Source organism: Nocardia ninae NBRC 108245 (assembly GCF_007990755.1).
GTDB classification, from domain to species: Bacteria; Actinomycetota; Actinomycetes; order Mycobacteriales; family Mycobacteriaceae; genus Nocardia; species Nocardia ninae.
This window is the reverse complement of record NZ_BJXA01000023.1, coordinates 56,033-112,572: the sequence shown is the minus strand read 5'-3', so window position 1 is coordinate 112,572 and position 56,540 is coordinate 56,033. Positions and strand designations below refer to the sequence as shown.

Sequence of the window (56,540 nt, the reverse complement as noted above, 5' to 3'; positions counted from 1 at the left end):
TGGGAGTGCGGATCCGTCGGGTGGACAGCAGGGTTGGGGTGCGCCGACCGGTGGTCAGCAGCAGTGGGGCGCACAAGCCGATCCACAGCAGCAATACCCGCGGTACCCCGGCAGCGGCCAACCCCAGGATTCGGGCAGCCCGCAGCAGTACTCGCAATATCCCGGCGACCAGTCGCAAGATTCGAGCCCGCCGCAGTACCCAGGAGGCGGTCCACTGCATGAGGCGAGCGGCCCGGCGCAGTATCCGCAGGGCGGGATGTACAACTACCCGCCGAGCGGCGGCTACGGTGAACAGCCCGGTCTGCAGCAGGGCAGCTACGCCGCTTACTCGCAGCAGTCCTACGAGCCATACGCCACCCCGCGGACCGTAGGCACCCAGGTGTTCTCCATCATCGGATTCGTCTGCGCCGCGGTCGCGGTGTTGTTCTGCCCCATCCTGTTCGGCCCCGCGGGCATCGTCCTGGGGCTGATCGGCCACAGCAAGGGCGAATCCCTCGGTAAGTGGGCCGCGATCGCGTCGGGCGTCACCATGATCATCGGGTTCCTGGTGGGGTTCCTCATCTTCAACGGAGACCTGAGAACGTAGATTGCTCGGTATGAGCGAGGCACAGTCATGAACAAGTTCAGCGGCTTTCCGCTGGCGGGGCTGGATTTCTACGAGGATCTCGAGGCGGACAACTCGAAGACGTTCTGGACCGCGCACAAGGACGTGTACGAGACGGCGGTGAAGGCGCCGATGCTCGCCCTTACCGCCGAGCTGGAGCCGGATTTCGGTCCGGCCAAGATCTTCCGGCCGTATCGCGACGTGCGCTTTTCCAAGGACAAGACGCCCTACAAGGACCATCAGGGCGCGTACGTGGCGGTGGCGCCGAGCACCGGCTGGTATGTGCAGATCGGCGCGGCGGGGCTCTACGTCGCGGGCGGCTTCTACGGTGGGTCCTCGGAACAGATCGCCCAGTTGCGCGCCACCATCGACCACGAGGTGCGCGGTCCGGAGCTGGAGAAGATTCTGGCGAAGTTGACCAAGACCGGGTACACGATCGGCGGTGAGCAGCTCAAGACCAAGCCGAAAGGCTATGACGCCGACCATCCGCGCATCGACCTGCTGCGGCGCAAGGCACTGGTGTGCAACAAGGAGTTCGGGGCGCCGCCGTGGCTGGACAAGCCTCGGGCCGCCCAGGAGATCCGCACCGCCTGGGAGACGATGCGGCCCCTGATCGATTGGCTCGGCGCCGTGGTCAGCGGGGCGACCACCCGGTCACCCCTGCTCGCTTAGTCGCGGGCCGCGAGGACGAGCGCGAAGCGGTTGTCGGGGTCGGTCCACACCTGCTCGGTGCTGAACCCGGCGGTGCTCAGCTCCGCGGCGAGACCGTCGAGCCGGAACTTCGCCGAGATCTCGGTCCGCAGCTGCTCGCCGCGGGCGAATCGCACGGTGAGGTCCAGCTCGCGGACCGTGACGGTCATGTCCTCGGTGGCCGCCAAGCGCATCTCGATCCACTCGTTGGCCGCGTCCCACAGCGCGACGTGCTCGAACTTCTCCGGCGCGAAATCGGCGTCGAGCCGGGAGTTCAATACGTGCAGCACATTCCGGTTGAACTCCGCGGTGACGCCTGCCGCGTCGTCATAAGCGGGGACCAGCACGGCGGGGTCGATCACCAGCCCCGCACCGAGCAGCAGCTGCTCGCCCGGCTCGAGCACCTCGTAGATGCTCGCGAGGAATTCGGCGCGTTCCGCGGGAACCAGATTGCCGATGGTGCCGCCGAGGAACGCGATCATCCGGCGGCCGCCGCCGGGCAGGTTGTGCAGGGTGTCGGTGAAGTCGCTGACCACACCGTGCACGGCGAGCCCGGGAAACTCGCCCGCGATCTCGTCCGCCGCCGCGCGCAGCGCCGTGGCCGAGACATCCTGCGGGACATAGGTCTTCAGCGGACCCTCGGCGGTCAGCGCGGACAGCAGCAGCCGCGTCTTGGCCGCCGAGCCCGCACCGAGCTCGACCAGCACCTCGGCCTGCGCGGCCCGGGCGATCTCGCCGACCACCCGCTCCAGCAGCGCGCGTTCGGTGCGCGTCGGGTAGTACTCGGGGAGCTCGGTGATCTGCTCGAACAATTCACTGCCGCGGGCGTCGTAGAACCACTTGGGCGGCAGCCACTTCGGGTCGGCGGTGAGGCCGAGCCGGGCGTCCGCCCGCAATGCCGAGGTGAGGTCGTCGTCGGATAGGTGGATCTCCAGCGTCGGTGCGGTCATCGTGCGCCTTTCGTGCCGTCGGGCAATGGATCGATGGAAAGCTGGCCCGGCCGAGCGATCACCAGGCTGCGGTCGGGGATCGACTGCCAATTCGGGTCGTCGTCATAGGGTTCGGAGGCGAGCACCGCGACGGTGTCGGTGATCAGGGCCGACAGCGAGTGGTGCACCGTGGTGGCCCAGAGGGTTTCGCCGTCGCCGAGCAGGAAGTTGAGCCGGGCGTTGGGTGCGTGGCGCAGCACGCCGGACACGAGCAGGCCGAGGGCGGTGGCCGGGGAATCTACGAAACCGCCCGGCTCCATTGCGGTGAGCATCTGTCGCAGCAGTACCCAGAGCGTCGCGGCGTCGGTCGGTGCTTCCGCTTCGAGCAGCTGAATCGTCTCGAAGAGCCTGGTCGCGCCGACTTGGGTGGCGGCCATGTCCAGGTCGGAGGACACCGCGGTGACTACCGGACGCCAATTCGGCACCGCACCGTTGTGACTGAAGGCCCAGCGACCGCTGGTGAACGGCGCACACGCGGTCCGCTCGATGGGCATGCCCACGGTGGCCGACCGGATCGACCCCAGCACGGCGGTCGAATGCAGCTGCGCCAGTACCTCTTCCACCGCCGGGTCGGTCCAGATGGGCGCGGCGTTGCGGTACCGGCTGGCGATCAACGTGCTGTTCGGCGAGCCGTCGCCGGGTAAGGCGCTGGTCGCCAAGGGGTTTCGGGTGCCGTCGACCTCGGCGGCGCGCCACCACGCGACACCGAACCCATCGGCGTTGACCGTGCCGCCGCCGCGCATGTCCCGCGGCGCCCAGGACTGGGTGCGCAGGGAATGCGTACCGGCCGTAAGCATCTCACCGACACTCACCGTCGGGCCCAGGTAACCGAGATGTCTGCACATCAGTAACCACCTCTCGTTGAGCGACCGGAAGTTTGCCGCACTGATCGGCTCCGCACACCTGGCGGCCGAGACCGACGGCGGGCAACCTTCGCGCTCACTCGCCCTCCCCCTGCCGCAGATCGCGAGCGAGCCGGAATCCCGAGAAGATCTGCCGCCGGATCGGGTGGTCCCAGTTGCGGAAGGTGCTGCGGCAGGCCACCGGGTCGGTGCCGAACGAGCCGCCGCGCAGCACCCGGTAGTCGCCGCCGAAGAAAACTTCCGAGTACTCCCGATAAGGGAAGGCGTGGAAGCCCGGGTACGGATCGAAACCTGATGCGGTCCACTCCCAGACGTCGCCGATGAGCTGATGCACTCCAGCAGGTGTCGCACCCGCCGGATAGGCGCCCACGTCAGCGGGTTCCAGGTGGCGCTGGCCGAGATTCGCGGTGGCCGCATCGGGTTCGGCGTCGCCCCACGGGAATCGGCGGTCGGCGCCGGTGGCCGGGTCGTGCCGTGCGGCCTTCTCCCACTCGGCCTCGGTGGGCAGCCGCTTGCCCGCCCAGTTCGCGTAGGCCTCGGCCTCGAACCAGCACACATGCACCACCGGCTGGTGCGGGCGCAGCGGCGTCATCACACCGAAGACGCGACGCCACCAGTGACCGGCTGGGTCGCGCTCCCAGAATTGCGGCGCGACCAGGCCCGCCTCCTGCCGGTGCGCCCAACCGCGTTCGGACCATAGCTCGGGGCGCTCGTAGCCGCCGTCGTCGATGAAGGCCAGGTACTGCTCGTTGGTCACCGGCGCGGCGTCGATGGCGAAGCCGGGCAATCGAACTCGGTGCGCGGGGCGCTCGTTGTCCAGCGCCCACGGCTCGGTGGACGTGCCCATGGTGAATTCGCCTGCGGGAACAACGACTTCGCCGGTGACGGGCGTAGTCGTAACCGGCACGGCGGGGGCCGTCAATACTGCTGGGCCGGTACGCAATTGGTGGGTGGCCAGCATGGTCTCGTCGTGCTGCTGCTCGTGCTGAGCGATCATGCCGAAGGCGAAGCCGCCATCGATCAGCGGTGCGCCGCGTAAATCGCTGTGGTCCAGCACATCCCACACCTTGTCGCGGACGGTGCCGACATATCCCCTGGCCTGGGTCGGGTCCAGCAGCGGCAGCGCGGGGCGGTTCGAGCGGGCGTGCTTGAACGCGTCGTACAGCTCGTCGATGTCGGCGCGCACCGGCTCGCGGCCGCCGACATCGCGGACCAGCCACAGTTCTTCCTGGTTGCCGATGTGCGCGAGATCCCACACCAGCGGGCTCATCAGCCGTGAATGCTGCGCCACCAGTTCGGCTTCGTCGATGCAGTCGGTGAGGGTGAGCGTGCGCTGCCTGGCGCGGGTCAGCACCTCGGCGATCCGGTCACGCAGTCTCTCGGTGTCGGAAACGTCGGAGGCAGGCGGATGGTGAATCGTCACGATAGGTCTCCGTGGGCTAGTTCGGCGTCGGCGTCGGCACGGCGCAACGCCGGGCCGGATCGGCAATGCAGACAAGCTCTTTGCACGACTCGGCTCGATGGCAGCTCGACGCTGCCGTGCAGCGGCCGCGGTTCGCTCGCTGCCGCTCGTGTCACGAGACGGCTCCGGGACCGCCCGCCCCGGGTCCCTGGCCGCTGCGACATCGTTCCGCGGCGGCTTCGATCTCCCGAACCGCCTCGTCCGTCGCCGCGTGGGCCGCGGCCAGCGTGAGGAGCTCGACCGCCACGGCCCGGATGTCCAGATCGGCCAGCCCGTAGCGGGCGGCGTCGAGCCAGTGGCCCGCCAGCGGTGCGGCGATGGCGGTCGCCTCGGCGACGACGGTCCGGCTGGACATGAGCGCGTCGAGCACGTGGATCGGCACGGTCCAGCCGTCGCCGGGCTGTGCGTCGATGTAGCGGACCTCGAGATAACCGGACGCGCGCACCGGCGGGAACAGCGTGGTCAGGTGATAGTCGAGATCGTTGCGGTCGGGGCGGCGGCCCACCTCGTCGTCGAGGGCACCGGAGAGCCAGTCCGCGAAGGTCGCTCCCGGCGGCGGGGACCACCCGGTATCGCTGTCACCGGGTGCGCGGGCATGGTCGTCGGGTCTTCGAACGCACAGCAGCGGCACGTCCAGCGCCCACCTGCTGTAGCCGTGGATCGGATCCACCCAGTCCATCAGCGGCGGCCGGGTTCTGGCGTTGTCCAGCCGCAGCCAGGCCCGCATGCGTTGCGACGCCCACTCCCCCGCCGGGGCGCCGCGTAGCGCGGGCGAACAGGCGAAGGCGGCGAGCAACGCCGGGCCGATGGCGTAGAGCGCGGTCCAGCGGGCGGCGATATCGGCGCGATCGGCACCGGCGTCGACGCTGACCTGGGTCGCGGCGGTATTGCACATCATGAGTTTGCCGAACGGGCCGATGCCGGCGAAGGTCTGTTCCATGGCGCGATAGCGCGGTAGCTGGAGCAGCCGCTTGGGGCGGCGGTCCGCGTCGGCAGCGACGGAAACGGTGCGGATGGAACGAGATTCGAGAAGTTCCCGCAGCAGGCGGGCATCGTCGCGGAGCGAGGTATTCAGCTGCGCGGCATCAGCGAACGGTGCGCTGGACAATTCGATCTGGCCACCGGGTTCGATGGTGACCCGGCTGCCCCCTGGTAAGGCCGATTCCGGGGAATCGGGGGCGATGGACCGCGGTGCATACGGTCCGAGGGCATCCGCCAGGGCAGTCAACTGGGGACGCGGGGCGGCCGAAGGGCCTGACGCCGAACACTCACCCTGCACGGTGAGCCATTCGAGCTCGGCGCCGATCAGCGTCGGTGGTCCCTGCTTGAAGCAGACACCGCCGATATACGCCTCGGCGGCGGCTCGCGAGCCTAGCTCCCCATCGTGGATTACCCGGCTGACCAGCTCCGAATGCTCCAGCGTGACCGCCATACCAACCTCCACTGTGGGTCCGATGCGCTGTGGTTTCGTGTCCGCCGTCGTTCTGTTATCGCCGCGTGGCCGGTTTGTATTCCGCTCGCGGCATCCATCCAGAGTAGCGATCACTACCGACAAGAAATCGACAAGAATCCGAACTGGGGACCGACCGGGCACGGACAGACCCCGCCCCGCCGCGCCAGTTAAGGTCGGAATCATGCTGGCTGAAGATCGTGTCCGAGCCGACACCCCTGGTTGCGCGTCCGGTGCCGAGCCGGGTCCGGTGTTCCTCGACAGCGCCGGATCGTCACTGCCTCCGCGCGTCGTCCTGGACACCGTCGTCGATCATCTGCGCCGCGAAGCCGAGGTCGGTGGCTATCGGGCCGCGAACGAGCGCCTCGACGATCTCGCCGCGGTGAAGAGCGCGATCGGCACGCTCATCAACGCGGCGCCGTCCAGTATCGCGTTGAGCGACAGCGCGACTCGCGCATGGGCCGACTTCTTCTACTCGATTCCGCTGGCCGAGGGCGATCGGATACTGGTCTCCGAGGCCGACTACGCGAGCAACGCCATCGCGGCGCTGCAACGTGCCCGCGCCACCGGAGCCACCGTGGAGAAGATCCCGAGCGACAGCACCGGGCAGCTCGACCTGGACGCGCTGTCGGCGCTGGTCGACGAGCGGGTCAAGCTGGTCTCGGTGCTGCACGCGCCCACCAACGGCGGCCTGGTCAACCCCGCCGCCGAGGCCACCAGGATCGCGCGTTCGGTCGGTGCGCTGGTGTTGCTCGACGCCTGCCAGTCGACCGGGCAACTCCCGATCGATGTGGCCGAACTCGACGTCGACGCGCTCTCGGCCACCGGCCGAAAGTGGCTGCGCGGGCCGCGCGGCACCGGATTCCTCTACGTGCGACCGGAATTGGCGGCAACGATGGAACCGGCGCGGCTCGACCTGCACAGCGCGGAGTGGACCGCCCCGGACGAATACCGCCTCGCACCCGACGCGAGCCGCTTCGAGTTCTGGGAATGCGATGTGGCCGCGCGGCTGGGTCTCGGCGCGGCCGTGCGCTACCTGCTCGAGCTCGGGCCCGCGAATGTGTACGAGGCCATCTCGGCCCGCGCCGAGCACCTGCGCAAGGCACTGCCGGAGATTCCCGGAGTGACGGTGCGCGACATCGGCGTTCAGCACAGCGGCATCGTGTCGTTCACCGTCGACGGTGTCGATTCCCTCGCGGTGCGCGACCGGCTCGCCGAGCAGAACATCACCGTGACCGTCAGTCGGGCAGGCTCGACGCTACTGGACATGACCGGTCGCGGGCTGCAGTCCGTGGTCCGCGCCTCCCCGCACTGCTTCGTGAGCTTCGAGGAGCTGGACCGATTCGTGGCCGCCATCGCCGCGCTGTAAGCAGCTGCCGGACACCGGCGGAATTGCGTTCAGGCCAGATGTAATTCGAGGGCGCGGTCCACGAGGGCGCGGAGGTCGGCGGCGGGTGCGACCAGGCGCAGGCTGCGATTCGCCTGGAGTGCGGCGATGCCGTGCAGATTCGTCCACAGCGCGATCGCACGCTGCGCAGCATCCACGGAGCCGGCCTCGGCGGCCTCGGTTACCAGCGCCACGAACCGCTCGAACAACGGCAACGTTGTCGCGCGGAGGTTTTCCCCGGAGCCTTCGAGCAGGTCGTGCCGGAACATCAGGGTGAACATCTCCGGCCGCTCGCCGGCGAACTCGACGTACTCGACGCTCATGCGCGCCAGCCGATCTCGGGCGGACCCACCGGGATCGGCCGCGGCGAACCGGGCGATCAGATCGGCGAACCCGCGCGCCGCGATGGCCGCGAGCAGCGCGCGGTGCGTCGGAAAATACCTGCGCGGTGCCCCATGTGAGACACCGGCGGCGCGCGTGATGGCACGAAGTCCCAATTGCGCCGCGCCGACCTCTTCCAACAGGTCGACACCCGTCCCGACCAGGCGCTCCCGCAGGGTTTCACTCTCGACCATGCAGCCATTGTCTACGGCAGCCATCCAGCCTCCACATCCGGGTGTAGACACTGTCTACGCCAGTGCGGTAGACATTGTCTACACATTCCGATCGGGAGGTTCTCCGTGTGGTACTGGCTCTTCAAACACGTGTTGCTCGGCCCCGTGCTGCGGGCGCTCGGCAGACCCGAAATCGAAGGGCTGGATCATGTTCCGCGCACCGGGCCAGTGATCGTCGCGGCCAACCACCTGGCGGTGATCGACTCGCTGTACCTGGCGCTCGTGCTGCCGCGGCGCGTCACGTTCCTGGCCAAGCAGGAGTACTTCACCGGCACCGGCCTGCGCGGCCGATTCCAGCGGTGGTTCTTCTCGGCGACGGGCCAGGTGCCGGTCGACCGGACCGGCGGTAGCGCCGCGGCCGACGCACTCGCCGCCGCCACCCGAATTCTCGAAGCGGGCGGCGTGTGGGCCATCCACCCCGAGGGCACCCGCTCGCCGGACGGACGGATCTACCGCGGCCGCACCGGCACGCTGCGGGTCGCGATGGCGACCGGCGCACCGGTGATCCCGGTGGTGCTCTCCGGCACCGATCGCGTCAACCCCCGCGGCAGCCGACTGCCCCGCTTCGGCAAGGTGCGGATCAGCTTCGGCACCCCGCGCTACTACCTGCCCGCCGAGCAACACCACACCGCGCGCACCGCGACCGACGAACTGATGCGCGATCTCGCAACCCGCGCGGGACGCCACTACGTCGACCAGTACGCCACCACTTTTCGCTGACCGGCGCTCCACCCTCGGCCCACACGGTCGTCATCCGCCGAGGATCGATGGGGCACTGCAGCAATGGGCGGGCACCGAAATATCAGGAAGACCGGCCGCGCGCGCTCCGGACCGGATCCGCGCACAGGCGCGCTCCGAACCGTGCGCCCGGTTACCCGCGACACTCCAGCAAACGCAGACACGCTGGAAAAGGGTTAACGCCACGCCGGAATGGCGGGATAGTTGATGGAGGTCGGCAGGCGACCCGAAGCTGGTGATGAGGGAGTTGACGTTGAGCAGGTTCACCGACGAGATGTATGCGACGGCGCAGGCGTCTACCCGGGGGCTGGTGACCGGCGAACCGAACGCACCGCTGCGTCAGAGCTGGGGCGAGATCCACCGGATCGCCCGGCGGATGGCCGGTGGGCTCGCAGCGGCAGGCATCGGACACGGTGACGCGGTGGGTGTACTCGCGGGCATGCCGGTCGACATCGCCCCGGCCTGCCAGGCCATCTGGATGCGCGGCGCGTCGATCACCATGCTGCACCAGCCGACGCCGCGCACCGATCTGGTCGTCTGGGCGCGCGACACCGAGACGGTGCTGACCATGATCGAGGCGCGCGCGGTGGTGCTCGGCGCCCCGTTCGAGGCGGCCGAACCGCTGCTGCGCGAGCGCGGCATCACGGTGGTGCGGATCGACCAGCTGCGCGACGGCACCGACACCGACCCGGTGCCGACCGCCGAGGACGATATCGCCTTGCAGCAGTTGACCTCCGGATCCACCGGATCGCCCAAGGCGGTGCGGATCACGCACGGCAACTTCTTCGTCAACGCCTACGCCATGTTCGATCGGGTCAAATTCCAGCTCGACGACGACGTGATGGTCAGCTGGCTGCCGCTGTTCCACGACATGGGCATGGTCGGATTCCTCAGCGTCCCCATGCAAATCGGCGCCGAGGTGGTGTGCGTGACGCCGCTGGACTTCCTGATGCGCCCGTTACTGTGGGCCGAGCTGATCACCAAGTATCGCGGAACCGTCACCGCCGCACCGAACTTCGCGTACTCGCTGCTCGCCCGCAGACTGAAGCAGGCCGACGACGGCGCCTTCGATCTGAGCAGCGTCCGCTACATGTGGAACGGTGCGGAGCCGGTCGACCCGGACACCATGGAGACACTGGCCGCGACCGGAAAGCGCTTCGGGCTCAGCCCGATGGCGCTCACCCCCGTGTACGGCATGGCGGAAACTACGCTGGCCGTGTCGATTCCGGATCCCGGCCTGGGCCAGGTGCTCGACGTCATCGACGCCGACCTGCTGGAGGCACTCGGCAAGGCCGTTCCGGTGCCCGACGAGCACGGGCATCCCGGCAACATCCGCAGGCTGCCCACGCTGGGTTACCTGGTCGACCATCTGGAAGGTCGTGTGGTGGACGCGGAGCATCAGCCGCTGCCGCCGCGTTCGGTCGGCGTGATCGAATTACGCGGGCCTGCGGTCACTTCCGGCTACGTCACGGTCGAGGGTTTCCGACCGGCGCAGGACGCCGCAGGCTGGCTCGACACCGGCGACATCGGCTACTTCACCGAAGAGGGCTTGATCGTGGTGTGCGGCCGGATCAAGGACGTCATCATCATGGGCGGTCGCAATATCTACCCCACCGACATCGAGCGCGCCGCCACCCGGGTGAGCGGCGTGCGGCCGGGTAACGCGGTCGCCGTGCGCCTGGACGCCGGGCAGAAGCGGGAGAGTTTCGCGGTGGTGGTGGAGAGCAACGACTACCAGAATCCCGAGGCGGTCAAGCGGATCGAGCGCGAGATCGTGCACGCGGTGTTCTCCGAGGTAGGTTCCCGTCCGCGCACCGTCGCCGTGCTCGGCCCCGGCGCACTGCCCAAGACGTCCTCGGGCAAGCTGCGCCGCGCCGCCACCGCCGCGCACCTGCGCTGAACAGCACTGCGCCCGTACCGCCGGGTCGGTGGTACGGGCGCGCCGAACTCGGCTGAACAGCCACTCGAGCTATCGAAAAGCATTGGCAGCATGGCGCATTCGCCACGCCTGCCCTCAATGCACTTGGTTCTGCGCGGTTTCCAGTCCGACGCGCAGCAACAGCTCGACGGCGTCGGCGGCCTGCTCGACGATCACCGGGATCTCCTTGCGTTCGGCCGCCGCGAACGGCTTGAGCACGTAGTCGGCCGGATCCTGCCGACCGGGCGGACGGCCGATGCCGATCCGGGTGCGCAGGTAGTCCTTGGTGGTCAGCGCGCTCGACACGGAGCGGAGGCCGTTGTGCCCGCCCTCGCCACCGCCGCGCTTGAGCCGGATCTCACCGAAGGGCAGGTCGAGTTCGTCGTGCACGACGATCACCTCGGTGAGTGGCACCGAGAAGAATTTCGCCAGCGCGGCGACCGGGCGCCCGGACAGATTCATGAACGAGCGCGGCTTGGCGATCAGCACCTGGCGGCCGTCGAGGCGGGCCTGCAACAGGTCGGCGCCGGACTTCTTGTGCACGGCAAAACGGCCGCCGACGCGCTGCGCGAGCACGTCGGCGACCAGAAACCCCACGTTGTGCCGGGTGCGCTCGTATTCGGGTCCTGGGTTGCCCAGTCCGACAACGAGCGCGGGCCCGGTCGCGGCGTCGGTCATCTAATAACCGATACCGGTGTACTTACTCGGCGCTCGCGGCTTCGGCGGCGGCCTCGGCAGCCTCGGCGGCTTCCTCGACCTCGGCCTCGGACTGCGGCGCGGCGATGACGTTGACGATCAGCGTCTCGGCGTCGACGTTCAGCGTGACGCCCTTGGGCAGCTCGAGCGAGCCTGCGTTGATCTGGGTGCCCGCCTCGACGCCCTCGACCGAGACCTCGATGGACTCGGGAATGTTCATCGCGTCGGACTCGATGGAGATGGTGGTGGCGTCCTGGGTGACCAGGGTGCCGGGCGCGGCGTCGCCGGTGATGATGACGTTCACATCGGCGGTGACCTTCTCGCCCTTCTTGATGATGAGCAGGTCGGCGTGCTCGATGTAGCGGCGAATCGGGTGCACGACAACGGACTTGGTGAGCGCGAGCTGCTTCTTGCCGTCGATGACGAGGCTGAGCACCGCGTTGGTGCCGTGCTCGCGCAGAATGGCGGAGAAGGCGCGGGCATCGAGCGAGAGGTGCTGCGGGTCGGCCTGGTGGCCGTACAGCACGGCGGGAACGTTGCCCGCGCGACGGGTACGGCGGGCGGCACCCTTACCGAACTCGGTGCGTACGGCGGCTTCGAGAAGGTTGGCGTCGGACATGACTGGATCTACTCCCTACGGCTGTTCCGGGCTGTCAACAGTGCGCCAGGGTCTGTTTCCGCCCTGGCTGATTGGTCTACTCGTCCGACGAAGAACGAACGGGGACGGCCGGAAGCCGAGCCGCGTCGATCACGGTGAACGCAAAATCAGGTCTGCGGTCACCCTCGCCGAGACAACCCGAACACCATACCGCAATGGTTATGCGCAGATGGAATCGGGTGGTCAGGCGCTGGTCGTGTCGAGGCAAGGGTGATCGCGTAGATTAGAGCGGTTGCCGATCGGTCGTCTGTGAAAGGTTGTTCCGTTGACCGCCACCCCTGAGGGACTGCCCGCCGAGGTTTCCCGACGGCGCACATTCGCGGTGATCTCGCACCCCGACGCGGGCAAGTCGACGCTCACCGAGGCGCTGGCGCTGCACGCCAGGATGATCTCCGAGGCCGGCGCGATCCACGGCAAGGCCGGACGCCGCTCCACCGTCTCGGACTGGATGGAGATGGAGAAGGCGCGCGGCATCTCGGTCAGTTCGACCGCGCTGCAGTTCAATTACCGCGCCGAGGGCTCCGACACCGACAGCGTGATCAACCTCGTCGATACGCCGGGTCACTCCGATTTCTCCGAGGACACCTACCGGGTGCTCACCGCCGTCGACGCCGCGGTGATGCTGATCGACGCCGCGAAGGGCTTGGAGCCGCAGACGCTCAAGCTGTTCCAGGTGTGCCGCCATCGCGGCATCCCGGTCATCACCGTGATCAACAAGTGGGACCGGCCGGGCCAGGCGCCGCTGGAACTGCTCGACGAGATCAGCGAGCGGATCGGGCTCACCCCCACGCCACTGTTCCTGCCCGTCGGCATCGCGGGCGACTTCCGCGGGTTGCTGCGCCGCGGTGAGGAGGGCGCCCCGCTCGAATACGTGCACTTCACCCGCACCGCCGGTGGCGCGACCATCGCGCCGGAGGAGTCGCTGACCCCGGAGCAGGCCGAGGCCCGCGAGGGCGAGGCGTGGACGACCGCGGTCGAGGAGAGTGAACTGCTCTCGGCCACCGGGCAGGACCACGACCAGGAGATGTTCCTCGCCGGGCAGACCTCGCCGGTCATCTATGCCTCGGCGATGCTGAACTTCGGGGTGCGGCAGCTGCTGGAGACGCTGGTGTCGCTGGCGCCCGCGCCGGGTCCGCGCCCTGACGTCAACGGCGGCGCGCGCGAGGTCACCGAGCCGTTCAGCGCGGTGGTGTTCAAGGTGCAGGCAGGCATGGATGCCGCGCACCGGGACCGGCTGGCGTTCATGCGGATCGTCTCCGGCGAGTTCGAGCGCGGCATGGTGGTCACGCACGCGCAGACCGGTCGGCCGTTCGCGACGAAATACGCTTTGACCGTGTTCGGCCGGGAGCGCAACACCGTCGACACCGCCTACCCGGGTGACGTGGTCGGCCTGGTGAACGCGACGGCGCTGGCGCCGGGCCACACGCTGTTCGTGGACAAGAAGGTGGAGTTCCCACCGATCCCGTCGTTCGCGCCGGAGCACTTCGCGGTGTTGCGCGCCGAGAGCGCGGGCAAGTACAAGCAGTTCCGCAAGGCCATCGATCAGCTCGACTCCGAGGGCGTGGTGCAGGTGCTGCGCAACGATATTCGCGGCGACGCGTCCCCCGTGCTCGCGGCCGTCGGGCCGATGCAGTTCGAGGTGGTCACCGCGCGCATGCTGACCGAGTTCAACGTCGAGACCAAGCTGGACAACCTGCCCTACACGCTGGCCAGGCGTACCGATGCGGCGTCGGCGGACGAACTCGGCAAGCAGCGCGGCGTCGAGGTGTTCACCCGCAGCGACGGTGCGCTGCTCGCGCTGTTCAGCGACAAGTGGCGGTTGCAGTACATCGAGAAGGAATTCCCGAAGCTGACGCTGGAGCCACTGGTCGCGACCGCGGACTGATCACCCGGCTTCGGGTTCGCGCCGCACGGGCGGGGCGCCCGGGTCGCGTTCGACGGACGAAATGACGCCGTCTTCCCGGGAAATCAGGCCCCAGCGGCTCGATGTCAGGCGCAGGCTGGGCAGGTCGCTGAGCGAGAGCACCACTTCATAGGTGCGTTCGTAACCGGTATGCGAAATGCGCCAGCGGCCGTCGTCGCAGCGGACATATTCATCGGAGTAGAAGGCCGCGCCGCGCAGCAGCATGTTGTGGCCGGGGATGAGCACGGTGTCGGCGAGGTACCAGGTGCCGGTCGCGGAGTCACCGTCGATATCGATTTCGGGGTGGTCGCAGCGGTGTTCGGTGATGACGTGCGGTCCCAGAGTGTTGCGCATGAAGGCGAGGAACGCGTCGCGCGATTCGAACTGCAGGTATTCGCTATAGGTGGCGGTAGCCTCGGGAATCATGGTGTCCGCGAACTCATCCCAAGATTTCGTGTCGAGGGTGCGTAAGTAGCGGAACTTCAGCCGGCTGATCGCCGTGACGTCGTCCAGTTTCCGATCGTCGACGCGCCGTGCGTCCTCGCGGCGTTGCTGCTCGCCTGCGTTCATTCCGGTGACTCGCCCGCCGACGCCGATCGACGGGTCGCCGCGCTGCTGTGCGCCGACGCCGATCCCCGAGTTGTTCCGTTCCTGCCCGCCACCACCCGCGCTCGGGTCGCCGCGGCCCTGCCCGCCGGTTCCCTGATCCATACTTAACAATCCCATCCGAAGCCCGCCAGCTTCATGATTTGGGAGATTTGTACCATCCGCGTCCGCGTCCTCGGCGCATGGCGACTACGGCCCGCCATTGGGTGTCGGTGGTTTACACCGCGATTCTCAGTCCCGAGAATCGGTGGCTGACCGGCTGTGCGCGGAGAATCCCGCGTCAGTTACCGATGGTGAAGCAGGTGCGGCAGAAGTCCTCGCCGAACTCGGTGAGGCGCAGACTCTTGCGCACGATCTTCGGTGCGCGGCCCGCCTTCTTCAGCGCCGCCTCGACCAGCGGCTGCACCTCGAGCACCATGTATCGGCTCAGCACCACCGGGTCGTCGGAGACCACGGTCAGCCCGAGCCGGTTGAGGTTGATGAGGTAGAGGCGGGACCGGTCCGGGTAGCGCACGCCGGCCTGCTCGGGCACCGAGGTCAGATCCCCCTGCACCAGTTCGGAGCCGATGCCGAGCGGGCGGTTGGTCCGCACGTCGACCGAGGGCTGCGGGCCGTTCTGCGCCATGAAGCGCAGGATGCGTGCCTCGTCGGGAGCCAGTTCGTCGAGGATTCGGTCGTAGGCGGGGTGCACGTCTTCGGTGAAATAGACGTCGGCGGATCGGGCGAGCAGTGCGTCGCCGCGTCTGCGTAGCTCATCGATGCTCGCCGAACGAAGATAGGAACCGACGGCCAGCGCCTGCTGCTGCGCACCGCTGCTATTACCGGGACCGTTCGGCGTCGGCACGTAGCTGACGATCTCGCGCACCGAGCCCTCGGTGACGCCGAGTGCGCTACGGGCTATGGAGCGCAACGCATTTCCGGTTCGCTCGGCGATATCGGCGGACGACTCACCGTCCAGCGCGGCCTGGGTGATCTCCTTGGTGACCTCGTAGGTGGTGCCGACCGCCCACTGCCCGCCGCGCACGACACTGCCCGCCGCGACGCCGGCCGCACGGAATACGCCGCGGATCAGCCGAGCCTCGTTGCTGATCTGCCGCTGTTCGACATCCGAACTGCGCTCAACGGCGCGGGAACCGGCTCGGGTGATGTCTTGTCCGGTCCTATCGTCTGCCACGTCATACTCCGATATCGCCAGGTGAACGAATCCCGCCCCACAGATTACTGCCCCCTGTGTCGCTGGTCATTGTCGCGGTCGGGCCCAGCCGATGCGGCATTCCGCACAAACACTGTGACCGATGTCTCGACGTGCGACACTGTGGCACCGCGCACTGGAGGTGGACCCCGCCCGTCATCTCACAACTCCGCCTCGCTGGCGCTCGGCTCCGTTGTGCGATGAACGCACTGTGTTGTGGGTTCGCTCGCTACGCTCCCTCACATATAAGGTCCCAGTGCCGACATGGTGCTAACTTGATGTTCCGGTGAGGCGGCGGTCACCGGTGTGTCGGCAGGAGGGTGTCGTGTTAGAGAGTGTGTTCGGGATCCACCCGACAATCCTCCTAGAGCTTCTGACTATCCCACTTTTCACGGGAATCATCGGCTACATCACCAACTGGACCGGCGTGCTCATGCTGTTCCGCCCTCTTGCATTCCATGGCTTCCGACTACCCGGTCTTCGCGCGCTGTATCCCTTCCTGCCCAAAAGAATTCAGGTACTTCCGCTACTGAGTTACGACGGCCGATTCGGCTGGCAGGGCATCGTGCCGTCGCGCGCGGACAAGATGGCGAGCATCGCGGTCGACAAGGGTCTGGCGAAACTGGGAAGTGTCGCCGATTTCTATCGCGAGTTGGAGCCGGACAAGCTCGCCGAGCATCTCGCGAGCATCGCCGACGAACAGATCCAGACGATCGTCGAAGATATTCTCAAGCGGGAGCATCCACAGCTCTGGTACAACCTGCCGAGCCAAGTGCGCGACATGGTCCAAGCCCGAGTCCGGCAACAACTGCCGGATATTCTGCGCGAACTGACCGATGAATTAGGCGCGAATATTGATCAACTGCTCGATGTGAAGCAGATGGTGATTCGCTACTTCCAGGGCAGGCCGCAACTGCTCAACACCCTGTTTCAAGTACTCGGTGCGAAAGAGTTGCGGTTCATGATCAACTTCGGCTTCTACTTCGGCGCGCCGATGGGCGTCGTGCTGGTCGCCCTGCTGCATTTCACCGGGTTGTCGTCGTTGATCGTGCTGCCGATCGGCGGTGTGATCATCGGCTGGGTGGTCAACTGGGTGGGCATCAATATGATCTTCGCGCCCGCCTACCCGAAGTGGTGGTGCCCGTGGCGGCAGGGTCTACTGATCAAGCGCCAGTCCGAAATCACCGACGGCTACGCCGAATTGGTATCCAGTCAGGTGCTGACGGTCGCCAATATCGGCGACGAGCTGCTCAACGGCCCGCGCTCGGACCGCACCATCCAGATGCTCGAGGACACCCTGCGCCCCGCCGCCGACCGCGCGCTCGGCCCGGCCAGGCCCGCCGTCAAGTTCATGCTCGGCAGCCGCGACTACGACTCGCTGCAGGACACCTTCACCGCCGAGGCCATGGCCATCGCCCCGATCGCCTTCGCCGACCCGGAGTTCAACGTCCGCCAGGGCAGACAGATCAACTCCTACATCGCCAAACAGATGGCGGCGCTGCGGCCGCCGGACTTCGTCGACATGCTGAGATCGGCCATCAAGCAAGATGAGTGGCTGCTTTTTCTCCATGGCGGCGTGTTGGGCCTGTTCGCCGGATACGCTCATATTCTGATATTCGGAACAGGAGTGGCGACCACATGGCTGTAGCGAAATCCGACCCCGGCGACGATGCCGGGGCCGTCGAGCACTCCGCCGCGGCCGTCGAGCCGTCGACCGAGCTCGCGCGACGGCCGGACAGCAACGTCTTACGCCACGACGAATCGCCTTCGCGGGTGGGATATCCCATCGCCGGGGTACGCGCGGCGACCGGCGTGGCCAGGGTGGCCTGGTCCGCGGTGACCGGTGCGACCGCGTGGGGTGTCGGCACCGCGGTCGGTGTCACCTCGACGGTCGTGCAACGCAGCATCCAAGGCGTGCCGCCGCGAGAAGTGCTGGCCGAGGCCGAATCCGAGGTGCGCGACCGGGTGCGCCGGGCGCTCGGCTTCCCCGAGGCCCCGAACGAGACTGCCGCGCAAACCGTTCCCACGCTGCGTGAGCAGGGTGCGGCGCTGCTGCGACTGTCGGCGAGCACGCACGGCGACGAGGAGAACCATCCGGCGTTCGCGGGCATGCTGGCCGAGCTGACTCCCGACGAGGCCCGAATCCTGCGCTTCCTGCGCTTGGACGGCCCGCAGCCTTCGATCGACATCCGGACCGGGCGCCCGCGCGCGCTCGGCGCCGAACGCGTCGGGTCGATGCTGACGCTGGTCGGCGAGCAGGCCGGACTGCGCTTCCCGAACCGGATCCAGCAGTACCTGACGAACCTGCGCAGGCTCGGACTGGTCGAGCACGCGCGGGAGCCGGTCGGCAATCCGCACCGGTACCAGCTGCTGGAGGCGCAGGCGCCGGTGCGCGAGCTGCTGAAGCGCTCCGGGTTCGGCACGAAGGTCATCTACCGCAGCGTGGCGCTCACCGGGTTCGGTGGCGACTTCGTGCGGACCTGCCTGCCGGTCGCCATCGGGGACGATCGCGCCGCCGGCCACTGACGGCCACGGCGGGGGTCAGTGACCCTCCGCCAGCTCCATCCAACGTTCCTCCGCGGCTTCCTTTTCCGCGATGACCTGCTTGAGCTCGGCCCCGAGCTTGACCAGCTCGCCCGGGTCCGTCGCGGCCTCGGCCAGCGCGGCGTGCAGTTGCCGCTCGCGCTCGTCGAACTTCTCGATGGACCGTTCCAGCTTCGACAGTTCCTTGCGGGCGGCCCGCTGGGTCGCCGCGTCGGTCACCGGCGCGGACTTCGTGTCGGCACCCGAACGGGCCACCGCATCACCCTGCGCGGCGCGCTTCTTCAAGTACTCGTCGATGCCGCCGGGCAGATTGGTGAGCTTGCCGTCGCCGAACAGCGCCCAGGTGGAGTCGCAGATGCGCTCGATCAGGTAGCGGTCGTGGCTGATGACGACCAGGGTGCCCGCCCAGTTGTCGAGCAGATCTTCCAGCTGCTGCAGGGTGTCGATGTCCAGGTCGTTGGTCGGCTCGTCGAGCAGCAGCACGTTCGGCTCGGCCATCAGGATGCGGGTCAGCTGCAACCTGCGCCGCTCGCCACCGGACAGATCACCGACCGGAGTGCGCTGCCTGGCCGGAGTGAAGCCGAGCCGCTCGGCGAGCTGACCCGCCGAGATCTCCTTGTCGCCCAGCATAATTCGCTGCGCGACCTGCTGCACCGCCTCCAGCACGCGCATGTCGGTCGGCAGATCGTCGAGTTCCTGACGCAGCCAGCCGATCTGCACCGTCTGGCCTTGAATGCGTTTGCCCGCCGCCGGTTCCGTCTCGCCGGCCAACGTGCGCAGCAGGGTTGTCTTGCCGGAACCGTTCACCCCGACCAGGCCGACCCGCTCACCCGGCGCGAGCCGCCAGGTCAAGTCGCGCACCAACTCCCGGCCGTCGGGGGTGGTGAGGGTGGTGTCCTCGAGCTCGATGACGACGCGGCCCAGCCGCTTTCGCGCGAATGCGGCCAGCGACACACTGTCGCGCGGCGCGGGCACATCGGCGATCAGCGCCTCGGCGGCCTCCACCCGGTAGCGCGGCTTGGAGGTGCGGGCCTTGGCCCCGCGACGCAGCCAGGCCAGCTCCTTGCGGGCCAGGTTGGCGCGGCGCGCCTCGGAGGCGTCGGCCTGTCTGGCGCGCTCGGCGCGGGCGAAGATCCAGTCGCCGTAGCCACCCTCGTAGGTTTCGACCTTGCCGCCGACCACCTCCCAGGTGTTGGTGGCGACGGTGTCGAGGAACCAGCGATCGTGGGTCACCACCACCAGCGCGCTGCGCCGGTTGAGCAGATGCTGGGCCAACCACTGCACGCCTTCGACGTCGAGGTGGTTGGTCGGCTCGTCGAGCACGAGCAGATCGAGCTCGCGGACCAGCGCGGCGGCCAGGGCAACGCGCCGCCGCTCACCACCGGAGAGATTGTCGATGGAGGTTTCCAGGCCGAGCCCGGCGATGCCGATACCTTCCATCACCAGCCGGATGCGCGGGTTCGCCGCCCATTCATGCTCGGCGACGTCGTCGGTCATCGCGTCGTCGGCCAGACCAGCCAACACGACGTCGCCCACCGTGGAGCCGGGCGGCAGCACGCCGCGCTGCGTCACCGTGGCGATCCGCAGCCCGCCTACCCGGCTGACCCGTCCACTGTCCGGCGGCTCCAGCCCGGTGAGCACCTCGAGCAGCGTCGTCTTACCGCCACCGTTCAAACCGACAACCCCGATACGCTCGCCCGCGTGGACGCCCATCGATACGTTGTCTAGCAGCGGAGTGATCCCAAAACTCTTGGAGACCTGCTCGAGGTTGATCAGGTTGGACATGAATCCTTCCGGTCCTAACGGTGGCGGGCTCGTTGCTTGCCCTGAGCCAGCGTACTGAGCTCCGGCTGCCACGTTCCGCGTGGCCATGTCCGCGGCCGATACCGCGCCTCTTGCGTAACGAACAGCGTTCGTCTAGATTGTCTGCAACGAACATCGTTCGCCACGAACACTGTTAGTTGAAGACGCTCTCCAGACAAATAGCCGCAGAACGGGAGCCCCACCTCGGACGAGGAGGTGTGCGGGCGGCGCCATCCACTTCGTTTTCCTCCGGAGGTTTCCCATGCACGTCGGGCTCGGTCTGCCCATCTCCGACCCCACCGTCCTGCTCGACTGGGCCCGCCGCGCCGATGCCGGCCCGTTCTCCACCCTCGGCCTGCTCGACCGGCTCGTCTACGACAACCCCGAACCGCTCATCGCACTCGCCATCGCCGCGGGCGCAACCAGCCGCATCAAGCTGCAGACCGAGGTGCTCATCGCGCCGCTGCGCGAACCGACCCTGCTCGCCAAACAGGCTGCGACGCTGGACCGCATGTCCGGCGGACGTTTCGTGCTCGGCCTCGGTGTCGGCGGTCGCGCGGACGACCACATCGCTTCCGGCACCGACCTGCGCACCCGCGGCCGCCGCCTGGACGAGCAGATGGAGATCATGCGCCGCGTCTGGTCCGGCGCACCGTATCGCACCGACTGTGGTCCGATCGGCCCTGCGCCGCTGCGTCCCGAGGGTCCCGAAGTCCTGTTCGGCGGCTTCCAGCCCGCCGCGCTCGAACGCGTAGGCCGGTGGGGCGGTGGCTTTCTCGCCGCTGCCGCACCCTCCTGGGCAGGCGGGCTGTTCGACACCGTGCGCCGCTCCTGGACCGACAACGGCCGCACCGGCGAGCCACGCATCGTCGCGCAGGTCAACGTCGCACTCGGCGACCAGAGCCTGATCGAGGAAGCTCGCGCCTCGATGGGCAGCTACTACGAATTCAGCGGCCGCGCCGACTACATGCTCGAGGGCATGCTGACCACACCCGAGGCGATCCGCTCCGCTATCAAGCAGTTCGACGACCTCGGCGCCGACGAAGTCATGCTCTACTGCTACGGCAGCGACGCCGACCAGGTCGACCGGTTGGCCGACGTCATCGCCTGAACCAGCGAAGATCGGTCACTCGTCAGCGTTTACCCGGGCTCTCGCTGTTGAGGACGCGGGCGCCGGGGACCGGTCCGCTCGCGGTCCGGACGCTGCGGCAGACACCGGCGCCCGCCAGCTCCGCCGCCACCGCTACCGCGGATTCCTCACTCTCACACAGGAATGCGCAGGTGGGGCCGGAACCGGAAACCAAGCCCGCGAGCGCTCCCGCGGTGACGCCGGCGCGCAAGGTCCGGCGCAGCTCCGGCTTCAGCGACAAGGCGGCCGCCTGCAGGTCGTTACCCAGCAGCGGGGCAAGCTGTTTCGGGTCGCCGAAGGCCAAGGCCTGCATCAGCTGCTGTGGTTCGCCGAGCCGCGGCGGCGTGCCGTGCTCGCGTAGCCGGTCGAGTTCGGCGAAGACCGCCGGGGTGGACAAGCCACCCTTGGCCAACGCGAGCACCCAGTGGAAACTGTTGCGGGACAACACTGGTAGCAGTCGTTCGCCGCGCCCCGTGCCCAGCGCGGTACCGCCGTGCAGCGCGAATGGCACATCGCTGCCGAGTTCGGCGGCCACGGCAGTGAGTTCGTCGCGGGTGAGCCCGAGATCCCAGAGCTCGTTGAGTCCGACCAGCGCCGCGGCGCCGTCCGCACTACCGCCGGCCATCCCGCCGGCCACCGGAATGCCCTTGGCGATAGCGAACTCCACCAGCGGCGCCCGGCCCGCCAGATGCGCCAGCCGGACCGCCGCCTTCCACACCAGATTGGTGCGGTCGGTGGGCACGTCGGCGGCGCCTTCGCCGGAGACCCGCACGGCCAGCGAGGCCGCGGGGGCGATCTCCACGTCGTCGCTCAGCGACAGCGCCTGGAACACCGTTGTCAGGTCGTGGAACCCATCGGCGCGCAGGTCACCGACTCCGAGATGGAGGTTCACCTTCGACGGCGCGCGCACGGTGATGGGGCTCGGCACAACTGACAGCACGGTGCCCAAGCCTAACGGGTGGTCCCGGCCGTCGCGCCCCCCGATATCGGGCTATCACTCGAGCGGAATCGTATGGTTACAGCAGCGCGCCGCCGGTGGCGTCGATCCACTGCCCGGTGACCCAGCGCCCGTCGGCGGAGGCGAGGAAACCGACGACATCGGCCACCTCGGCGGGTTGACCGAGCCGGTTCAGCGGCGACATCCGCGACACCATCGCCGCGGTCTCGGCATCGTTCAAGAAGTGGGCGTTCATGTCGGTGTCGATCACACCGGGTGCGACGGCGTTCACGGTGATCCCGCGCGCGCCGACCTCCTTGGCCAGCACGCTGGTCATGGCATTGATCGCACCCTTGGTCATCGTGTAGGCGATCAGCTCCGGCATGTGCGCCCCGTGGGTGAGGCCGGTGGAGATATTGATGATCCGGCCGCCGTCGCGCAGCCGGTCCAGGCCGAGCTTGGTCACGAAGAACGGCGCCTTGGTGTTGACCGCGAAGACCCGGTCGAACGCGGCCTCGTCGGTGCCCGCGATCGGCTCCCGGATGCCGTCGATGCCCGCGTTGTTGACCAGGATGTCCACCCCGTCGGCGTGCGCGTCGAAGGCGGCCCACAGTGCCGCGGCGTCGTCGGGCACGCCGAGTTCGGCGCGGATCGCGAAGGCCGAGCCGCCCGCGGCCTCGATCGCGGCGACGGTTTCCTTGGCCGCCTCCTCGTTGCCGTTGTAGTGGACCGCTACCCGTGCGCCGTCCCGGCCGAGTCGTTCGGCGATGCCGCGGCCGATGCCCCGGCTGGCTCCGGTCACCAGTGCGGTCTTGCCTGTCAGTGCGCCCATTGTGTGGGTTCCTTTCTCTAGCGATCACTACAGAATGGGACGTTAGCACATTATCTAGCGATCGCTATAGAATGACTCCATGAGCACCTCCACCCGAGGCAGGCCGCGCTCGTTCGATCGAGCGACCGCACTGGACAAGGCCACCCGCCTGTTCTGGGCGCGCGGCTACGAGGCCACCTCGATCGGCGATCTCACCGCCGCGATGGGCATCGGTGCGCCGAGCCTCTACGCGGCCTTCGGCGACAAGGCGACGCTGTTCAACGAGGCCGTGCAGACCTTCGGCGCGCGGTACGGCCAATTCATCGCCCGCGCGCTGAACGAGGAACCGACGGCCGAGGCGGCGGTGCGGCGTTTCCTGCGCGAGGCGGCGGCGGAGTACACCCGGTCCGACTGTCCGCACGGCTGCCTGGTGATGAGTGCGGGCGTCAACACGACCAGCGGCGAGGTCGCCGACATGCTGCGCGGATTGCGCGAGCGGAACCTCGGACTGATCAGGGAACGCATTCAGGCCGATATCGACGCCGGGGTGCTCGTCACCGATGCCGACGCGGCGACCCTGGCGCGCTACATCGGCACCGTCATGCAGGGAATGTCGCAGGCGTCGCGGGACGGGGCGAGCCGGGCGGAACTGGAGCAGGTTGCCGAGTTGGCGATGCACGGCTGGGTGGCGACCACACCGGAAGGATGAGGTCGCGGCGCGATAAATGGCTCTGCAGTATGAAGGAACAGCATCGGCACCGTGTGACGATCGTCCGGTAATAGATCAGCCTGAAATTAATCTCGGATCGACTATCGGCACGCAGCCGGGGCCGCCGGCTTCCGCACCGGCCGGCCGGATCTTCTGGGCACTGGTCGGGCTGTACATCCTGGCGACCCTGCTCGGTTCCGCGGCGATGCTTGCGCTGCAACCGGTTTCGGGCATCGACCCGGCGGCGCTCGCGCTGGTCCAGTTCGGTCCGGCGCTCGGCGCGCTGGTCACCTGGTTCGTCGGGCGCAGGATTGTCGGGCCACTGCTTCCGGCGCCGGTGCCCGCCGGGCAGGTTCGCGCAAACCTTGGCTACGTCCTGATGGCATGCCTGCTCTGCGGGCTATCGGTCGCCGGGGCAACAGCATTCGCGGGGCACGAACTGGTCGGACCCGCCGCGGTCGGAGGCCTGCCCTTCGTGGCGTTCTTCGCGATCCAGCTCGTCGGCGCGACCGGCGAGGAGATCGGGTGGCGCGGGTTCCTGCAACCGCTACTGGAAACGCGAGTGCGGCGGTTCGCGGCTATCGCCGTGACCGGTGCGACATGGGCACTGTGGCACGTGCAGGCGTTCGGGGCGGGTCCGGTAGTCGCCCTTTCGTTCTTCGTCTCGGCGATGGCGTTCGCGGTGCTGCTCGGCAGTCTCGGTACCGGTAGCTGCCGGCAGCGGATTGCGGTTGCGGCAGTGGGGCACTGGTTGATCAATGTCGGGATCTATCTGACTGCCGGGGACGAGACGCTCGGTAGTCCGCAGGTCGTGTTCATCGCGGGGGGTGCTGTTGTCGCGACCGCGGCGACCCTCGCAGTACGGTCGTGGCGGGCCCGATGAACGGTCGAATCGCCGCTTGCGCCAGATACCCCCAAGGGGTATCTTCGTTCATGTCGGGGTACCCCCGGCCCGTATGATGGAGAATGAGCTAAGGAGTCGGAGATGCCCAGTTCCACCTACACCGTCACGGGGATGACCTGCGGGCACTGCGTGAGCTCCGTCAAGACGGAGATCGGCAAGATCGACGGTGTCACCAGTGTCGATGTCGATCTCGCCAGCGGTGCGGTCACCGTCGACAGCGCGGCACCGATCGCCGATTCCGAGATCGCCGCCGCCGTGGACGAGGCGGGGTACGAGGTCGCCGTCTGATACCGGACCGGCTGGAGTTCGCCGCCTGCGGGCGCCGAATCAGGCCGGAGCCTTGCATTTTCGGATCGCGGGACCGGACGGCACGCCGGACGTCCGGTTCCGCATCCAGCACGACATGAGGCCGAACCGATCATCGGTCCGACACGATGCGGGATCAGGTGAGACTGGCCGCACCCGAAGTCGCGTCTCCTGCGCAGACCCCCGCGTGCGGGCGCGTATCGGCGCTATCTAAACTTCTCCCCCGGCGGCGCGGAACACACCGGCAGCCGTTCACCATGGACGACACCATGGTCGAATCATCCACAGGCCCATCCACATCCGACGGCGCACCGCGTCAGGGCGACGGGCACGGAGGTCCGCACTCGCGAGCCTGCGCCCGATCGAGCCGTCGACAGACGGGGTGACCTGCGGTTACTGCGCGACGTGAATCGTGAAGAAGCACAGTCGGATCGACCGCGCCACCGCGACCGCCGACGTTGCGACAAAAAGTCAAATGTCTGTTATCCACAATCTGCATCGCCAGAATCGCCGGTGGAACGCGTTGCCGATGCAGGGTTGCCGCGCGCGTATTCGCTTCGGCCGCAACACAAACCGACCAGTACGCCTAACTCGGTACGCTTCCGCAGACTGCGCTACTCAGGCCTGGGCGGCGAGACGAACGAACGCAGCGGTGTCGAGGGTTTCACCGCGGGCCGTCGGCGCGATACCGGCGGCGACGAGGCGACGCTCGGCTTCGGCGGGTGAGCCTGCCCAGCCGGCCAACGCTGCCCGCAAGGTCTTCCGGCGTTGCGCGAAAGCCGCGTCGACAACCTCCCAGACGCGGCGGCGATGGTCCTCGTCCATCGACCACGGGGGTTCGGCGTAGCGGTCCACGCGGACCAGGCCGGAATCGACGCGCGGGACCGGCCAGAAGACCTGGGTGCCGACGGCGCCCGCACGGCGGACGGTACCGAAGAATCCGGCCTTCACGCTGGGCACGCCGTAGATGCGACTGCCGGGCGCGGCCGCGAGCCGGTCCGCCACCTCGGCCTGCACCATTACCAAAGACACTGCGATGCTGGGCAATTCGGCCAGCAGATGCAGCAGCACCGGGACCGCCACGTTGTACGGGAGGTTTGCCACCAACGCGGTCGGCGACGCCGGGAGGTCGGCAGCCGCGATCCGCAGCGCATCCGCCTCGACGACCGTCAACCGGTCGGCGAGTTCGGGCGCCCGGTCCGCGACGGTCACCGGGAGGTGCTCGGCGAGCACCGGATCAATTTCGACGGCAACGACCGAATCCACGACGTCGAGCAGCGCCAACGTCAGCGAGCCGAGCCCAGGCCCGACCTCGAGCACCACATCGTCGCGCCCGACCCCGGCCGCCGTGACGATGCGGCGCACCGTGTTCCCGTCGTGCACGAAGTTCTGCCCGAGCTGCTTGGTCGGCCGCACGCCGAGCCGCTCGGCCAGCACCCGCACTTCGGCGGGCCCCAGCAACGCGGCACTCCCACGAGCAGCAACTTCAGGTTCGGACACCTGAAGAACCTATCAACCTCCGGGATGTGCCCGGCCGCGCCGCCTCGTTGCGGGCGCAGCCGGAGGCCGGGGACTATCGCTGCGGCGCCGGTGCCTTGACGCGGTCGAGGAAAGAATCGATGGCCGCCCACATCGGCGGGTTGAGCTGGGTGTGGCTGCCGGTGCCGGTGACGGTCTGGAAATCGACACCGTTGGCGGCGAACTGGGCGGCCAGCGCGGCATGCAGCGGGGAGGGCACGACGGTGTCGGTGATGTTGAGCAGCAACAGGATCGGGGCGTCGTAACCCGAGGTCGGCACGGTGAGGTAGGTGTCGAGGGCGGAGCGGATGGGCTCGTCGGCGAGCGGCCTGGCGAGCAGGTCGCCGACGCCGAGGCCGCGCACGCGCTCGGTGATGCCGTCCAGGCACCGGGTGCCGACGCTGTCCAGGACCTCGCGACCTTGCGGGGTGAGGTACTGGTCGACGTGCACGTCCGGGCGGGCGGCACGCAGGCCGGCCAGGATGCTGACGAAGAAGCTCATCGCGCCGTCACCGCCGCGGACCGCGGGGATGTTCGGCCCGGCCAGCGGCAGCACCTTCTCCACATCGGATTCGGGGTCGATCGCGATGGTGCCGCGGAAGTCCAGGTCGGGCGCGTAGGTGGCCTGCAGGTGGCCGGTGCCGAGCGCGGCCTGCCCGCCCTGCGAGACCCCGAGCACGGCCCAGGTGCGCGACAACTCGGGATGGGTGGTGCGGGCGGCGCGCAGCAGATCGATGGTGGCGGTCGCCTCGGAGGCGATCTCCAGGTAGGGGTGCGGGCCGGTGTCGAAGCGGCCGAGGCCGAGGTAGTCGGGCGCGACCACGGCGAAGCCCTGGCCGAGCAGACGCTGGATCAGTTGGTCCTCTTTGGACCGGATCTGCTGATAAGGATGGCCCGCCGGATCCGACTGCCCACCGCAGCCCGCGCCGAGACCGCTGGTGCCGTGGTCGTAGGCGACGACCGGCCAGCCTGCCGCGGGCGGCGCGCCCTGCGGGACGAACAGCGCGCCACTGGCCTGCCGCGGCGTTCCGTCCGATGCGCGCATCCAGTACTCGACCACCGAGCCACCCGACACCCCGTGCCAGCCGTCCGGCTGGGCGGCGACCGAGATCAGCGTCCCGGGAGTTTCCGCGTGTGCCGGAGCAACATTCACGCACAATGCGGCACTGGCCGACAACGTGGCTACCGCCACCGCACGCCGACACGCCTGAACAACCCTCATCGACCACACCTCACTGACCCGACCCACACCGTCACAAACCTGGACGAGTGTACAGATCAGCGGAATATTGCCTGGTCCCCGTGACCGCTCGGCGAATCAAAGGCAACACGAAAGGGTTCCGCCGCGTAACCGCCATCACACGCACAGGTTCTGCTTTCCCGCATAGGGAATCGCATGCAATTCCCTATGCGGGAAACGAAAGGTGTGCGGCTCTAGGGGTTCAGCTGATGCCGAGGCGACTGGTGCAGGCGGGCCACGCGCCCCAACCCTGCCGGGCGCGGGTGACCTCGGCGATGGCGATCTGCTCCTCGCGGGTCGCGAGGTCGGCGCGTGGTGCGTACTTCAGGCCGCCCTGACGTTCCCAGGTGCTTTGGTCGAACTGGATGCCGCCGTAGTAACCGTTGCCGTTGTTGATGCTCCAGTTGCCGGTGGACTCACAGCGGGCCAGCGCGTCCCAGACCGCTCCGTCGCGCACCGGCGGCACCTCGGTGCCCGGCTTGGCGCCTTTGCGGATGGTCTTCGGCTGCGCGGTCACCGTCACCGTCGAGGCGATCGGCTTACGCTCCACCTCGGCGCCGTTGACCATGGTGACCGCGAACGTGACGTCCTGCACGCCCGGCGCGCCCTGGGTTTCCACCACCGAGCGGCTCATGTTCATGGTCGGGTCTTCGATCACGTTCTCCGGCGGGTCGAGCGGCAGCGTCTCGGTCCGTTGCTCGATCCGCTTGCGCGTCACCGTGATTCGCGTGCCATCGGTGAGCGGGGTGGACGCGGCGGGCTCGACGGTGTCCTGCTCGATCAGCGGAACGCCCGCGACCGTGAGCAATTCGCCAACGGTCGGCGCGGCCAACCGGAGGTCGACCGGTGCGCCGCTGCCGTCGATCAGCGAGACCGCCCGTGGCGTCGCGACTTTCAGCGCGGCACCTTCCAGCGGGAGCTTCTCGGTGCGGGCCGGCGAGACGTACACCTCACTGGGCAGGCTCAGCTGCTCGAGCGCCTCGCCCGCGGTCAGGCCGGTGGTCCACACCTTGCGGGCCTGGCCGTCGACCATCAGCTGCACCTCACGCGCCCGGTTGAGCGTGATGGTGGCGCCGTCGCCGATCCGCGCGGCCAGCCCGGGGGCCACCTTGTCGCGCTCGGTCACCGCGAACCCGGCGGCCCGCAGCACACCGCGCACGTTGAGCGACATGGTCGTCTCGACCCGCTTCTCGCCGTCGACGACGACCGTCACCGTCTTGCGGTTCACGATCGCGAGCCCGGCGCCGACGATCAGCGTCATCAGCAACGCGCCGACCGCCACGTACAGCAGCGGCGAGCGAGACTGGTTGATCCTCGTGAATGGGGACATGGTCACAGTACGATAACGAGGGGTTTGGGGGTAGACAACCTTCACTGGCTTCAGCTGGAGCTATCAATATCACGAAAAGATATCGACGCCGCAGGTTGATCACGAATTGTGACCACCACAGTGACCTAGGACACACCCCGCATATCCAGCCCCCTTACGGGTACTCAGGGTGCCGAAAAATAGCGGGTTCGACTCAGATGCCGTAGACGCGCCGAGCGTTCGCCGTGGTGATCTTCGCCAATTCGGCGGGGTCCTGTTCGCGCACTTCCGCCAGCGCCCGCACCGTGTACGGCAAGCAATACGGTTCGTTGGGGGCACCACGGAATGGATGCGGAGTCAAATAGGGCGCGTCCGTTTCGACCAGAATGAGCTCGTCCGGCACCACTTTGGCGGCTTCGCGCAACTCATGCGCATTCTTGAAACTGACTGTGCCGGAGAAACTCAGCACATAGCCCTCGGCCACACAGGCCAGCGCCATATTGGTGTCCGACGAGAAGCAATGGAAGATAACGGTATTCGGCGCACCCTCATCCAGCAGCACCGTCAGCAAATCGTGGTCGGCCTCGCGATTGTGGATCATCAGCGGTTTGCGCAGCCGCTTCGCCAGGTCGATGTGCCAGCGGAAACCCTCGACCTGCGTCTCGATGTCGGCGCAGCCGTCGAGCTTGCCCGGCCAGTAGTAGTCGAGTCCGGTCTCGCCGATCGCGACCACGCGAGGGTCGGCGGCGAGCCGCTCGAGTTCGGCCTTCGCGGCCTCGTCTAGCGCGTTGGCGCGGGTCGGGTGCAGTGCGACGGCGGCGTAGACGCGGGAATCCCAGTGCGCGGCCTGCACGGCCCACTGCGCGGCGGCGAGATCGTCGGCGACGGTGACCACCTGGCCGACGCCGACCGAGGCGGCCCGGTCCACGATCACGGCGGTGGACGCCGCGTCGGTGGCGCCACAGGCATCGAGGTGCGTGTGCGCGTCGACGATCGGAGCGAGCGGCTCCGGCAGGTCCGGGGCGGGGCGCTTGTTGCTCATCGGGCACCGCCGGTCACCGCGACATCGGCACCGGCGGGCCGGCGCGCGGCGACCAGCGAATCGGCACAGCGGATATTCGCGCGAAGGTTGGAAACCACGCGCATTACAGTAGACACACCATGAGCGAGCGTAGCGAGCGAATCGAATTAACAGCGCGCCCCGCGCATGACGGAGCCGAGCGCAGCGAGGTGGAGTCATGAGCGCAGCTGACCGCCCCGCCTTCTATATCACTACGGCCATCGCGTACCCGAACGGTGCGCCGCACATCGGGCATGCGTACGAGTACATCTCGGCCGACGCCATCGCCCGGTTCAAGCGGCTCGACGGGTACGACGTCTTCTTCATGACCGGCACCGACGAGCACGGTCAGAAGATGCAGCAGACGGCCGTCGCCGAGGGCCTCCCGGTGCAGGAGCTCGCGGCGCGCAACTCCGACGTGTTCGAGGCGATGGACAAGACGCTCGACGTCACCTTCGACCGGTTCATCCGTACCACCGACGAGGACCATCAGGCGGCCAGTGTCGCCATCTGGGAGCGGATGCTCGCCAACGGCGATATCTACCTCGGCAACTACTCGGGCTGGTACTCGGTGCGCGACGAGGCCTTCTACACCGAGGAAGAGACCACGCTGCTCGACGACGGCACCCGGATCTCCACCGAGACGAAGACGCCGGTCACCTGGACCGAGGAGTCGAACTTCTTCTTCCGGCTCTCGGCCTACCAGGACAAGCTGCTCGCGCTCTACGAGGAGCACCCCGAGTTCATCGCGCCCGCCACCCGGCGCAACGAGATCGTCAGCTACGTCAAGGCGGGGCTGAAGGATCTGTCCATCTCGCGCACCACCTTCGACTGGGGCGTGCCGGTGCCCGGCCACCCCGATCACGTGATGTACGTGTGGGTGGACGCGCTCACCAACTACATCACCGGCGTCGGCTTCCCGGACACCGAATCGTCTGCGTTCCAGCGGTTCTGGCCCGCCGACGTGCACATCATCGGCAAGGACATCACCCGGTTCCACACGGTCTACTGGCCTGCGTTCCTGCTGTCGGCGGGCATCGAGTTGCCGAAACGCGTTTTCGTGCACGGGTTCCTGTACAACAAGGGCGAGAAGATGTCCAAGTCGGTCGGCAATGTGGTCGATCCGCTGGAGCTGGTGGACACCTACGGTCTGGACGCGGTGCGCTTCTTCCTGCTGCGCGAGATCTCCTACGGGCAGGACGGCAGCTACAGCCACGAGGCGATCGTCGGCCGGATCAACTCGGATCTGGCCAACGAGTTCGGCAACCTGGTGCAGCGCAGCACCAAGCTGGTCGCGCGCGACTGCGGCGGCGTGGTGCCGACGCCGGGTGAGTTCACCGAGGCCGACCAGACACTGCTGGCGTTGACCAATGGGCTGCTCGACCGCTGCCGCGCCGAATTCGACGCGCAGCAAATGCATCTCGCGCTGGAAGCGATCTGGTTGACGCTCGGCGAGACGAACAAGTACTTCTCCGCGCAGGCGCCGTGGGCGCTGGCCAAGTCCGGCACGCCGGAGGATCTGGCCCGCGAGGCGACGGTGCTGTACGTGACGCTAGAGGTGTTGCGCATCGTCGCGATCCTGGTGCAGCCGGTGATGCCGGGTTCGGCGGGCAAGATCCTCGATCAGCTCGGCCAGCAGGAGCGCAGCTTCGCCGACATCGCGACGCCGATCGTGCCCGGCGTGCCGCTGCCCGCGCCGGAACCGGTGTACCCCAAGTACATCGAGCCGAAGGAGTGAGCCGCACGCGGCCTGCTCGGTCGCGTGTGTCGAATCAGGCTGTGCCCGTGCCGCGTTGGCGACGCCGCACCATGCTGCTGCGCGCGGGCACACACTGCCTGATGGTCGAGTAGCCCGCGCGCGGCACGGTCCGGCCGAGCGGGCCGTGCTCGGGGTGGGCCGGGACGGCAGACGGGCGGCTGCGACCGACCGTGGCGAGTAGCGCTCTCACCGCGGTGCGCAACAACTCTCGGATTCCCCGTTCGATTCTCCGCCCCGTGTACCACCGCGTACTGAACACCTACCGGAAGGTACCGTACGCGGCCCGAACCCGGACCGAAACGGCCATCGTTGCCCACTGGCGCGTAATCCCCTGGCGCACAGACGCATAATGCTTGGTTACGAATGCATATGTTCGCTGAACAGGGAGGGCACCGATGCGCCGACAACAGGCGACAGGATCGACACCCATGCCGCAGAACAGCTTCGCCGATCGGCATCGCGCGGCACGAGACGCGGTCCTGGTCTCGCAGCGTGGGCGGCTCATCGAGGCGATGGTCGAATGCGTCGACAGCATGGGATATTCCGGCACCACGCTCACCGATATCGTTGCCCGAGCACGAGTCTCGCGCAGCACCTTCTACGAGCACTTCGCGAACAAGGAAGAGTGCTTCGTCGAGGCGGTGCACACCGGCGTGGACATCGTGGCCACCCGGATCGCCGAGGAACTCGCCCAGCTCGCGCCGGATGCCGACGCGCACGCCAGGATCGAATCGATCGTCGTCACCTTCTGCGAAACCGTCGCTGCCGAACCGGATTTCGCGCGACTGATCCTTGTCGAGTCGTTCAAGGTGAACCAGGCCGCCGTCGACTTCCGCGACCTGGCCGTCGACCGCTTCGCCGAGCTGTACCGAATCTTCTACGACCAAGCGCGCCAAGCGGATCCGGCCTTACCGGAGGTGTCGGACGAGCTGATCGCCTTACTTCCGGACGCGATCGGGGAGCGGACCCGCCGCGTCATCGTGTCCGACGGCCCCGCTCGCGTCCCCGACCTGGCTCCGCTGTTCGTGCAATTCGTCAACGCCACACTCGGCCTGTAACCGTAGTGCCCGCTGCGCTTTTCAGCGGCGAGCGGTTACTTCCAGCGCGCGAGGAGCCGCTCGAGCTCCGCGGTGAGCGCCCGCTGTAGGAAGGGCCCGAAGCTGATCCTGGCCACACCCTGATCGGCGAGCACCGCCTTGTCGGACTTGTCCGGCAGGCCGACCATGCTGATCGGCAGGGGCAGTTCACCGGTCAGCCTGCGCACGGCAGCGTCGCCGGACGCACCCGCCGGGAAGAGCACGTCGGCACCCGCGGCAGCGGCCAGGCGCAGCCGCTCGATGGCACGATCGACCCGGTCCGCCTCGTCACCGTCCTGGCGCAGGAACAGATCGGTCCTGGCGTTGACCACCACGTGCACCCCGGCCGCGTCGGCGAACTGACGCAGGCCGTGCACGAGATCGGCGTGCTCCTGCGGCGCGCGCAACCGCTGCCCCTCGCTGTGCACGGTGTCCTCGATATTGAGCCCGACGGCGCCGGCCTGGAGCAGACCGTCGATCAGCTGCGCCGGTTCGAGGCCGTAGCCCGACTCGATATCCACCGACACCGGCACGTCGACGGCCTCGGTGATCTGCCGGACCCTGGTGAGCAACTCGGCGAAGGTCATCCCCTCGCCGTCGGCGCGCCCGATCGAGTCGGCCACCGGATGACTGCCCACGGTGAGCGCGGCGAACCCGGCGTCCACCGCCACCTTCGCCGACCACGCGTCCCACACGGTGGGCAGTACGGCGGGGTCACCGGGACGGTGCAGTGCGAGGAAGGTCTTGGCCTTGCTTTCCAGAGAAGACATAGGACGATCATGCCGCGTCGGCGCGGCGCGCACCATGGCGCGGTTCGTCACCTGACCGCGGTCGCACCGCACAAACGCCGCCGGTCAGTCCTCGCTGTCGCGGCGGGCGACCAGCACCGCGTCGTAGAGCTCGTTGCGGGAGACGCCGTGCTGGCCGGCGAGCTGGGCGCAGGCGTCCTTGAGGCGGATGCCGTCGGCGGTGAGCGCTTGGACCTCGTCCACCAGGTCGACCGGGTCGACGGACTTGGGTTGCGCGCCCTCGAGGACGACGGTGATCTCGCCGCGGGCGCCGTCGACGGCCCAGGCGGCGACCTCGGCGAGGGTGCCGCGGATGACCTCCTCGTAGGTTTTGGTCAGTTCGCGGCAGACGGCGGCGCGCCGGTCGGGGCCGAGCACGGTGACGGCGTCGGCCAGGCAGTCGGCGAGGCGGTGCGGTGCCTCGAAGAACACGCAGGCGCGCGGCTCGGTGGCCAAGGTGCGCAACCACTCTCGGCGCTGACCGCCCTTGCGCGGGGCGAAGCCGTCGAAGCAGAACCGTTCCACCGGCAGTGCGGACAGCGCGAGCGCCGTGGTGACCGCCGACGGGCCGGGCAGGCAGGTCACCGGCAGATCGCGCTCCGCGCACGCCGCGACCAGCCGGTAGCCGGGGTCGCTCACCGAGGGCATGCCCGCGTCGGTGACCAGCAGCACGGTGCGCCCGGCCTCGATATCGGCGAGCAGCGCCGGAATCTTCGCGACCTCCACGTGGTCGTAGAAGCTGATCACCCGGCCGGCGATCGCCACGCCGAGCGCCTTGGCGAGCGATTTGGTCCGCCGGGTGTCCTCCGCCGCGACGATGTCCGCGGACCCGAGCGCGTCGCGCAGCCGCTGCGAGGCATCGCCGATGTCCCCCATCGGCGTCGCCGCAAGCACCAGCCTGCCCGGCCCTGTCGCATCGTCCGCCACCGCACTCCCGTCTCGACCGCGCCCGGCACCTACCGAACCTTCGCAGCCTATCGACCCGCCCACCCCGCGCCCGCAGCCCTACTGCGCCACGCACAGCCGAATGCGCCACGCGCCCGTTTTCGCCATCGGTTCGGGCGCAGGAACCATGCGACATATCGGACAGCACGAGGCGTACATGGCGACACGAGACATGCGCGGCACCACCAGACATGCGCGGCAGCACGAGACGCGCGCGGCGACACGAGACATGCGCGGCACCACGAGACATTCCCGGCAACATGGACGCGTACGCGGCAATCGTGGGATGTACGCATCACTCCCGGACACCTTGTTCGACGCGCGGCAGTGGTCGGCGTACTCGGTATGTGATCGTGACCACTCGGCGAGTACGCGCGTGCTAGGGATTTCACACGGTGTCGGGCTCACCGCTGCGGGACCTCGTGGCGCGCACAGCATACGATCGGAGCGTGACACAGGTGACCGACCAGCGCGCGACCGCTCCGTTCGGGTCCGTGCCCTCCTGGTCGAGCCCCGCGCCGCGGCGACCCTCGCCCGATTTCGGGCCGACCGACACGCTGCGCGGCTGGCTCGTCACCGCGTTCCTCACGGCGATCGCGGCGGTAACGCGGTTCACCATGCTCAACTACCCCACCGACGCGGGCACCCCGGTGTTCGACGAGAAGCATTACGCGCCACAGGGCTGGCAGATGCTCAACGGCGGCTGGGTGGAGGACAACCCCGGCTACGGGCTGGTGGTGCATCCGCCGGTCGGCAAGCAGCTCATCGCGATCGGGGAAGCGATATTCGGCTACAACGGCTGGGGCTGGCGCTTCGCCTCCGCGGTGGCCGGAACCCTGCTCGTCCTGCTGGTGATCCGCATCGTGCGGCGGCTGGCCAGGTCCACCCTGATCGGCGCGATCGCGGGCATTCTGCTGATCGCCGACGGCACCACCTTCGTCTCCTCGCGCATCGGCATGCTCGACATCTTCCTGGCGATGTTCGTCACGGCCGCCTTCGGCTGTCTGATCGTCGACCGGGACGAGGTGCGGGCCCGGTTCGCCAAGGCCGACGCCGAAGGCCGGATCGGCGAGACACCCTGGGGACCGCGCCTGGGGGTGCGCTGGTGGCGCTTCGGCGCCGGGGTGCTGCTCGGATTGGCCTGCGGGACAAAATGGTCCGGCGTCTACTTCATCATCGCCTTCGGCCTGCTCAGCGTCGGCTTCGACCTGGCGGCCCGGCGCGCCTATGGCGTGCGCAGTCCATGGTCCGGCACGGCGATCCGCGATGTCGGCCCCGCCCTGTACGCGCTGGTGCTGGTGCCGCTCGGGGTGTATCTCGGCACCTACTGGGCCTGGTTCGCCAGCGAGACCGGCGTCAACCGGTGGGCGGTCGGCAATCAGGTCGGCACCGGCGGGCCGTTCAGCTGGATCCCCGCTGCCCTGCGTTCGCTCTGGTTCTACAGCGGCGAGGCGCTCAAATTCCATGAAGGCCTGACCAATTCGGCGGGCAATCACCACCCCTGGGAGTCCAAGCCGTGGACCTGGCCGATGGGGCTGCGGCCGATGCTCTACTACTACGCCGACAACGGCGTCAGCGGCTGCGGGCAGACCCAGTGCGTCAAGGCCGTCATGCTGATCGGCACCCCGGCGATCTGGTGGCTGGCCTTCCCGGTGATCGCCTGGATGATCTGGCGCATCGTGGTGCGGCGCGACTGGCGCTACGCCGCGGTGCTCGTCGGCTACAGCGCGGCGCTGCTGCCCTGGTTCCTCACCCTCGACCGGCAGATGTACTACTTCTACGCCGTGGCGCTCGCCCCGTTCCTGGTGATGGGCATGGCGCTGGTCCTCGGCGACATCCTCGGCCCGTCCCGGCGAATACCCGTGCCACGCAGTCCGGTCGGCACCTACCTACCGGTCGCGCCCGACGAACGGCACACCCTCGGCCTGCTCGCCGTCTGTCTCTACCTCGGCCTGGTGATCGCCAATTTCATCTGGCTCTGGCCGATCCTCACCGCACTGCCGATCACACCGGGCAACTGGCACGACCACCTCTGGTTGCCGAGCTGGCGCTGAGCACGCGCAGCGCCGCTCAACCCTCCAGCGCCGCTTTGACGTAACGGAGCGCGGCGGCGTCGTCGAGCCCCAAGCGGCGAACGGTAGCGACGTAAGCCGTGGCGGCGCGGCCTGCCACGTCGCGCGTCGGATCTCCGGAGGAGGCGATGAAAGAGCCTTGCCTGCCCCGGGTTTCGACCACGCCGTCGGCCTCCAGCTCGCGGTAGGCGCGCGCCACCGTGTTCGGCGCGAGACCGAGTTGCGCGGCCAGCGCCCGCACGGTGGGGATCTTGGTGCCCGCGGTCAGCTCGCCGGAGCGCACCTTGGCGATGATCCCCATGCGTAGCTGCTCGTAGGGCGGGACAGCCGACTCATGCGACACGGTGATGTTGAACATGGTTGGATCACAACTCATCCCGGGATAGTGGACAGGACAGACAGCGGGGTCCGCCTCTACCGGAACCCAATTCGGAGCCAGGAATGCGCAGCACCTCGATGCCCGCGTCTTCCAGGCGAGCATTCGTCATCTCGTTGCGCTCGTAGGCGGCCACCACGCCCGGCGCGATGGCCAGCGTGTTGTTGCCGTCGTCCCACTGTTCGCGCTCGGCGGTGACGCCGTCGAGGCCGGTGTCGATCACCCGCAGTTTGTCGATGCCCATCGCCTTGGCCGCGGCGACCAGGAACGGATCGGGCCCGCTCATCGCCACCCGGCCCTCGCCGTTGCGGCCGCTGTAATCGTCTTCGCGTTGAATGGTGAACGCGCACAGCGAGTCACGCACCGCCGGGTACATCACCAGCGCGTCGCTGTCGACCATCGTGCAGACGGTGTCCAGGTGCATGGTCGCCCGGTTCTGCGCGATCGGCACGACCAGCACTGTGTGCGCGAGGTCGTCGTCGAACAGGCTGCGCGCCAACGCTTCCGCGCCCGCTGGCGAGGTGCGTTCGCCGACACCTACCGCGACGACACCGGGCGCGAGCAGCAGCACGTCGCCGCCCTCGATGGGCGCGGTGTGCGATTCGTAGGCGCGGCGCACCCCGAGGAAACGCGGATGGAAGGCGTAGATCAGGTCGGTGAGCGAGGTTTCCCGGATCCGGGCGGGCAGCGCCAGCGAGGTGATCGCGACGCGTGGCCCGATCCAGAACGAGGAGTCCCTGGTGAACAGCAGGTTGGGCAGCGGATCGATGACGAAGTCCGCGCCGTGGTGCATCCGGCGCACCAGCGAGGTGGCGTCGGGTCCGAACGGCAGTTCGTCGAAGGTCATTCCGGCCATCAGGATGTTGGCCAGGTCCCTGGCCCGGACGCCGCGCAGGAAGGCGGCGAGCTGGTCGGCGAGCGTGTGCCCGAGCCTGCGCGCGTCCACCGCGGCGGAGATGCCCTGGATGCGGGCGGCGCCGCTGACCGCGAGGGTCTCGGCGAGCAGGTCGGCCAGCAGCAGCACCTCGACACCGCGCTCGCGCAGCACGCCGGTGAACGCGTCGTGCTCCTGTTGGGCCCGCTCCACCCAGGGAATGCCGTCGAACAGCAGCTGATCGTTGTTGCGCGGGGTGAGCCTGCGCAGCTCGTCGCCGGGCCGATGCAACAGCACCGTGCGCAGCGTGCCGACCTCGGAGGTCACCGTCAACCGCGTGCCCGGACTGTCGGGGTCCAGCCCGTCCGCGTCCGAGTCCTCTCCGTGCCGCGCGGGCACAGCATCTGCTCCCATGCTCAGACCGTAGTTCGCCGGGGGCTCCAGAGCACGTTATTCGGGGGTTCGTTGTGGTCTTGCGGCGTGGTGCAGCCCTCGCCATCGGCGGATCGGGCCGACTGGCCGATGCGGGCGATTCCTCCCCCGGCTCCGACTAACCTCAAGTATTGTTGAGGGGAATGGAGGAGCGTGCATGTCGACAGCCGATTGGCGAGCAAAGGAGCTGACCCCCGGGCAGCTTTCCGAGCGTAGCGGAGTAGCAGTTTCCGCGTTGCACTTCTACGAACGCGAAGGACTCATCAGCAGTCGGCGGACCAGCGGGAATCAACGCAGATACGCGCGCGAGACGCTGCGGCGGGTCGCTTTCATCCGCATTTCCCAGCGGGTCGGTATACCGCTCAGCGAGATTCGCGACGCCCTCGATCAGCTGCCGGAAGGCCGCAACCCCACCCGCCGCGACTGGGAGACGCTGTCCACCACCTGGCGCGCCGACCTCGACGACCGCATCACCCAACTGATTCGGTTGCGCGACAACCTGACCGGCTGCATCGGCTGCGGCTGTCTGTCACTCGGCAGCTGCAAACTGGTCAACGAGCACGACCGGCTCGGCACCGAAGGCCCCGGCGCGCGCGTGCTGGATGTGCAGCTCAATTGTGCTGCGCGGCCAGCAACCGGCTGAACCTGGCGCTGGCGCGCCGCATCACAATCTCGTAGGGCAGCGCGAACTTTCGCGCCCACCAGTAGCCGAAGCGAATGTCGAAGGACGTGTAGATCAGGAATCGGTTGCGCGCGATGCCGCGCAGGATCGAGGCCGCCACATGCTCCGGCGACACCGCGTGCTTGGTGAACGACTCGGTGAGCCTGCGGATCTTCGGTGACTCCCGGTCGACGCCGACCAGTTCGACGCTGTGCACCAGCGGTGTGTCCACCGCGCCGGGCACCACCAGGTGCACCGAGATGTTGTGCTGGTCGAGGTCGAAGCGCAGCACCTCGGAGACGCCGCGGATGCCGTACTTGCTCGCGCTGTAGGCCGCGTGCCAGGGCAGCGCGAGCAGACCGGCCGCCGACGAGACGTTGACCAGCGAGCCGCCCTTGCCCGCCCGCACCATCGGCGGCACGAAGTTCTCGATCACGTGGATCGGACCCATCAGGTTGACGTCGACCATGCGCCGCCAATGCTTGTGCTCCAGATTTTCCACGGTGCCCCAGGCCGAGGTGCCCGCGACGTTCATCACGATGTCGAGGCTGCCGTGCTCGCCGTGCACCTGCTCGGCGAAGGCAGTGACCGCATCGAAGTCGGTGATGTCGAACGCCCGCGCGGCGAGCACGACGCCGCCGTCGCGCCGGATGCCCGCCACCGTGTCGTCCAGTCCGGCGGCATCGATGTCGGTGAGCACCAGCTCGGCGCCCGCCGCGGCGGCGGCCTGCGCGGTGGCCCGGCCTATTCCGCTGGCGGCGCCCGTGATCAGCACCTTCGCGTCCCGCACTGTCCTGCGGCCCGGTCGCCCATTACCTCGCACTGCGCATCCTCATCTCGAATTTCTCGAATCGGCTCACCGCAGGGTAATCGAGCGCGGCTCAGCGGCCCAGTACGGCGAGCATTCCGGCCACCGCCCTGGGCCAGGTGTACTGCTCGGCCCGGCTGCGGGCCGCGCGCCTGCGGCCCACCGTCGGCAGCGCGAGCACGTCGGTGACGGCCTGCGCGAACGCGGAGCCGCGGTCGTCGGCGACCGCGCCGCACTCGGCGGTCACGATGTCCTTGAGCGCCGAGGACCGGCTCGCCACCACCGGTGTGCCCGCCGCCAGCGCCTCCAGCGCGGCGAGGCCGAACGTCTCGTGCGGGCCGGGGGCCAGTGAAACATCCGCGGTGGCAAGCAGTTTCGCCACCATCGCGCGCTCGGAGATGAAGCCGGTGAAATGCACGGCGGGCAGTCCGCCTGTCAGTGCGGGCAGCGCACGCGCTCGGCGCTCCAATGCCTCGCGGCGTGGCCCGTCACCCGCGACGACCAACCGGACCTCGGTGCCCGCCTCGTGCAAGGCCGCGACCGCCTCGATGCTGCGCTCCACCCGTTTCTCCACCGACAACCTGCCGCAGTGCACCAGCAGCGGATGACCGGGCACCCCGAGATCGGCGCGCAGTCTGCCATCGTGCCTGCGCGGGCTGAACAGCTCCAGGTCCACCCCGAGCGGCACCAGCTCGACGTTCGGCGCATCGATCCGCAGGAACTCTTCGCGGGCGAACTCGGTGGTGCAGACGACGATGTCGTAGTCGGCGGCGGTGCGGCCGTTGGCCACGTCGGCGCAGCGGCGCGCGGCCCGGCGCGGCATGAACTGGCCGAGCAGCCGGTCGAGGCGTTCGTGCGAGATCATCACCCCGGTCACGTCGCGGCGCCGGGCCCAGCGGCCGAATCCGCGCAGGGTCAGCCGGTCCGACACCTCGAGCACGTCGGGGCGCAGCCCGGTGAGCACATCGGCAACCCGCCGCGGATCGGCCGCGCGGTAGCCGCCGGTCCACGGAATAGCCAAGGCGGGCAGGGTTATTCGCAGCACGCCGGTCGGCAGCAGCTCTTCCGAGCGGCGTGCGCCCGGCACGATGAGCACCACTTCGTGGCCTGCCGTCACGTAGCCCTCACCGAGGTGATGCAAGGCAGTGCGCAACCCACCCGACCGCGGGCCGTAGAAGTTCGCAAGCTGAACTATGCGCACCTCGCCGATGGTGCAGCCCATCGGGTGATCCTCGGGACCGGTGCGCCCAACGCGGCGTGAACAGCCGTGGAAGACCCGGCGAACCGGCTTGTCAGGGCTACTCCGGCCACACCTTGATCAATCCGTGGCCGCTCGCGGCGGGCAGCACGGGCGAGAGCTCGGCCCGCACCGGTATCCACTCGGTGTCGGTGAACCGCACGCGTAGTCGCAGGTGTCTGGCGTCCGTTCCGGCGGGTTCGGCGGCCAGCTCGGCGCAGGCGGCGCGGAAGCCGGCGAGGTCGTCGGGGTGCACTGTCGGGCGTTCGACGGCCCAGCGGTCCAGCGGCGGGGCCGGGGTCCTGGTCCACTCGTAGATGAGGCAGGAACTCAGGCCGACGAAGCCGACGCCGTCGTCCGCCCGCTGCGAGACCGCGCGCAGCATGGTCATGTCGACATCGGGCTGGGCGGGCGCGCCATCGGCGAATTCGTGCATCACCGCCCTGATCCGGCGGGCCACCGGATCGGCCCTGGTCACCATCTGAAAGCTGCGCACCACGCCGTCGTCGCCGAGCATGTCGACCTCGCTCTGATGCCTGCCGTCGAGCGTGCCGACCATCTCGAAATAGTCGATCCGGCCCTCGAAGCGCACCATGCGGCCGAAGGCCTCCGGCGGCGTGCGGATCACCCGGACGTCCTCGGGCGCCCTGGCGAACACCAGCTCCTCCAAACCCGGCCCGTGGTGCGCCAATTCGGTGTCGGCCACCCAGTCCCACGCGGCGACCCGCAGCCGCGGCGGCGGCGGTTGATCGTCGGTCCCGGCCCACACCTGCACGCCGTGCACCTCGTCGAACGCGCACCGGATCGGCACACCGTGCACGACAAGCCCTGTCTCGCAATGGGTCACGGACTCGGCGGTCTCGACGCAGCACTGCACCACCTCGATGATGCGTTGCGGCGCCGCGGCATGCAGTTCCCGGCGGACCCGCAGCAGGCGGGCCCAGTCCTTCACCTTTGTCCCATCGGACACCAGCGTCGGCGCCGTGCACTGCCCATCCGGCGTGCGGCCCAGCGTTTCGACCAGCAACCAATCATGTTCGGACAGTTGATGTTCGGACGAGCGTTCTGCGGTCATATCCCCGCAGTGCCGCGACTCGCCCTCGGCAGGTCGAGGTCGAGCGGGATGCGGCCGACCGCCAGGTGCGCCTCCACCTCGTCGGCGGGCATCGGCCGGGCGATCAGAAAACCCTGTGCCCGATAGCAACCGAGCCCGACCAGGGTGCGCGCGGCCACCGCCGTCTCGACGCCCTCGCCCACCACGCCGAGGCCGAACGAACCGGCAAGCCCGATAATGGATTTCACGATCGCCAGATCATCGGTGCTCGCGCCGAGGCGCTGCACGAAGCCGCGGTCGATCTTCACCGCGTCGACCGGCAGCGCCTTCAGATGCGACAGCGAGCTGTAGCCGGTGCCGAAATCGTCGATGGCGATCTGCACGCCCATCCGCTTGAGTCCGCGCAGGGTGACCTGGGTGCGCGCCAGATCCTGCACCACCACGTGCTCGGTGATCTCCAGGCAGATCGAGCTGCCGTCGATGCCGAACAGCCGCAGGATGTCCTCGATTCGTTCCACGAAGTCCAGGCTGACCAGCTGCACCGGCGAAACATTGATGCGCATCACGACATTCGCCGCGAGGCCGCGCCTGCGCCACTCGGCGAACTGGGCACACGCCGACCTGATCACCCAGCGCCCGAGCTCACCGGCCAGGTTGGTCGCCTCCGCCACCGTGACGAACGCGGCGGGCGGCAGCAGACCCCGGGTCGGATGCAGCCAGCGGACCAGCGCCTCCAGGGCGACGATGCGCCCGGTGCGCAGATCGACCTCGGGTTGATAGTGCAGCAGCAGCGAGCCGTCGGACACGGCGCCGCGCAGGTTGAGCTCGACGTCGTCCTGCAGCTCGAACTGGGCCCGCATGGCGTCGGTGAACACAGCAACGCCGTTGCCACCGCCCGATTTCGCGGACAGCAGCGCGTGATCGGCGCGGCGCAACACGTCGGCGACGGTGGTCTCGCCGGGGATGCCGACGGCCACACCGATACTCGCCGCGCGACTCACCGATTCCCCGCCGACGGTGACCCGGCGGCCGATGAGCTGCTGGATCCGGGTGCCCTCCTCCTCCGCCGCGACCGCGTCCATCGGCTTGGCCGGCACGATGACGAACTCGTCACCGCCGAGCCGCGCGATCATGTCGTCCGGGTCGAGGTGCTCGCGCAGCCGCGACGAGAGGGTGCGGATGAAGTTGTCGCCCGCGGTGTGCCCGAGGAAGTCGTTGAGCGCCTTGAGCCGATCCAGGTCCAGGAAGAACGCCGCCACCGGCCCCGGGCTGCCCGGTTTCAGCCGCTCGTCCATGTGCTCGAGCAGCGCGCGGCGGTTGGCCAGTCCGGTCAGGTCGTCGTGCAGCGCGATGTAGCGCAACCTCTCCTCGGCGACGACCCGCGCCTGCAACTGCGCGAACAGCGCGGCGATCGCCTTGAGCACGTTGAGCTCGCGGGTGCTCCACTGCCGGTCGCCGGTCTTGATGAAGCCGAGCACGCCGGTCGACTCGCCGCGCGAGAGCAGCGGCACCGCGGCGGTGGTGACGACGGGGATGCCGGAGGCCCGGCGCATCGTCTCCTGATAGTCGGCGAACTCCGGTGTGGGGCGGGCGATCATCGGTTCGGTCCCGTGCTCGAACGCGCGGAACACCGGATCGGCGCCCTCGAAGTAGACGACCTCCAGCGGATCCGGATCGGGCACCTGCGGCCGGTGCGGCCACTCCGCGATCAGTACCGACGCCCGGCGCTCGCGGTCGGTGTGGCGCACGTAGCTGAAGTCGACATCGAAGTATTCGACCAGCTGAGCCAGCACCCGTTCGGTCGCCTCGGCCATGGTCGTGGCGTCGACACCCATCAGCTCGGAGGCGACCTGGGTCACCAATGAGTCGAGCGTCCGCCGAGGCACCTTGTCTCCGATCACGCTATCCACGGGTGTCCACGCCCGGCATCGGCCGCCGCCGCCTGCGAAGCCGCCCATTACGACCCCGGGCAGCAGCCGATTCGCTCAGGCATAGCACCAACGCCATGGTCTCATGCTCAGGTACTCCGAGTAGGTCCGAGAATCGAAGCGACGCCAGTGTATCCACGAAATCCGGGAAAATCGTGGCCGGTGCGCCAGGGAGTCGCGCTTTTCGGCTGCTCTCCGCACCCATCCGTCACCCCACCATTCCGGGGTCGGTATCCGACGCACGGCAGCCGGGCTGTTCGACTCGAATCGGCGAGCCGTGCAATTCATCGGCAATTGCCCGACATCCCCGATTATCCCACCAGATCGGATCGGCCCGATAGCGATCATCGGAATCGCGGCCCGGCGGAAAATGACCTGCTACCGTCCACCCGAAGCCGCCAGCAACCCGGATCGGCGCGGCGGCGCTGCTCGCCTCGACAGCCATACTGTTCCTACTCCGTTGCTCCGCATCCTTACGCGGTCGTCGAACCGGGGCCGACATCTCCACCCGAATCCTGCTTTCGGACGGGTTTGCCTAGGGCAGTATCCGTCATCCGGCAAGAATTGACCAGACGTCTGGTTAATCTTCCGAAAACTGGATGCGCCCCTGTAAATTCCCCCTGGTCAGAACCCATCTCGGGGTTGAGCGAGATACCAGAGTGACTGGTCGGTTCTAGTGCAGCTAACCAGTAGCAAGCTAGACGAGGATGGAGATGAACAGCTCGACCGAATCCGGCCCCTGCCAGATCTCGATCTCTTCCCGATAAGCCCGGGTGATCTCGGCCGACGCTGTCGCGTCATCGACCTGCGCCCACACGTCCTCCACCGGATCGTGATAGTCGCCGTTCGGCGCGAAGCGGGCGTAGACACCCTTCGGCACGCGCACCAGAACATCGCCGATCGGCACCGCCTCGGGTTCGCGGTACTCGAAGCAGACGACAGCGTTGTAATTTCCGGCCGGGTCCGGCACGTACACGGTGTACATCGGACGGTCCTCGCCCTTACGGTCGCGCAGGCGGTCCTTGAGGAACTCGATCAGGTCGCTGTTGCTGACCTTGAAGCTCGGGCGCACGCGGGGTACCACCAGGCCGCCGTAAATCGCCTCACCACGCACTGCGATCGCATAAGTCATCGGGCGTCTACCGCCAGATACAGCTCGATCTTGTAGGCGTGCGGATAACACTCGAAGTCACCGGTGTAGGTGCGTTTGATCTGGTTGTGTTCCTCGGCGTACGCAATCTGGGTCCAGAGGTCGGTCATCACCTGCGGAAAGTTACCGACCGAGGAGAACCGCGCATAGGTGCCGCGCGGCAGCCTGGCCACCAGATGGCCGCGGGTGACGTCGCCGAAGGACGCGCACTCGTAGCCGACGATCTGGGTGTTGTAGGTGCCGAGCTCACCGGTGTAGTCGGTGTAGGCGCTGGCGAGCGGGCCGCCCAGCTCCTGGTGCAGCACGGTCGCCCAGGCGGCCTCGAGGTCGTGGTCACGCAGCTCTCCGAGCGCACGTTTAGGGCTGCGCACCGGCAACCCGGCAACCCACGTTTCGTCCCGCTCGACGATTTCAAACTGCATGGAAAGACTCTTTCGAGATGAATCCGGGGGCGATGCCCGCATCCGGTCGGCCAGAAAGGCCATGCTATCAACACAGACCGCGTGGTCACGATCACATGTCCGGCTTGTTATCCACGGTCACGACCGTCCCGAACTGGACAAATGACCTGCGTCGGGTAAAGCGACACCGCCGGAAAGGCACTCATGCATAGTGGACATGATCGTTTCGCTTGCCGATCAACTGGCCAACCGTCGACCTCGAACGGAGACCTGATGAACGACAGCCCGATCCACGACGAACTCGACGAGCGTGCCGCGGCGCTGGCCGACCAGGTGATCTCTTGGCGCAGGCAGCTGCATCAGCACCCCGAGCTGTCCAACCGGGAAGTCGAGACCGCCGCCCTCATCGCCGACCGGCTGCGCTCGCTGCACCTCGACGAGGTACGCACCGGAATCGCCGGGCACGGCGTCGTCGGGGTACTGCGCGGCGGGCAACCCGGCGACAAGGTGATCGCGCTGCGCGCCGACATCGACGCCTTGCCGGTGCCGGACGAATGCGGCGTGGACTTCGCCTCGCACGTGGTCGACCACCAATATCCCGGCGGCCCGTTCCCGGTGTCGCACGCCTGCGGCCACGACTGCCACACCGCGATGCTGCTGGGTGCCGCGAGTGCGCTTGCAGGCGTGCGCGATCGGCTGCCCGGCACGGTGTTGTTCGTCTTCCAGCCCGCCGAGGAGGGTCCGCCGGTCGACGAAAAGGGCGGCGCGCGAGAGATGCTCGCGCAGGGCGTGTTCGCCGACCCGGTGCCGACGATGGCCTTCGGATTCCACGTGACGCCATTTCCCAAGGGCTACATCGGGTATCGGGTCGGCAATCAGTTCGGCGCGTCGTGTCTGGTGCGGATCACCATCACCGGGCAGCAGGTGCACGGCTCGACACCGTGGATGGGCATCGATCCGATGCCCGCGGTCGGCGCCGTGCTCACCGGCATCGGCCAGCTCTACCGGCAGGTGAACGCGTTCGAGCCGATCACCGTGTCGATCGGGCACATCGAGGATGTCGGCCGGTTCAACATCATCGGCCGCACCGTCACCCTGTGGGGCACCATCCGCTGTGCCGTGGAAGCCGATATGGCCGAGGTGCAGAAGCGGCTCGGCACGCTGGCCGAGCACACCGCGCAGGCTTACAACACCACCGCGACCGTCGACTATCTACAGGATGTGCCCGCGGTGCACAACAAGAAGGAGTGGATCGACGCCGGTCTGCCGACGTTCTGCCGGGTCGCGGGCGTCGACCGCGTCGTGCAGACCCCGGCCACCCTCGGCTACGACGATGTCTCGGAGTTCGTCAACAGATACGGCGGGCTGTATGTGACGCTCGGCGTGCAGGACGCCGAGCTCGCCGACAATGGAATGCCGGTGCCCGCGCCCGGCGGCCGCGGGCTGTTCATGAACCACAGCCCGCACTTCTACGCCGACGACGACACCCTCGTCACCGGTGTCCGGTTGCACGCCCACGTGGCCGTCGACCACCTGACCGGCGCGCTGGTCCCGGATCTAGAGTGATTCCCGTGTGCCACACCATCGCCGAGCTGGATGCCGCGGTCGCCGACTGCTTCGCCTGCCCGCGCCTGGTCGCCTGGCGCGAACAGGTGGCACGGGAGAAGCGCGCCGCGTTCCAGCACGAAACCTATTGGGGCCGCCCGGTTCCCGGTTACGGACCCGACGATGCCCGGCTGTTCGTCGTCGGGCTGGCACCGGCCGCGCACGGCGGCAACCGAACCGGCCGCATGTTCACCGGCGACCGCAGCGGCGACGTGCTCTACGCCGCCATGCACGCGGTCGGGCTGGCCAACCAGCCCACGGCGACCCATCGCGACGACGGCCTGCGTTTGCACGGCGTCCGAGTGACCTCACCGGTGCACTGCGCACCGCCGGACAACAAACCGACGCCCGCCGAGCGCGACCGTTGCAAACACTGGCTGGCCACCGAATTCGCTTTGCTGGCACCGACTGTCCGGGCCGTGGTGGTGCTCGGCGGGTTCGGCTGGCAGGCGCTGCTGCCCGTGCTGGCGGAGGCGGGATGGGTCATTCCACGCCCGCGACCGAAGTTCGGGCACGGGGTGCACGTACAGCTGTCCCCGGCCGAATCCGGCCGCGCACCGCTGCACCTGTTCGGCTGCTATCACGTGAGCCAGCAGAACACCTTCACCGGCCGGCTCACGCCCGCGATGGTCGAGGCGGTGCTGAGCACGGCAGCCCAAGCCGCGGGACTCGACGTCGACGGACCGTCGGCCGACTAGCTCCCGACAACTCCACACGGCCGGCACAGCACCGTTATCGTGGTAGCCGGGGAGTCGGGGACCACGCTGGAAAACCACTATCCATGGAATTCTTCGGCGCGGTTCCGGCGGAGGAGCCGGGCGGGCTGCGGCACGCCCATTTCGAACGGAGCGAGCGTTGCCCAGTAACCACATGGTGTTTCTGCTACTGGATCTCGTGCTCATCGCGGTGGCGGCGCGGTTACTCGGCAAGCTGGCCGAGCGCCTGGGTCAGCCCGCGGTAATCGGGGAAATCGCGGCGGGAATTATCGCGGGGCCCACAATTCTGGGGGCACATTTATCCGGCATCGTTTTTCCGCAGGACGTGCGTTCCTATCTGAGCGCGTTCGCGAATGTCGGCGTGATGATCTTCATGTTCCTCGCCGGGCTGGAGATCGACCGCGGCTCGTTCAACGGCAATCGCCGGGCCGTGGCCACCGTATCGCTGTCCGCCTACTTTGTGCCGTTCGCGCTCGGTTGCGGTGTCGCGCTGCTGGTTCTGTCGAGATATCACCAGGACAACCGGCTGACCTTCGCGCTGTTCATCGGTTGCGCGCTCGCCGTCACCGCGTTCCCGGTGCTGGCCCGCATCCTGATCGAGCGCGACCTGATGGGCACCAGGATCGGGCAGCTCAGTATGGCCAGCGCGGCCATCGACGACATCCTGGCGTGGATCGTGCTCGCCTTCGTCATCGGGCTGGCCCGGCCAGGCACGGGCGACCAGTGGCGACTGCTGCTGTTCGTGCCGCTGGTGCCGGCGATGTGGTGGCTGGTGCGGCCGCTGCTGGTCCGCGCCTCGCGATCCACCGCGGCGACCAACGACAACACGATGATCTTCCTCGCCGTCTGCGGTGCGCTGGTCTTCGGTGCGGCCACCGAATGGATCGGTCTGCACCTGATCTTCGGCGCCTTCCTGTTCGGGGTCGTCTTCCCGCGCACGCACCGGCCGGTGGTGGAAACCGGTGCGCAACTGCTGAGTTCGGTATTCTTGCCCGCCTTCTTCGTCATCGCGGGACTCCAGGTGGATCTCAGCTCGCTCGACCGTGCCGGCGTCGCCGAGATGATCGCGATCCTGGTCACCGCGCTGGCCGGAAAGCTCGGTGGCACCTATTTCGCCGCACGCGCCAACGGGATCGAGCCGCGCGAGGCCGGTGCGCTGGCGAGCCTGATGAACACCAGGGGGCTCACCGAACTCATCATCCTGAACGTCGGGCTGACCACGGGACTCATCGGCGTGCAGCTCTACTCGATTCTGGTCGTGATGGCGTTGGTGACCACGGCCATGACGTCGCCGTTGCTGCGGCTGCTCGGGGTGACGCCCGAACTCGGGCGCTTGCCGATCCCGGCGACCACGGAGCCGCGGATGGCGCGTAAGGAGGCCTGAAACCAGCTCGGGCTCTGCGGTGTTCAGCGTCGGGTGCGGAAGGTGCGGCGCAGGTCGTCGACCCAGGCGTCGGGGAGTTCCCACGGAATGAAATGCCCGCCCGCCTCGTGGGCGGTCAGGTTGACGTGGTTGTACCACTCGGCGCGATCGCTGGCGAGCCAGCTCTGCACCCGTTGCTCGGGAGTTGTTACGCCCGGCGGGTTTTCGTGGCCGACGAAGGTGATGCCGGTGGGTGCCTCGATCACCGGGATGCGATCGTGCGCGGGTGTCCACGGGTAGCGATTCGCGTTGGCGTAGTAGCGGATCGAGGTGCCGATGGCGTTGTTGACCCAGTAGATCATGGTGTGGGTCAGCAGGTCGTCCTTGGTGAAGACCGTCTCCACGTCACCGTGGCTGTCGCTCCAGGTGACCCAGCGCTGCAGGATCCAGGCGAGCAGGCCGGCGGGTGAGTCGGTGAGACCGTAGGCGAGGGTGCTCGGTTGCAGGACGTGCGCGGCGAGGTGGACGGCGAACCGGCGCTCCAGCGAGAGCAGTTGCCGGTAGGCAGGCTCGGGCAGGCCCGGCGGAATCGGTTGCCCGCCACTGAGATCCCACGCGCGGTCACCGCTGAAGAGGGTGAGCTTCTGGCCGGAGCCGATGTGGATGCCGTGCAGTTGGTCGGCGTAGCGGTGGCCGAGTTCGCCGGTGACGAGTGCGCCGACGTCACACCCCGCCGCGGCGTATTTCTCGTGGCCGAGGGTGTCGGTCATCAGCGTGTGCCAGAGGTCGGCGACCTTCCAGAAGTTCATGTCCGGGTGCTTCGGCAGCGGCGTCGAGAAACCGAAGCCGGGCAGCGAGGGGACGATGACGTCGAACGCGTCCGCCGGGTCGCCGCCGAACGCCGCCGGGTCGGCGAGCGGGTCGATCACCTTGGCCCAGTGCCAGAAGGTCCATGGCCAGCCGTGGGTGAGGATCAGTGGGGTCGGGTTGGGTCCGACGCCTGGTTTGCGCAGGAAGTGGATCGGGACATCATCGATGGTCACCCGGTAGTGCGCGTAGGCGTTGATCGCGGATTCGGCTTTGCGCCAGTCGTATTCGTTGATCCAGTACTCGACCAGCTCCTGGAGATACTCGCGGCGGACGCCGTAGTGCCAGTCGTCGTTGCCAACGTCGTCGGGCCACCTGGTCAGCCGGAGCCGGGTCGCGAGATCTTCCAGTACGTCGTCCGAAACATGGATGGGCGACGGCTCCAAGGGGAACTGCGATGTCATGAATGTCCTTCCACTTCAGCATGATTGGCAGCGGGTAGGTCGACGTCCATCAGCACGGCAAGCCGCTCCAGTGCAGGCAGTGCCGCACTGATCGCACGGCGCTCCGCAGGGCTCAACGCCTCGGCCAGCTGCGTGATCCGACGAACCCGCTCCTGATGCCGCGACTGCACAATCCGCGCCCCCGCCGCCGTGACCTGCACGAGCACCGCGCGACCATCCCCCGGATCCGGCCGCCGCTCGACCAACCCATCCCGTTCCAGCCGACCGACCAGCTGAGTAATGGCAGGCTGAGTGATCTGCTCGGTCACCTTCAACGCGGTCATCCGCATCGGCCCCCGATGCAACAGGGTATGCAGCACCGAAAGCGTTGTGAAGGTGTGCTTCTCAGCACTGGGCAACCGAATGGAAGCTCGCGTGAACGCCCCCATCACCCGAGCAAGTTCGTCGGCATCCAGTTCCCGCCGTGCTGCCATGCCCGAAATATATCACCGATTTATTTAAATCGCTTATGCACTTTACACACCGCCGCCGCCCTCATCAGGTCAGCACCTGGAGTCAGCCCACACAGCCAACGATTGAGGGCGCACACCCTTTGGGTAAGCCGCACACCCTCTATACAGGGTGTGCGGCTGACGAGAAGGGTGTGCGGCTGACGCTCGGCTTCCTGCACACCCCCGAGTTGTCCGCATTCGGGTGCAGTGGGGGTGTGCGGATGGAGCGGGACGGTGAGGATCGGGGAGGTGGACATTCCTGCGGCGATCCTCCGACGAGATGCGATCCTGGCCGGCTTCACGGACAACGAACTTCGAGGGCCGAGTTGGCAGCAGGTGCACCGCGGGTTGTATATGGAGTCCGCCGATGCAGTGGGATTGACCGAGGAGCAACGTCATCGAGTGTTGACCCGAGGTGTGTTCGCCGCCGCTCGCTCCACCGTCGTCGTCACGCACGTCTCGGCGGCGATCGCACACGGATTGCCGGTGTGGCACATTCCGCTCACCCCTGTCCACCTGAGCAGGGACCGCAGCGCGGGCGGGCGCATTCGCCGAAGAGCAGTCGTGCACTCGATGCCGATCGCACCCGACGAATGCACCTTGATCGATGATCTTCCGGTGACGACCGTGGCACGCACGGTCGTCGACCTGGCCCGCTCGGTACCGTTCGAGCAGGCGGTCGTAGTCGGCGACGCGGCCCTGCGACTGGGAAAGACAACCCGTGACGAACTGTTCGAGCAGATCGCCCGGGCCAAGGGGCGGACTGGGCGCCCACAAGCGAGCCGCGTTGTTCAGTTTCTCGACGGCCGGACCGAGAATCCGGGCGAATCCCGCAGTCGCGTTGCAATGCGCACCTCGAATCTGCCGTCACCAGAGCTACAGGCACGGATCCTCACGCCGTCGAATTCCCAGGTAGCACGAGTCGACTTCCTCTTCCCCGATCTCGGCGTCATCGGCGAATTCGACGGAGCGATCAAATACCGCGCCGAACTCCGCGGCACTCTCACTCACGAGGACGTGGTCATCGCCGAAAAGATCCGCGAAGACGCCCTCCGCCACCTCGGCTGGACCGTCACACGCTGGACCTGGCGCAACCTGGACCACCCCCACACCTGGCTGAAACAACTGTCCGCAGCCGCCGACATCGCCCGCAACACAACAAGGCTCGGCACCTGGCTCCCCACCAACCGCATCTAGCTGGCAAGCCACACACCATTTCTGTAAGCCGCACACCCTCTATACGGCGTGTGCGGCTTGCGAAAAGGGTGTGCACCCGCGATGGCTCGGGTGGGGCGACAGGCCGGGTGGGTTGGGGGGTATCGGGGCTGGTGGGACCTAGTGTGCGGGGATGGCTAACCTGCATGGTCAGCATGGGCGGCGGCGGACGCGGGCCGAGTGGTGGGCGATGGTGCGGGCTTCGCCGTATCTGCCTGCCACGGTGCTGGTGCTGCTGGTGGCTGCCGCGGCGGGGTTGTTCGCGGGGTCGTATACCTATGCGCTGGCGAACCCGACGCCGCGGTTGATTCCGATCGCCGTGATCGGGCCACAGCAGGAGGCCTCGGTCCAGCGGTTCCTCGCGGAGATGCAAGGCTCGCTGGATGGTTCGCTGGCGGTGCGCGACTACGACTCCGCGGCGGCGGCGCGGTCGGCGGTCGAGGAGCAGCAGGTGTTCGCCCTTGTCACGGCGCAGTCGCCCGGCGTGCGCCTCGATGTGTCGAGTGCGTCCGGCCAGTCGGTCGCTCAACTGCTCACCCAGGCCGCGACCAAAGCCGGTCCGGCAGCGAGGATTCCGGCCGAGGTCGTCGACGTCGTGCCGTTGCAGCGGGGCGATCCGCGCGGGCTCGCGATCTTCTACATCTCGCTCGCCGCGGTGATCATCGGCTTCGTCGGCGCGACCCAATTCAGTGTGCACGCGTCGGCGCTGAACCCCGTCGAACGGATCGTCTTCACCGCGCTGTACGCGGTCGCAGGCGGCTTTGCCATTGCGGCAGTGGCGGATTGGGTTCTCGGCGCACTGCGCCTACCGTTCCTGGAGTCCTGGGGCATCCTGTCGCTGACGATGTTCACCTCCGGCATGGTGTTCACCATGTTCAACACCTTGGTCGGACGGTGGGCGATCCTGCCGACCTGGGGTCTGATGGTGCTACTCGGCAACCCGTCCTCCGGCGGGGCGGTGTCGTGGCCGCTGCTCCCGTCCGTGCTCGGCCATATCGGCCGTTGGCTGCCGCCGGGTGCGTCGGTCAATGCGCAGCACACCGCGGTGTATTTCGGTTCGCACCAACACATTTTCCCGTTCCTGGTGCTGGCCGGATGGGCGCTGGTCGCGTGCGCGGTGTTCTGGATCTGGCGCAACCGCCATCCCGGCGGGCGGAGCACCGAGAACGCGCACACCGCGCGATCAGGACGCCGGGAAGTGCTCGGCGAGAAACTTGCCGAAGACATGCCGTGAGAGCTGAGTGCCCCACCCCGCCCAGGTGAAGTCGTAGATGTGTTCGCCGTAAGGCACTGCGAGCAGCTGATTTTCGACCCCGACCCGGCGCAGCCGTTCGGCCAGTTCGGCCGAGCCGCGGTAAGGCGCGACATGGTCCCGATTGCCGTGCATGAGCAGGGTCGGCGGCACATTCGGGCGGACATAGGTGACCGGGGAGGCCGCTTTGTACCGGTCGGGCACCTCGTCGGGGGTGCCGCCGGTGTAGTCCATGAGGAAGGAGCGCATCCGCCCGGGCAAGCCGGTGTCACGCCACGCCTCGGCCAGATCGGGCACCGGGTAGAACGCCGCGACCGCCTTGACCGAGGTGTCGGTGACCGCGCAACTCGGCGGCACCCGATCGTCGGCGTAGGCGCCCATCAGCGCGAGATTGCCGCCCGCCGAGCCGCCCGCGATCATCACCCGCTCGGGATCGATGCCGTACTTTGCCGCCTGCTGCTTGACCCAGCCGACGGCACACTTCACATCCCCGGGCGCTTGGTTCCAGCGTGCGGGCGGGGTCATCCGGTATTCGATGGCGAAGACGGCATATCCCTTGTCGTTCAACCATTTATGCCACAGCGGCGCCTCGCCGCGGTCGCCGTTGCGCCAGCCGCCGCCGTGCACCCACACCACCGCGGGCCGTGGCCGATCCGACGGGCCCGCGGGCAGCTTTACATCGAGCTTCAGGTCCTGACCGTCGACGGTGTTGTACACGGTGCTCAACGCCTCGACCGGCGCTCCGGTGTTCGTGCCACCGGACAGGTAGTCGTCGAAGGACAACTTCGCGTCGTGCCGCACCGCCGTCCCCCATGCCGCGGCCAACGGAAAACCGCCGGCGACTGTACCGAGCAGGCACACCAGCCCGGTCACCGCCGCCACCCGCCGCACCCCGACCCGGCCCTTGCGCCCGAAGGCGATGAGCGACAACACGAATCCCGTCAGGCCGAGCGGGATCAGGTAGAGCCCGTAGTCGCTCACCACATGCGTCAGCAACACGAAGGGCGCGGGGACGTGCACCGCGATGATCACGTAGACGAACAGCATCATCAGCACGGCCAGCACAGCCGCCACTGCCGCTACCAGCCAGCGAAGGACCATTCGCTCATTAACCCACGACCGCAGGCACCAGACCGGCTGGCACGCCGATCGTTCCTGGTCACCTGAGTATCACGACTCCTGCCACGCCGTAATCGCGGCGGCCCAGCGCCGATTGTCGGCGAACTCCGAGATCTGCCGACAGTTGATCAGGATGTAGATCTCCCCCGCTGTGGTCGTCTGCAGGATCAGCGGCTTTCCCGCGTTGAGCAGCCCGCCCAGCAATCTGCCGTAGAGGGCGGTGAATTGGCGGCGCAGCGAGATGATCGCCTCCCGGGAGAGGGTCAGGTCGCCGGTGTCGCTCCAGTCGGTCAGCACCAAGCCGCGTGGGCCGAGTTCGATCCGCCCGCGCCGCGGGAACAGCGCGCGCTGGCTGACGATGCCAGCCGCGCGATCCGCCGCGCTGTGCCGACGCAGTTCGTCCACGGTTGCCGCGATATAGGTGCCCCCGCGCAGTACATTCGTCATGACGAACACCTCCCCGGATCGAATGCCGAACCCTCCTGGAATTGTCTTGCCGGGCAGCGGTGTGGCACATCGCCCAGCCGACCCCCCGGCATCCTCCGAAGGAGGTATCTTCCGGCCGCATTGCTCACCCGCGAGGAGTACAACCAGCCCCGCTACCGGTCATCCGGACGGTGCGCACGCCTACACCTCCGCTGTTCCGTGAACCACTGGCTACCGCAACGACCGTCGTCCAGCGCGGTGCCGTCGCCTCGCACTCGAACCCGCAGTCGCCGCGGCTGGTCGGTTCCCTGGTACCGGTGACGGGCCTTCACGAGGCCCGACCAGGCGTCGACAACAGGTGTCGCGCCGCTGTTTTGCGTGGTCACGACCCTAGGCTAGGGGGATCGACACCAACTTCTCGCGCAGCACCTTCTTGCGGAGCGCACTCGGCATCGGCATAGCCGGCTGGGCGTCGGCAGGTCTGCCCGGTGTGGCCCGCGCTCGCGCCGAACCCATGCCGCTAACGTCCAGCCGCACTGCGGCGGGTGTGGATTGGAGCAAGCTCGACAAACGGCTACGCGGTCGGGTCCTGTTGGCGAGCGACGCGGAGTACGCGACGGCGAAGCGGCTCTTCAACACCCGGTTCGACGAGGCGAAACCGACCGCCGTCGTGCAGGTCGGCACGGTGGACGACGTCGCGGCCGCGGTCACCTTCGCGGCCGAGCACGACCTCGTGCTCGCCGCCCGCGCGGGCGGCCACTCGTATGTGGGTGCCTCGGCGGCGACCGGCGCGATGATCATCGACCTGCGCCGACTGACCGGGGTGAGTTTCCGCGACGGCCAAGCCGTTGTCGCACCGGGAATGACGCTGCACGGGGTGTACCGCGAGCTGGACCGTTTCGGACAGAGCATTCCGACGGGGATGTGCCCGGCGGTCGGCGCGGCCGGGCTCACCCTCGGCGGCGGCATCGGGTTCGAATCCCGCCGCTACGGGCTGACCTGCGACCGGCTCGTCGCGGCGTCGATGGTGCTGCCGAACGGCCGCGTGACCGAGGTGTCGCCGACTTCTCGGCCCGACCTGTTCTGGGCCCTTCGCGGTGGCGGAGCTCATCTCGGCGTGGTCACCTCGCTGACCTATCGCACCTGCCCGGCGACACCGAAAGACATTGTGCACCTGACCTTTCCCGGCTCAGCCGCAGCGCAGGTGATCGCCGGGTGGTCGACCTGGCTCGGCACCGCCGACCCTGCCGAGTGGGCCTGCGTCAGCGTGGATGCGGACGGACGCGGCGGGCTGAACTGCTGGATACAGCTGGTATGCCCGGCCAAAGCGGGTATACGGGCCGCAGTCACCGCAATGGCTGCGACCGCGAAACCACTGAAGGTGGACTACAAGAGCCTGCCGCACATGGACGCGGTCCTGCACCTCGCCGGCGGCGCGGCCACGCAGCCGCGCGCCCAGTTCACCTGCGGCTCCGACGTTC

54 protein-coding genes (2 of these 54 running past the window's edge) are annotated in these 56,540 nt (G+C 68.0%); 22 read left to right on the top strand and 32 right to left on the bottom strand.

Annotation, left to right across the window (positions count from 1 at the left end; genetic code table 11):
- Positions 1–586 carry the 3' portion of a hypothetical protein gene (locus NN4_RS18950; protein WP_147132870.1) on the top strand. Its footprint begins 422 nt before the window's first position, so 586 of the gene's 1,008 nt are visible here — the last part of the coding sequence; its start codon lies beyond the left edge, outside the window; the stop codon is at positions 584–586.
- Positions 587–613: 27 nt separating this feature from the next.
- Complete coding sequence (locus NN4_RS18945) at positions 614–1,276, top strand: DUF2461 domain-containing protein (RefSeq protein WP_147132867.1); 663 nt, start codon at positions 614–616, stop codon at positions 1,274–1,276.
- Here the strand turns inward: NN4_RS18945 and egtD are convergent.
- The 4 genes from egtD to egtA all read right to left on the bottom strand — a co-directional run bounded on the left by egtD (position 1,273) and on the right by egtA (position 6,040).
- Positions 1,273–2,244, bottom strand: a complete 972-nt coding sequence (gene egtD / locus NN4_RS18940; RefSeq protein WP_147132864.1) for an L-histidine N(alpha)-methyltransferase — start codon at positions 2,242–2,244, stop codon at positions 1,273–1,275. The genes NN4_RS18945 and egtD overlap by 4 nt on opposite strands.
- On the bottom strand, positions 2,241–3,128 hold the full coding sequence (locus NN4_RS18935; protein WP_147132861.1) for a class II glutamine amidotransferase: 888 nt from the start codon (positions 3,126–3,128) through the stop codon (positions 2,241–2,243). The genes egtD and NN4_RS18935 overlap by 4 nt, the downstream gene beginning before the upstream one ends.
- Positions 3,129–3,222: 94 nt before the next feature.
- The gene (egtB, locus tag NN4_RS18930; protein ID WP_147132858.1) at positions 3,223–4,569 is read right to left on the bottom strand and encodes an ergothioneine biosynthesis protein EgtB; all 1,347 of its coding nucleotides are present in this window, start codon (positions 4,567–4,569) and stop codon (positions 3,223–3,225) included.
- Positions 4,570–4,720: 151 nt separating this feature from the next.
- The gene (gene egtA / locus NN4_RS18925) at positions 4,721–6,040 is read right to left on the bottom strand and encodes an ergothioneine biosynthesis glutamate--cysteine ligase EgtA (protein WP_147132852.1); all 1,320 of its coding nucleotides are present in this window, start codon (positions 6,038–6,040) and stop codon (positions 4,721–4,723) included.
- A gap of 202 nt (positions 6,041–6,242) precedes the next feature.
- Here egtA and NN4_RS18920 point away from each other — a divergent pair, with 202 nt between their 5' ends.
- The gene (locus tag NN4_RS18920; RefSeq protein ID WP_147132847.1) at positions 6,243–7,427 is read left to right on the top strand and encodes an aminotransferase class V-fold PLP-dependent enzyme; all 1,185 of its coding nucleotides are present in this window, start codon (positions 6,243–6,245) and stop codon (positions 7,425–7,427) included.
- A gap of 29 nt (positions 7,428–7,456) precedes the next feature.
- On the opposite strand, the gene NN4_RS18915 is transcribed toward NN4_RS18920, so the two are convergent.
- Entirely contained in the window at positions 7,457–8,020 is a 564-nt protein-coding gene (locus tag NN4_RS18915) for a TetR/AcrR family transcriptional regulator (RefSeq protein WP_147132845.1), read from the bottom strand.
- Between the two features lie 105 nt (positions 8,021–8,125).
- On the opposite strand from NN4_RS18915, the gene NN4_RS18910 reads away from it, so the two are divergent.
- Complete coding sequence (locus NN4_RS18910; protein ID WP_147132842.1) at positions 8,126–8,779, top strand: lysophospholipid acyltransferase family protein; 654 nt, start codon at positions 8,126–8,128, stop codon at positions 8,777–8,779.
- A 271-nt stretch (positions 8,780–9,050) separates the two neighbouring features.
- Positions 9,051–10,697, top strand: a complete 1,647-nt coding sequence (locus tag NN4_RS18905; protein WP_147132838.1) for a fatty acyl-AMP ligase — start codon at positions 9,051–9,053, stop codon at positions 10,695–10,697.
- 114 nt (positions 10,698–10,811) lie between these two features.
- Here NN4_RS18905 and pth read toward each other — a convergent pair whose 3' ends face one another.
- On the bottom strand, positions 10,812–11,393 hold the full coding sequence (gene pth / locus NN4_RS18900; RefSeq protein ID WP_147132835.1) for an aminoacyl-tRNA hydrolase: 582 nt from the start codon (positions 11,391–11,393) through the stop codon (positions 10,812–10,814).
- Between the two features lie 22 nt (positions 11,394–11,415).
- Positions 11,416–12,030 carry a 50S ribosomal protein L25/general stress protein Ctc gene (locus NN4_RS18895; protein ID WP_147132832.1) on the bottom strand — a complete coding sequence of 205 codons (615 nt, stop codon included), beginning with the start codon at positions 12,028–12,030 and terminating at the stop codon, positions 11,416–11,418.
- 304 nt (positions 12,031–12,334) lie between these two features.
- Here NN4_RS18895 and NN4_RS18890 point away from each other — a divergent pair, with 304 nt between their 5' ends.
- On the top strand, positions 12,335–13,954 hold the full coding sequence (locus tag NN4_RS18890; RefSeq protein ID WP_147132828.1) for a peptide chain release factor 3: 1,620 nt from the start codon (positions 12,335–12,337) through the stop codon (positions 13,952–13,954).
- Here the strand turns inward: NN4_RS18890 and NN4_RS18885 are convergent, their stop codons facing one another.
- Together NN4_RS18885 and NN4_RS18880 are read right to left on the bottom strand one after the other, a co-directional pair.
- A complete protein-coding gene (locus NN4_RS18885; RefSeq protein WP_246180950.1) occupies positions 13,955–14,542 on the bottom strand; it encodes a nuclear transport factor 2 family protein in 588 nt (195 codons plus the stop codon).
- A 316-nt stretch (positions 14,543–14,858) separates the two neighbouring features.
- Positions 14,859–15,752 (bottom strand): Abi-alpha family protein, encoded by an 894-nt coding sequence (locus NN4_RS18880; protein WP_147132825.1) that lies wholly within the window; start codon positions 15,750–15,752, stop codon positions 14,859–14,861.
- Between the two features lie 343 nt (positions 15,753–16,095).
- Here NN4_RS18880 and NN4_RS18875 point away from each other — a divergent pair, with 343 nt between their 5' ends.
- Positions 16,096–17,418 (top strand): DUF445 domain-containing protein, encoded by a 1,323-nt coding sequence (locus NN4_RS18875; protein WP_246180947.1) that lies wholly within the window; start codon positions 16,096–16,098, stop codon positions 17,416–17,418.
- Positions 17,409–18,296, top strand: a complete 888-nt coding sequence (locus tag NN4_RS18870; RefSeq protein WP_147132822.1) for an Abi-alpha family protein — start codon at positions 17,409–17,411, stop codon at positions 18,294–18,296. The genes NN4_RS18875 and NN4_RS18870 overlap by 10 nt, the downstream gene beginning before the upstream one ends.
- 15 nt (positions 18,297–18,311) lie before the next feature.
- Here the strand turns inward: NN4_RS18870 and NN4_RS18865 are convergent, their stop codons facing one another.
- A complete protein-coding gene (locus NN4_RS18865) occupies positions 18,312–20,099 on the bottom strand; it encodes an ABC-F family ATP-binding cassette domain-containing protein (protein ID WP_147132819.1) in 1,788 nt (595 codons plus the stop codon).
- 280 nt (positions 20,100–20,379) lie between these two features.
- On the opposite strand from NN4_RS18865, the gene NN4_RS18860 reads away from it, so the two are divergent.
- Positions 20,380–21,228 (top strand): LLM class flavin-dependent oxidoreductase, encoded by an 849-nt coding sequence (locus NN4_RS18860; RefSeq protein WP_147132816.1) that lies wholly within the window; start codon positions 20,380–20,382, stop codon positions 21,226–21,228.
- Between the two features lie 22 nt (positions 21,229–21,250).
- On the opposite strand, the gene NN4_RS18855 is transcribed toward NN4_RS18860, so the two are convergent.
- Together NN4_RS18855 and NN4_RS18850 are read right to left on the bottom strand one after the other, a co-directional pair.
- Entirely contained in the window at positions 21,251–22,186 is a 936-nt protein-coding gene (locus NN4_RS18855) for a 4-(cytidine 5'-diphospho)-2-C-methyl-D-erythritol kinase (RefSeq protein ID WP_147132813.1), read from the bottom strand.
- Between the two features lie 76 nt (positions 22,187–22,262).
- The gene (locus NN4_RS18850; RefSeq protein WP_147132809.1) at positions 22,263–23,015 is read right to left on the bottom strand and encodes an SDR family oxidoreductase; all 753 of its coding nucleotides are present in this window, start codon (positions 23,013–23,015) and stop codon (positions 22,263–22,265) included.
- A 79-nt stretch (positions 23,016–23,094) separates the two neighbouring features.
- Here NN4_RS18850 and NN4_RS18845 point away from each other — a divergent pair, with 79 nt between their 5' ends.
- From NN4_RS18845 to NN4_RS18835, 3 genes are all read left to right on the top strand, one after another.
- Complete coding sequence (locus tag NN4_RS18845; protein ID WP_147132806.1) at positions 23,095–23,703, top strand: TetR/AcrR family transcriptional regulator; 609 nt, start codon at positions 23,095–23,097, stop codon at positions 23,701–23,703.
- A 16-nt stretch (positions 23,704–23,719) separates the two neighbouring features.
- Complete coding sequence (locus NN4_RS18840; protein WP_147132803.1) at positions 23,720–24,586, top strand: CPBP family intramembrane glutamic endopeptidase; 867 nt, start codon at positions 23,720–23,722, stop codon at positions 24,584–24,586.
- 102 nt (positions 24,587–24,688) lie between these two features.
- Entirely contained in the window at positions 24,689–24,895 is a 207-nt protein-coding gene (locus NN4_RS18835) for a heavy-metal-associated domain-containing protein (RefSeq protein WP_107659299.1), read from the top strand.
- A gap of 636 nt (positions 24,896–25,531) precedes the next feature.
- On the opposite strand, the gene rsmA is transcribed toward NN4_RS18835, so the two are convergent.
- From rsmA to NN4_RS18815, 4 genes are all read right to left on the bottom strand, one after another.
- Complete coding sequence (rsmA, locus tag NN4_RS18830) at positions 25,532–26,413, bottom strand: 16S rRNA (adenine(1518)-N(6)/adenine(1519)-N(6))-dimethyltransferase RsmA (protein ID WP_147132800.1); 882 nt, start codon at positions 26,411–26,413, stop codon at positions 25,532–25,534.
- Positions 26,414–26,486: 73 nt separating this feature from the next.
- The gene (locus tag NN4_RS18825) at positions 26,487–27,653 is read right to left on the bottom strand and encodes an alpha/beta fold hydrolase (RefSeq protein WP_147132797.1); all 1,167 of its coding nucleotides are present in this window, start codon (positions 27,651–27,653) and stop codon (positions 26,487–26,489) included.
- A 220-nt stretch (positions 27,654–27,873) separates the two neighbouring features.
- A complete protein-coding gene (locus tag NN4_RS46620; RefSeq protein WP_107660942.1) occupies positions 27,874–29,001 on the bottom strand; it encodes a resuscitation-promoting factor in 1,128 nt (375 codons plus the stop codon).
- Between the two features lie 193 nt (positions 29,002–29,194).
- On the bottom strand, positions 29,195–30,022 hold the full coding sequence (locus NN4_RS18815) for a TatD family hydrolase (RefSeq protein ID WP_147132794.1): 828 nt from the start codon (positions 30,020–30,022) through the stop codon (positions 29,195–29,197).
- A 196-nt stretch (positions 30,023–30,218) separates the two neighbouring features.
- Here NN4_RS18815 and metG point away from each other — a divergent pair, with 196 nt between their 5' ends.
- Positions 30,219–31,778: a methionine--tRNA ligase gene (gene metG, locus NN4_RS18810; RefSeq protein ID WP_147132791.1), complete on the top strand. Its 1,560-nt coding sequence runs from the start codon at positions 30,219–30,221 to the stop codon at positions 31,776–31,778.
- 449 nt (positions 31,779–32,227) lie between these two features.
- Positions 32,228–32,857 carry a TetR/AcrR family transcriptional regulator gene (locus tag NN4_RS18805; RefSeq protein WP_246180946.1) on the top strand — a complete coding sequence of 210 codons (630 nt, stop codon included), beginning with the start codon at positions 32,228–32,230 and terminating at the stop codon, positions 32,855–32,857.
- A gap of 35 nt (positions 32,858–32,892) precedes the next feature.
- On the opposite strand, the gene NN4_RS18800 is transcribed toward NN4_RS18805, so the two are convergent.
- Entirely contained in the window at positions 32,893–33,645 is a 753-nt protein-coding gene (locus NN4_RS18800) for an isocitrate lyase/PEP mutase family protein (protein WP_147132785.1), read from the bottom strand.
- Between the two features lie 84 nt (positions 33,646–33,729).
- The gene (rsmI, locus tag NN4_RS18795) at positions 33,730–34,590 is read right to left on the bottom strand and encodes a 16S rRNA (cytidine(1402)-2'-O)-methyltransferase (protein ID WP_147132782.1); all 861 of its coding nucleotides are present in this window, start codon (positions 34,588–34,590) and stop codon (positions 33,730–33,732) included.
- A gap of 467 nt (positions 34,591–35,057) precedes the next feature.
- Between rsmI and NN4_RS18790 the strand changes: the two genes are divergently transcribed.
- Positions 35,058–36,662 (top strand): dolichyl-phosphate-mannose--protein mannosyltransferase, encoded by a 1,605-nt coding sequence (locus NN4_RS18790; RefSeq protein ID WP_186818503.1) that lies wholly within the window; start codon positions 35,058–35,060, stop codon positions 36,660–36,662.
- A 16-nt stretch (positions 36,663–36,678) separates the two neighbouring features.
- Here the strand turns inward: NN4_RS18790 and NN4_RS18785 are convergent, their stop codons facing one another.
- Both NN4_RS18785 and arcA read right to left on the bottom strand, forming a co-directional pair.
- The gene (locus NN4_RS18785) at positions 36,679–37,038 is read right to left on the bottom strand and encodes a GntR family transcriptional regulator (protein ID WP_135237604.1); all 360 of its coding nucleotides are present in this window, start codon (positions 37,036–37,038) and stop codon (positions 36,679–36,681) included.
- Positions 37,039–37,045: 7 nt separating this feature from the next.
- Positions 37,046–38,344, bottom strand: a complete 1,299-nt coding sequence (gene arcA, locus NN4_RS18780) for an arginine deiminase (protein WP_234391258.1) — start codon at positions 38,342–38,344, stop codon at positions 37,046–37,048.
- A 175-nt stretch (positions 38,345–38,519) separates the two neighbouring features.
- Here arcA and soxR point away from each other — a divergent pair, with 175 nt between their 5' ends.
- Positions 38,520–39,005 carry a redox-sensitive transcriptional activator SoxR gene (gene soxR / locus NN4_RS18775; RefSeq protein WP_107659310.1) on the top strand — a complete coding sequence of 162 codons (486 nt, stop codon included), beginning with the start codon at positions 38,520–38,522 and terminating at the stop codon, positions 39,003–39,005.
- Here the strand turns inward: soxR and NN4_RS18770 are convergent.
- The 7 genes from NN4_RS18770 to NN4_RS18735 form a co-directional block, all read right to left on the bottom strand.
- A complete protein-coding gene (locus NN4_RS18770; protein ID WP_147132779.1) occupies positions 38,974–39,846 on the bottom strand; it encodes an SDR family oxidoreductase in 873 nt (290 codons plus the stop codon). The genes soxR and NN4_RS18770 overlap by 32 nt on opposite strands.
- A gap of 58 nt (positions 39,847–39,904) precedes the next feature.
- Positions 39,905–41,032, bottom strand: coding sequence for a glycosyltransferase (locus NN4_RS18765; protein ID WP_147132890.1), 1,128 nt, complete (start codon positions 41,030–41,032; stop codon positions 39,905–39,907).
- Between the two features lie 97 nt (positions 41,033–41,129).
- Positions 41,130–42,143 carry a GAF domain-containing protein gene (locus NN4_RS18760; protein ID WP_147132775.1) on the bottom strand — a complete coding sequence of 338 codons (1,014 nt, stop codon included), beginning with the start codon at positions 42,141–42,143 and terminating at the stop codon, positions 41,130–41,132.
- Complete coding sequence (locus NN4_RS18755) at positions 42,140–43,957, bottom strand: putative bifunctional diguanylate cyclase/phosphodiesterase (protein WP_147132887.1); 1,818 nt, start codon at positions 43,955–43,957, stop codon at positions 42,140–42,142. The genes NN4_RS18760 and NN4_RS18755 overlap by 4 nt, the downstream gene beginning before the upstream one ends.
- A gap of 301 nt (positions 43,958–44,258) precedes the next feature.
- On the bottom strand, positions 44,259–44,495 hold the full coding sequence (locus NN4_RS18745) for a hypothetical protein (RefSeq protein WP_147132772.1): 237 nt from the start codon (positions 44,493–44,495) through the stop codon (positions 44,259–44,261).
- Between the two features lie 252 nt (positions 44,496–44,747).
- On the bottom strand, positions 44,748–45,182 hold the full coding sequence (locus NN4_RS18740) for an effector binding domain-containing protein (protein ID WP_147132770.1): 435 nt from the start codon (positions 45,180–45,182) through the stop codon (positions 44,748–44,750).
- A complete protein-coding gene (locus NN4_RS18735) occupies positions 45,179–45,622 on the bottom strand; it encodes a GyrI-like domain-containing protein (protein WP_040738955.1) in 444 nt (147 codons plus the stop codon). Before NN4_RS18735 ends, NN4_RS18740 begins: the two co-directional genes overlap by 4 nt.
- Before the next feature lie 252 nt (positions 45,623–45,874).
- Between NN4_RS18735 and NN4_RS18730 the strand changes: the two genes are divergently transcribed.
- From NN4_RS18730 to NN4_RS18720, 3 genes are all read left to right on the top strand, one after another.
- On the top strand, positions 45,875–47,167 hold the full coding sequence (locus tag NN4_RS18730; protein ID WP_147132767.1) for a M20 metallopeptidase family protein: 1,293 nt from the start codon (positions 45,875–45,877) through the stop codon (positions 47,165–47,167).
- A gap of 5 nt (positions 47,168–47,172) precedes the next feature.
- Positions 47,173–47,904 carry a uracil-DNA glycosylase gene (locus NN4_RS18725; protein WP_147132764.1) on the top strand — a complete coding sequence of 244 codons (732 nt, stop codon included), beginning with the start codon at positions 47,173–47,175 and terminating at the stop codon, positions 47,902–47,904.
- A gap of 157 nt (positions 47,905–48,061) precedes the next feature.
- Entirely contained in the window at positions 48,062–49,306 is a 1,245-nt protein-coding gene (locus NN4_RS18720; protein WP_147132761.1) for a cation:proton antiporter, read from the top strand.
- 23 nt (positions 49,307–49,329) lie between these two features.
- On the opposite strand, the gene NN4_RS18715 is transcribed toward NN4_RS18720, so the two are convergent.
- Both NN4_RS18715 and NN4_RS18710 read right to left on the bottom strand, forming a co-directional pair.
- Entirely contained in the window at positions 49,330–50,556 is a 1,227-nt protein-coding gene (locus tag NN4_RS18715; protein WP_147132758.1) for an epoxide hydrolase family protein, read from the bottom strand.
- Complete coding sequence (locus NN4_RS18710) at positions 50,553–51,029, bottom strand: MarR family winged helix-turn-helix transcriptional regulator (protein ID WP_147132754.1); 477 nt, start codon at positions 51,027–51,029, stop codon at positions 50,553–50,555. The genes NN4_RS18715 and NN4_RS18710 overlap by 4 nt, the downstream gene beginning before the upstream one ends.
- A 252-nt stretch (positions 51,030–51,281) precedes the next feature.
- On the opposite strand from NN4_RS18710, the gene NN4_RS18705 reads away from it, so the two are divergent.
- Complete coding sequence (locus tag NN4_RS18705; RefSeq protein WP_147132751.1) at positions 51,282–52,244, top strand: hypothetical protein; 963 nt, start codon at positions 51,282–51,284, stop codon at positions 52,242–52,244.
- Positions 52,245–52,395: 151 nt separating this feature from the next.
- Positions 52,396–53,496: an ABC-2 transporter permease gene (locus tag NN4_RS18700; protein ID WP_246180945.1), complete on the top strand. Its 1,101-nt coding sequence runs from the start codon at positions 52,396–52,398 to the stop codon at positions 53,494–53,496.
- On the opposite strand, the gene NN4_RS18695 is transcribed toward NN4_RS18700, so the two are convergent.
- The 3 genes from NN4_RS18695 to NN4_RS46615 form a co-directional block, all read right to left on the bottom strand.
- A complete protein-coding gene (locus NN4_RS18695) occupies positions 53,446–54,615 on the bottom strand; it encodes an alpha/beta hydrolase fold domain-containing protein (protein ID WP_147132748.1) in 1,170 nt (389 codons plus the stop codon). The two genes, NN4_RS18700 and NN4_RS18695, sit on opposite strands and share 51 nt — an antisense overlap.
- 69 nt (positions 54,616–54,684) lie before the next feature.
- A complete protein-coding gene (locus tag NN4_RS18690) occupies positions 54,685–55,080 on the bottom strand; it encodes a hypothetical protein (RefSeq protein ID WP_246180944.1) in 396 nt (131 codons plus the stop codon).
- A 369-nt stretch (positions 55,081–55,449) separates the two neighbouring features.
- Positions 55,450–55,575 carry a hypothetical protein gene (locus NN4_RS46615; protein WP_281289376.1) on the bottom strand — a complete coding sequence of 42 codons (126 nt, stop codon included), beginning with the start codon at positions 55,573–55,575 and terminating at the stop codon, positions 55,450–55,452.
- On the opposite strand from NN4_RS46615, the gene NN4_RS18685 reads away from it, so the two are divergent.
- A protein-coding gene (locus tag NN4_RS18685) for an FAD-binding oxidoreductase (RefSeq protein WP_147132741.1) crosses the window boundary here: on the top strand, positions 55,574–56,540 show its 5' portion. Its footprint extends 386 nt past the window's final position; only the first 967 of its 1,353 coding nucleotides appear in the window; its start codon is at positions 55,574–55,576; the stop codon falls past the right edge of the window. The genes NN4_RS46615 and NN4_RS18685 overlap by 2 nt on opposite strands.

What these genes read in the sequence shown, in the direction of transcription:
- NN4_RS18895 (WP_147132832.1), bottom strand. Translation starts at nt 12,030, where the DNA reads ATGTCCGACGCCAACCTTCTCGAAGCCGCCGTACGCACCGAGTTCGGT.
- NN4_RS18870 (WP_147132822.1), top strand. Translation starts at nt 17,409, where the DNA reads ATGGCTGTAGCGAAATCCGACCCCGGCGACGATGCCGGGGCCGTCGAG.
- NN4_RS18840 (WP_147132803.1), top strand. Translation starts at nt 23,720, where the DNA reads ATGGCTCTGCAGTATGAAGGAACAGCATCGGCACCGTGTGACGATCGT.
- NN4_RS18865 (WP_147132819.1), bottom strand. Translation starts at nt 20,099, where the DNA reads ATGTCCAACCTGATCAACCTCGAGCAGGTCTCCAAGAGTTTTGGGATC.
- NN4_RS18805 (WP_246180946.1), top strand. Translation starts at nt 32,228, where the DNA reads ATGCCGCAGAACAGCTTCGCCGATCGGCATCGCGCGGCACGAGACGCG.
- NN4_RS18885 (WP_246180950.1), bottom strand. Translation starts at nt 14,542, where the DNA reads ATGAACGCAGGCGAGCAGCAACGCCGCGAGGACGCACGGCGCGTCGAC.
- pth (WP_147132835.1), bottom strand. Translation starts at nt 11,393, where the DNA reads ATGACCGACGCCGCGACCGGGCCCGCGCTCGTTGTCGGACTGGGCAAC.
- NN4_RS18935 (WP_147132861.1), bottom strand. Translation starts at nt 3,128, where the DNA reads ATGTGCAGACATCTCGGTTACCTGGGCCCGACGGTGAGTGTCGGTGAG.
- NN4_RS18785 (WP_135237604.1), bottom strand. Translation starts at nt 37,038, where the DNA reads ATGTTCAACATCACCGTGTCGCATGAGTCGGCTGTCCCGCCCTACGAG.
- NN4_RS18715 (WP_147132758.1), bottom strand. Translation starts at nt 50,556, where the DNA reads ATGACATCGCAGTTCCCCTTGGAGCCGTCGCCCATCCATGTTTCGGAC.
- NN4_RS18760 (WP_147132775.1), bottom strand. Translation starts at nt 42,143, where the DNA reads ATGACCGCAGAACGCTCGTCCGAACATCAACTGTCCGAACATGATTGG.
- egtD (WP_147132864.1), bottom strand. Translation starts at nt 2,244, where the DNA reads ATGACCGCACCGACGCTGGAGATCCACCTATCCGACGACGACCTCACC.
- NN4_RS18800 (WP_147132785.1), bottom strand. Translation starts at nt 33,645, where the DNA reads ATGTCTTCTCTGGAAAGCAAGGCCAAGACCTTCCTCGCACTGCACCGT.
- NN4_RS18700 (WP_246180945.1), top strand. Translation starts at nt 52,396, where the DNA reads ATGGCTAACCTGCATGGTCAGCATGGGCGGCGGCGGACGCGGGCCGAG.
- NN4_RS18745 (WP_147132772.1), bottom strand. Translation starts at nt 44,495, where the DNA reads ATGGCTGTCGAGGCGAGCAGCGCCGCCGCGCCGATCCGGGTTGCTGGC.
- soxR (WP_107659310.1), top strand. Translation starts at nt 38,520, where the DNA reads ATGTCGACAGCCGATTGGCGAGCAAAGGAGCTGACCCCCGGGCAGCTT.
- NN4_RS18815 (WP_147132794.1), bottom strand. Translation starts at nt 30,022, where the DNA reads ATGAGCAACAAGCGCCCCGCCCCGGACCTGCCGGAGCCGCTCGCTCCG.
- NN4_RS18850 (WP_147132809.1), bottom strand. Translation starts at nt 23,015, where the DNA reads ATGGGCGCACTGACAGGCAAGACCGCACTGGTGACCGGAGCCAGCCGG.
- NN4_RS18915 (WP_147132845.1), bottom strand. Translation starts at nt 8,020, where the DNA reads ATGGTCGAGAGTGAAACCCTGCGGGAGCGCCTGGTCGGGACGGGTGTC.
- NN4_RS18730 (WP_147132767.1), top strand. Translation starts at nt 45,875, where the DNA reads ATGAACGACAGCCCGATCCACGACGAACTCGACGAGCGTGCCGCGGCG.
- NN4_RS18735 (WP_040738955.1), bottom strand. Translation starts at nt 45,622, where the DNA reads ATGCAGTTTGAAATCGTCGAGCGGGACGAAACGTGGGTTGCCGGGTTG.
- NN4_RS18740 (WP_147132770.1), bottom strand. Translation starts at nt 45,182, where the DNA reads ATGACTTATGCGATCGCAGTGCGTGGTGAGGCGATTTACGGCGGCCTG.
- NN4_RS18835 (WP_107659299.1), top strand. Translation starts at nt 24,689, where the DNA reads ATGCCCAGTTCCACCTACACCGTCACGGGGATGACCTGCGGGCACTGC.
- NN4_RS18710 (WP_147132754.1), bottom strand. Translation starts at nt 51,029, where the DNA reads ATGGCAGCACGGCGGGAACTGGATGCCGACGAACTTGCTCGGGTGATG.
- NN4_RS18945 (WP_147132867.1), top strand. Translation starts at nt 614, where the DNA reads ATGAACAAGTTCAGCGGCTTTCCGCTGGCGGGGCTGGATTTCTACGAG.
- NN4_RS18845 (WP_147132806.1), top strand. Translation starts at nt 23,095, where the DNA reads ATGAGCACCTCCACCCGAGGCAGGCCGCGCTCGTTCGATCGAGCGACC.
- NN4_RS18920 (WP_147132847.1), top strand. Translation starts at nt 6,243, where the DNA reads ATGCTGGCTGAAGATCGTGTCCGAGCCGACACCCCTGGTTGCGCGTCC.
- metG (WP_147132791.1), top strand. Translation starts at nt 30,219, where the DNA reads ATGAGCGCAGCTGACCGCCCCGCCTTCTATATCACTACGGCCATCGCG.
- NN4_RS18825 (WP_147132797.1), bottom strand. Translation starts at nt 27,653, where the DNA reads ATGAGGGTTGTTCAGGCGTGTCGGCGTGCGGTGGCGGTAGCCACGTTG.
- egtA (WP_147132852.1), bottom strand. Translation starts at nt 6,040, where the DNA reads ATGGCGGTCACGCTGGAGCATTCGGAGCTGGTCAGCCGGGTAATCCAC.
- NN4_RS18755 (WP_147132887.1), bottom strand. Translation starts at nt 43,957, where the DNA reads ATGGGTGTCGACGCCACGACCATGGCCGAGGCGACCGAACGGGTGCTG.
- NN4_RS46620 (WP_107660942.1), bottom strand. Translation starts at nt 29,001, where the DNA reads ATGTCCCCATTCACGAGGATCAACCAGTCTCGCTCGCCGCTGCTGTAC.
- NN4_RS46615 (WP_281289376.1), bottom strand. Translation starts at nt 55,575, where the DNA reads ATGGGTTCGGCGCGAGCGCGGGCCACACCGGGCAGACCTGCCGACGCC.
- NN4_RS18695 (WP_147132748.1), bottom strand. Translation starts at nt 54,615, where the DNA reads ATGGTCCTTCGCTGGCTGGTAGCGGCAGTGGCGGCTGTGCTGGCCGTG.
- NN4_RS18690 (WP_246180944.1), bottom strand. Translation starts at nt 55,080, where the DNA reads ATGACGAATGTACTGCGCGGGGGCACCTATATCGCGGCAACCGTGGAC.
- arcA (WP_234391258.1), bottom strand. Translation starts at nt 38,344, where the DNA reads ATGGGAGCAGATGCTGTGCCCGCGCGGCACGGAGAGGACTCGGACGCG.
- NN4_RS18860 (WP_147132816.1), top strand. Translation starts at nt 20,380, where the DNA reads ATGCACGTCGGGCTCGGTCTGCCCATCTCCGACCCCACCGTCCTGCTC.